This window comes from Kineococcus rhizosphaerae (assembly GCF_003002055.1).
In the GTDB taxonomy this organism is placed as follows: Bacteria; Actinomycetota; Actinomycetes; order Actinomycetales; family Kineococcaceae; genus Kineococcus; species Kineococcus rhizosphaerae.
Genome location: NZ_PVZF01000010.1, coordinates 1 through 57671 on the forward strand (window position 1 = coordinate 1; position 57671 = coordinate 57671).

Genomic DNA, 57671 nt, shown 5'->3' on the forward strand with positions numbered 1-57671 from the left:
CGTTCGTCCTGAGCCAGGATCAAACTCTCCGTCGAAAAACCTCGATCGCCGACCACCGAAGCAGCCAAGCAACCTAGATCAATTCACTTCATAGTCGACCCTTGGACTCGAAACTCCACCCCCCACTGGCGTGAAAGAGGTGAAGGTCAATCCCAAAGGAATCCCCGATCCCCACCCACATAGGAGTGAAGACCATTGGGGGTTAATGCTATGGCATCAACATTTATCTAGCGCACTGTTGAGTTCTCAAGAACCGGACGCACGACTGTCCGCCGCTTTCACGGCTTCTCGTCTGCGGACTTCATCCAGCTTACCGAACTCCTTGGCCCGGTCAGGACACTCAGTGTTCATCGGCGGGACCGGCGCGCGGTTGAGCGCTTCGCTCCGAGATGTTCCTGAGTGATCCACCCTCGTGCGGGAACCGGCCGGTCTCCCGTCCGTTCCTCCCCGCTGGGGTGTGACAACTACGTTAACTGCGGGCCAGCAGCGGGTCAAATCCGGAGATCAGGTCCCCGTGCTCGGCGGGCAGGGGCGCGTCGACCAGGGTCTCCAGGCGGGCCGCCAGGTCCCGGAGAGTCCTGCGCAGCACGCTGCGCCCCGCGTGCTCGACGAGGGTCCGCCCGGCGAGCAGGGCCGAGTCCGCCACCTCGTCGTGCGGGACGGTGACCACGTCCTCGATGCCGGCGCTGCGACGCAGCAGAGCGGTGATGCGCCGGACCGGTGACGAGCCGACCGCGCTCACCCGCACGCGGTTCACCACGGGCAGCACGACCGCGTCCGGAGCCAGTTCGGGCAGTCGTCCCCAGGCCCGCACCAGCCGTTGCAGACCGACGGGATCCGCGGACCCCACGACCACCACGAGGTCGGCGGCCTCGAGCACGGTCGCGAGCAGCGCGTCCCGTCCCGACTCCGCGGCGAGGTCGTCGCACCCGCCCGGCAGGTCGACGACCGTCCAGTCGTGCCCCGCACCGGCGAGCTCCAGCAGCCGGCGCAGCGCAGCCGGCCGCACCTCACCCCACCGCGACGGGTCCGCAGACCCCGACAGCACCGAGAGGTTCGCGTCGACACGGGTGGCGCGGCGGGTCAGAGCGGCCGCGTCGAGGCGCCCGTCCGCCGCGGCACGCACGGCGGCGAGCAGGGACGGCGCCTCGTCGAGCAGGCCCAGCAGCTGGGCCACGGACGCGCCGCGGGTGTCGGCGTCCACGAGCAGGACGCGCTGTCCCGTGTCGGCGAGCTCGGCGGCGAGGTTGGTCGCCAGCGTCGTGCGCCCCGTGGAGCCGTGCGGGCCCCACACCGCCACGACCCGTCCGGTGCCCGGCCAGGTCTGCGCCTCCGCAGTTCCCGGACGGTCCTGCGCGGGCTCCTCCACCTCGTCGCCGACCGTCAGAGCCACCTCGCGCGCGAGGTCGACGGGGGGCCGCTCCTCGGAGGCGAAACGCGTCACCCCGAGCGCCCGCCACCGCCGTTCGTGCTGCTCACCGCCCGGTCCGGCCGGCAGGAGCACCAGCACGCCGACGCGGGCCCGCCTCAGGGCATCGACCGTGTCGCTGTCGCAGCCGGGCAGGTCGGCGCCGAGCACGACGGCCCGCACGAGCCCCGCACCGCACACGGCGAGCACGTCCGCGACGTCGGCGCACCGCCGGACCACGACCAGCTCCCGGCGCAACGGCTCCCAGGCCGCCACGAGCCGGGACTCGACGGGCCCGGGGACGGAGACCGCGACCGGCAGCGTCACGAGCGGTCCCCCGCCCCCGGGACGGGCACGAGCACCAGGTCGTCGTCCTGGGAGAGCGCCCGCAGCACGGTGGGGAGGGCACCCTCGGGGATCAGCACCTGGACGTCGGCCCCGCTCCTGGACGCCAGCGCTCCCCCGCCGTCGACGACCGAGGTGACCTCCGCGGCCTCCACCAGACGTCGCGGTTCCCCGGCCTCGGAGGACGTCGACGCCGAGGACGAGATGGAGGTCGAGGTCGGCGTGGAGGTCGCCGACGGGACCACCCAGACGTCGACGAGCGCGGCCTCGACCACGCCCCGGGGGACGTTGCCGGCGAGGGGGATCGTGACCGGTCGCGAGGTCAGGTCCCCGACACGGCCCAGCGACCCGACGGGCAGCAGCTCACCGGTGCCCAGGCCGCGCAGCGCCACGGTTCCAGCGACCGGGTCCGTGCTCGCGGGCACGTAGCCCGACAGCGTCGACGGGTCGAGGTGCACCTGCACCACCCGCAGGTCGGCCTGCGTGATCGGCGCGCCGGCCCCGACGGGGTGCGCGAGCGCCCAGACACCGGTGGTGTCGCGGGCCCGGCCCACGACGCTCGCCCCCACGACGACGCTGACGAGGATCAGCAGCAGTCCGAGCAGCAGCCGCGGGTCCCGCCAGGACGGGGCGCTCACCCGGCGCGTCCCCGGGGTCGCTCCCGCGACGTCCCGCCCGTGCACCGGTCGTACCGCTGTCCGCACCCGTCCCCCGCTCGTCCGGCCGCGTCCCGCGACGCGGGCCAGCGACCATGGTGGAGGTCGTCGCGCCCCGGGGGGCGAGGTTGTCCACAGCCCACCCGATCGGCTCAGACGCCACCGGGTGGTGCCGTGACAGGATGCGGACACCGTCGGGCCCAGCCTCGACCCGTGCGGCCCGCCCCACCCCCGAAGGCCAGGAGGATCCACCGTGGCACCCCGATTCCTCCCCCTCGCGGACGTCGCCGAGACGCTGTCGATCTCGGCGGCGCAGGCCTACGCCCTGGTCCGCACGGGTGAGCTGCGCGCCATCAAGGTGGGCGGCCGGGGGCAGTGGCGCGTGGAGGACTCCGAGCTGGAGGACTACATCCAGCGCATGTACGCCCAGACCCGGGAGATCGTGCACGCCGGCGAGGACGACCCCCGCGGCTGAGACCGGGGTTCAGGCGGGTCCGCGGACCGTCAGGACCGCCCCGAAGGGCAGCACCAGCACCTCCTGATCGACCTCGACGTCGAAGTGGTCGGCCCCGACCCGGGTGATCGCACCCGTCACGACGCCCGTGGAGGTGCGCACCCGCACCCGTTCCCCGGTCAGGGCACGCACGGCCATCAGGAACGTCCGGCGCGACCCGACCACCCCCAGGGGCGCCGCGCTGCGCGCGGGCACCCCGCGCGCGCTGACGACGGCGTCCTCACGCACGAGCACCTGCCGCGTGCCCTCCTCCTCGAGCAGGAACCAGCCGGGACCGGCTGAGCGGACCCGCCCCGCGGCCGTCGACCCGTCGCGCAGGGCGAACGACACCGCACCCTGCGCCGCGCGCACCCGGTCCGCGAGGGGGACCGTCGCCTGTTCCCGACGCACCCGGTCGGCGACCTCCGCCGCGACGTCCAGGCGGTGGTCGTGGTCGACCTGGGCCTCCAGGTCATCGAACAGGTCGTCCCAGCGCACGTTCCCACGCTAGGGGTCACGCGCGCTGACCGTGCGTCAGTCGATGCCCTCCGAACGGGCGCAAGATCCCCCACAAGCTGGTCTCACGCACAGCCGCTGGATAGACATGCGCCGTCAAACAACACCAAACGACATCAGAACCACTCCAGGAGGTCCAACAGTGAGCATCCGATCGTGGATGAACGCGCTCGGGTTCACCTCCTCCGACCCGGCGGACGTGGTGGTCGCCGTGTGCGCCGTCGCAGCGGTCCTCGTCCTCGGCTGGCTCACCCTCGCGGTCGTCGTGGCGTTCGTCGACGAGCTGCGGGTCCGGCGCTCGCCGCGGCGCGACGTGCGCCTCACGCCGGGAGTCCCGGTCGTGGTCCGACGCGTCGTCGCGCTCGTCGTCGGGCTGCTGCTCGGCTCGGCGGCCCTGTCGGCCAACGCCGCCGAACGGGGCGCGGCCACCGGGCTGCCGGAGCTGGGCTGGGCCACCGCCGCACCGGCCGCGAGCGCGCCCGTCGAACCGGGGTGGAGCGCCAGCGCGCCGCCCTCGCCGCAGGGTCCGCAGGACCACGTCGTCCGACGCGGCGAGAGCCTGTGGTCCATCGCCGAGCGCCGGTGCGGGCCCGGAGCCCCACCCGCCCGCGTGCTGACCGAGCAGGAGCGGATCTACGCCGCCAACGCCGCCGTCGTCGGTGACGACCCCGACCTGCTCCGCCCCGGCGCCGTCCTGCACCTGCCCTGACGCACCTCGTCCCACCGCCACCCGATCCAGGAGAACCGCACGTGTCCAGCCCCGCCGCCCGCCTGCCCGTCTACCTCGACGACGAGGACGTCTTCGGTCCCGAAGGTCCCGTGCTCACCCACCTGAGCCCCGACCAGGGGGTCCTCGACCTGGGCCTGCGCGACCAGCGGCTGCTGCCGCCGGCCGAGCTGCCGGAGGTGAGCGGGTGGACGCGCCGCTACCTCGTCACCCTCCTGGAGGTCCTCACCGGTCACCGCCCGCCCCAGCAGCTGCTGCGCTGGTCCAGCGCCGACATCTACGCGGGCGTCCAGCGACGAGCGGCGCTGCAGGCGCGCTTGCGCAGCCGCTCCGGCCCGGGCGCGCGGGCCGCGCAGGTCGGCACGTTGCGGGTGTCGTTCCCCGGCGAGGGGATCGCGGAGATCGGCGCGGTGCTTCGGGACACCGACCGGGTGCGGGCGGCGGCGCTGCGCGTCGAGCGCTGCACCGACCGCTCCGGGGAGCGCTGGCGCGTCACCGCCCTCGAACTGGGGTGAGCCCCTGCGCAGCAGGGAGGGGGGCCGTCCGTGCTCTGCGGGTCGCCGACGAGTGGAGCAGGGATGAGGGCCGTCCGTGCCCTGCGGGTCGCCGCACGACGAACGCCCCGACAGGGCCTGGTGAGACAGGCGCCGACCGGGGCGTTCGTCGTGCGGTGGCCCGCAGGGGACGGACCCGGAGGCCCGACCCCTGCGCAGCCGAAGAGTCAGTCCTCGCGCTGGGTGCGTTCGGCGGCGCGACGCTGGGCGCGGTTGCCCGTGGCGGCCTCGGTCGCCGACGCGTCACCCGCGTGGACCTCGACGTCGCCCTCGGCGGTCGGGGCCGTGTACTGCAGCTGCTGACGGACCGGCGGGGCCCCGAAGCCCGGTGTCGCCCCGGCCACACCGGCCTGGGCCGCGGGCTGGACCTGCAGGGAGAAGAGGTACCCGACCGACTCCTCCTTGATCGCGTCGGTCATGGCGCCGAACAGCTGGTAGCCCTCGCGCTGGTACTCCACGAGCGGGTCGCGCTGGGCCATGGCCCGCAGGCCGATGCCTTCTTGCAGGTAGTCCATCTCGTAGAGGTGCTCGCGCCACTTGCGGTCCAGGACCGACAGGACGACGCGGCGTTCGAGGTCGCGCACGACGCTCTCGCCCAGCTCGGCCTCACGGGCGTCGTAGCAGGCCTGCGCGTCGCCGCGCAGTTCCTCGAGCAGGCGCTCGACGGTGAGGTTGCCGCGGCCGCCGGCGGCCTCGACGACCTCGTCCGGGGTGATCGAGACCGGGTAGAGGCTGCGCAGGGCCGTGAACAGCTCCTCGAGGTCCCAGTCCTCGCCGAAGCCGCGGGCCGTGGCCTCGGTGACGTACGCCGTCACGACGTCGTCGATGAAGTGCCGGATCTGGACGTGCAGGTCCTCGCCCTCGAGCACCTTGCGGCGCTCGTCGTAGATGACCGCGCGCTGGCGGTTGAGGACGTCGTCGTACTTCAGGACGTTCTTGCGGATCTCGAAGTTGCGGCCCTCGACCTGGCCCTGGGCGCTCTGGATGGCGCGCGAGACCATCTTGGACTCGATGGGGACGTCCTCGGGGATGCCCGTGCGGGTGAGGAAGCTCTCCACCAGGGCGGCGTTGAACAGGCGCATGAGGTCGTCGGTCAGCGACAGGTAGAACCGGGACTCCCCCGGGTCGCCCTGGCGGCCGGAGCGACCGCGCAGCTGGTTGTCGATGCGGCGCGACTCGTGCCGCTCGGTGCCCAGGACGTACAGCCCGCCGAGGTCGCGGACCTCGTCGTGCTCGGCCTTGACGGAGGCGTTGGCCTGCTCGAGGACCTCGGGCCAGGCGGCCTCGTACGCCTCGGGCGCCTCGTCGGGGTCCAGGCCCTTGTCCTTCATGGCGGCGACGGCGAGGAACTCCGCGTTGCCGCCGAGCATGATGTCGGTGCCGCGGCCGGCCATGTTCGTGGCGACGGTGACGGCGCCCTTGCGACCGGCCTGCGCGACGATGGACGCCTCGTGCTCGTGGTGCTTGGCGTTCAGGACGGTGTGCTCGACGCCGGCCTTGGTGAGCAGGTTGGAGAGGTACTCGCTCTTCTCGACGCTGGTGGTGCCGACCAGCACCGGCTGGCCGGTGGCGTGGTGCTCGGCGATGTCCTCGACCACGGCGGCGAACTTGGCCTGCTCGTTCTTGTAGACGAGGTCGGGCTGGTCGATGCGCACGGCGGGGCGGTTCGTCGGGATCGGGACGACGCCCAGCTTGTACGTCTGGTGGAACTCGGCGGCCTCGGTCATGGCCGTCCCGGTCATCCCGCCGAGCTTGTCGTACATGCGGAAGAAGTTCTGCAGCGTGATCGTCGCGAGGGTCTGGTTCTCGTTCTGGATCGGCACGCCCTCCTTGGCCTCGATGGCCTGGTGCATGCCCTCGTTGTAGCGCCGGCCGGCGAGGATGCGGCCGGTGTGCTCGTCGACGATGAGGACCTCGTCGTTGGGCGACACGACGTAGTCCTTGTCGCGCTTGAACAGCTCCTTGGCCTTCACGGCGTTGTTGAGGAACCCGATGAGCGGGGTGTTCACGCTCTCGTAGAGGTTGTCGATGCCGAGCAGGTCCTCGACCTTCTCGATGCCGGCCTCGAGGATGCCGATGGTGCGCTTCTTCTCGTCGACCTCGTAGTCGACGTCGACCTTGAGGCGGCGGACGATCTTGGCGAACTCGGTGTACCACTTGGTCGGCGCGTCGGAGGGGCCGGAGATGATCAGCGGCGTGCGGGCCTCGTCGATGAGGATCGAGTCGACCTCGTCGATGATCGCGAAGTGGTGGCCGCGCTGGACCATCTCCGAGACGCTCCACGCCATGTTGTCGCGCAGGTAGTCGAAGCCGAACTCGTTGTTGGTGCCGTAGGTGATGTCGGCCGCGTACGCCTCGCGCCGCTCCTCGGGGCGCATCCGGGACAGGATGCAGGCGCTGGACACGCCGAGGAAGCGGAAGACGCGGCCCATGAGGTCGGACTGGTACTCGGCGAGGAAGTCGTTGACGGTGATGACGTGCACGCCCTTGCCCGTGAGGGCGTTGAGGTACGCCGGCAGGGTCGCGACGAGGGTCTTGCCCTCACCGGTGCGCATCTCGGCGATGTTGCCCTGGTGCAGGGCGGCGCCACCCATGAGCTGGACGTCGAAGTGCCGCTGGCCCAGGGTGCGCCGGGCCGCTTCGCGGACGACGGCGAACGCCTCGGGCAGCAGGTCGTCGAGCGTCTCGCCGCCGGCGAGGCGCTCCTTGAAGCGGTCGGTCTCGCCCCGCAGCTCCGCGTCGCTCATCCCCTCGAAGTCGGGTTCGAGGGCGTTGACCTGCTCCGCGATGCGGTGCAGACGCTTGACGACGCGGCCCTCGCCGGCGCGGAGGACCTTTTCGACGATCGCTGGCACGACATCACTCTAGCGGCGCAATCCCGGGCCCGAGACGTGATGGTGACTGTGCGGAGGGCAGCTGTGGCTCAGCGCGACCGGTCGAGCATGCGGCGCAGGTCGTCCGGACGGACGCCGCTGATCGGGACGGGCACCGGCCCCTCGGACCTGCGCCGCGAGGGCACGACGACCGTGCCCTGGGCGGGCACCCCGACCGACCCGAACTCGCGGGCGAACAGCTCGGCCGGACCCGGCGGGACGGCTCCCCCGGCCGGCGCGGACGGCTCGTCGGCGAAGTCCCCCAGCTCGGTGAGCTCGGCGAGGTCGGCGAGCGCCGGGGCCGCGGCCAGCGGCTCGACCGGTCCGAGCTCGCCGGCGGCCAGCTCGGAGCCCAGCTCCGCGACCGAGCGCGGTGCGCCCAGCAGGACGCCCTGGGCGACGGCGCACCCGGCCTCGGTGAGCAGCACGACCTGCTCGGTGCGTTCGACGCCCTCGGCGACGACACCGAGGTCCAGGGCGGCTCCCAGCTCGCACAGGACGCGGACGGCTGCGAGCGCGTCGGCGCCCTCGGGACCGTCGATCTCGGCGATGAGCGTCCGGTCGAGCTTGACGCCGTCGACGGGCAGCTGGCGCAGCGGGGCCAGGGAGTGGTTGACGAGGACGCCGCCCTGACCGGGGTCGAGCGTCGCGAAGTCGTCGAGCAGGATCCGGGCGCCGGTCCCGCGCAGCTTCTTCAGCCGGGCCGCGAGCAGGTCCGGGTCCTCGCCGAGCAGGTCGGCGGGGACGTCCAGGACGAGGGCGGCGGGGTCCAGACCCGCCGCGGACAGGGCCGCGCGCACGTCGTCGGCGGCACCTCGCGTCATGACGTGGGCGGCGGACAGGTTGACCGTGACGGACAGGTCGGGGACCTGCTCGCGCCACGCCGCGGCCTGCGCGCAGGCGGTGCGCAGGACCCAGCGCCACAGGTCCTCCACGGCCGGGGAGCGTTCGGCGCCGGCCAGGAAGGCGCCGGGTTCGAGCAGGCCGCGGGTGCGGTGGCGCCAGCGCAGGAGGGCCTCCGCGCCGACGACCGCCCCGTCGGCGAGGCGCACGATCGGCTGGTAGGCGAGCTCGAACTCGTCCTCGCCCACCGCCCGGCGCAGGTCGTGCTCGAGCTGGCGGCGCAGCTGGTCGGCGTCGTGCATGTCGGCCTCGAAGACGACGACCCCGCCGGGGACGGCGCCGGCGGCGACACCGGGCCCGGCGGCGTGGGACTCGGCCTTGGCCATGTACATGGCGCTGTCGGCGCGGCGCAGCAGCTCGGCGGCGCCCACGCCGTCGGCGGCGATGGCGATGCCGATGCTGGCGCCCACCCGCACGGTCGTGCCGTGGGTCTCGAAGGGCTGGGCGACGTCGGCCTGGACGCGGGCGGCGATGCGCTGGGCGGCGCGCTCGGGTTCGAGGTCGCGCACGAGGAGGGCGAACTCGTCGCCGCCGAGGCGCGCGGCGACGTCGTCGCCGCGCAGGCAGCGCCGCAGGCGGCGGGCGACGCGGGCCAGGACCTCGTCGCCGGCGGCGTGGCCGTGGGTGTCGTTGACCTGCTTGAAGCCGTTCAGGTCGACGAACAGCACGGCGGTGCCCAGGCCGTCGGTCTCGGTGACGCGCAGCGCGACCTCGAGCTGGCGCAGGAGCGTGGCGCGGTTGGGCAGGTTCGTCAGCCCGTCGGTGCTGGCCGCCTCGACGGCGCGGACCGTGTCGGCGTGGCTGAGGGCCATGCTGGCGTGCTCGGCGAAGGCGCGCAGGACGGTCGCCCCGACCGGGTCGAGGGCACCGCTGCCGGAGGTGTCCAGGACGAGGGCGCCGACGCTGCGGCCGTTGATGTGCACGGCGGCCGCGGCCGGGGTGGTCCCGTCGCCGACGGCGACGCCGAAGCCGCCGAGGCTGTTGGCGGCGTCGAGCACGAGGCCGGGGTCGAGGGTGGGCTCGCCGACGGCGGCGACGACGCGCATCCGCATCTGCGAGCGCGGGTCGGCCAGGACGAGCGAGACGGCGCGGTGGTCCATGAGCTCGGAGGAGCTGGCGGCGATCTGGACGAGCAGCTCGGGCAGCGGGCGGCGGCTGGAGACGGCGCGCTGGAACCGCACGGACGTCGTGAGGACCTGCTCGCGCTGGCGCAGGGCCTGCTGGAGCCGGGTGCGCTCGGCGGCGCCGCGGGCGCCCTGCTGACGGTGCCAGCGCTCGCGCTCGCGCCCGTGCCGGCCCAGGACGACGAGCCCCAGCGCACGGGCGACGAGCCGGACGAGGTCGAGGGTGCCCTCGGGGGCCTGGCTGTCCTCAGCGCGGCCGACGACGACGTGGACGCCGGCGAGGCCGGGGACCTCGACGACGCTGGTGCGGACGCGGCCGAGGCCGGGCACGGCGAAGGAACCGCCCCCGTCGCGCACGACGCGCGCGAGGCCGCGTTCGGGCAGGAACCGCTGGCCCAGGCCGACCCCGCCGTGGACGTGGGCGCCCTCGCAGACGGCGACGACGTCGGCGTCGACGAGGTCGGCGACCAGGGCGGCCGCGCCGGCCAGCACGTCGCGCTCGGTGGTGCCCCCGCTCAGCTCGGTCAGGACGTGGTCGAGCAGGCGGCTGGCGTGCCCGACCTGGTCGGGCGAGAGTGCGGCGACGTCCACCCCGTGTGCTTCGGTCGTCGCGCGGGTGGTGTTGAGGATCAGTCGTCCGTTCGGGCGACGGCCGCCGTCAGCTGCGCGGCGAGGTCGCCCCGGGGGGCGACGACCACGTCGTCCAGGCCCAGCCAGCCGGCCGTGGTGCGCAGCTCGGCGGCCAGTTGCTCGGCCGTGCCCGCGGGGGCGCCCGGTTCGGCCCAGGCCGACTCCACGCGCAGGACGCGGGCGTCGCGGTCGGACTTGAGGTCGACCCGGGCGACGATGGCCTCCCCGAGCAGGAACGGGGTGACGTAGTAGCCGTGGACCCGCTTCTCGCGCGGCACGTAGAACTCCAGGCGCACGGTGACCCCGAACACCTCCTCGGTCCGGTCGCGGTGCCACACGAGCGGGTCGAAGGGGCTGAGCAGCGCCCGGGCCCGCACGCGCGGGGCCGGGGTGCCGGGGTACCGGTAGGCGGGCCGGTGGGGGGCCCACCCGCGGACGCGGACGGGTTCGAGCTCGCCGGCCTCGACGAGCTCGGCCAGGGCGCGCCGGGCCGGTTCGGGCTTGAGCCGGAAGTAGTCCCGCAGGCTGGCCCCGGTCGCGACGCCCGTGGCGCGGGCGGCGATGCGGACGAGCTCGCGGACGGCGTCGTCGGCGGACGGCACGGGCAGGTCCCGGACGCCGGCCGGCAGGACGCGCTCGGTGAGGTCGTAGCGGCGCTCGAACTGCGGGGTGCGGCCGGCGGCGGACAACCGCCCGGCGAAGAAGAGGTGCTCGCAGGCCGTCTTGACGTCCGACCAGTTCCAGCCCCAGTGGTCCTTGCGGCGCAGGGCGTCCGGGGCCAGCGCCGCCTCGAGCTCGCGCGCGGTGACGGGCCCGGTGGCGGCGACGAACTCCTCCACGGCCTCGAGCAGGTCGGGACGGTCGGCGGCGATGGCGCGGACGCTGCCCCACGCGTCGTGCGCGGCGCGCTCCATCCGCCAGCGCAGCAGCCGGTGGGTCGTGGGCGCGACGTAGCTGGCCTCGTGGGCCCAGTACTCGACCAGACCGCGCGGGGCGCGGTGCGCGGCGCGGTCGACCAGGGCCGTGTCGTAGGGCCCGAGCCGGGAGAAGAAGGGCAGGTAGTGGCTGCGGCACAGCACGTTGACGCTGTCGATCTGGACGACGCCGAGGCGGTCGACGACCTTCGCGACGTGCGCGCGGGTGACCGTGGCGGGCCGGCGGCGGCTGAAGCCCTGCGCGGCCAGGGCGGCCCGGCGGGCGGTGAGGGCGGAGATCTCTTCCACGGTCAGGACGACCCGGTTCGCTCGGTCGCGGCGCTGTCGACGCGTCCTTCCCTCGGGCCCGCGCAGCGACCCCGTCGGCACGTTCTCCCGGTCCAGGCCACGTCGCACCGCTCCTCGCTCACGACAGCTCGACGATCTTCTCCCGCACGGCGTAGACGACGGCCTCCATGCGCGAGTGCAGCTGCAGCTTCTCGAGGATGTTGCGGACGTGGTTCTTGACGGTGTTCTCGCTGATGGACAGGGTCCCGGCGATCTCGCGGTTGGCCATGCCGCGGGCCAGCAGCCGCAGGACCTCCAGCTCGCGGGGGGACAGCCGCGGGGTGCCGGGCAGGCCGAGGTTGCGCTCCTCGTCCCGCCGGCGCATGGCGTTGAACTCCCCGAGCAGCAGACCGGCCATCTTCGGGGTGATGAGCGACTGGCCCGTCATCACCTGGCGGATCGCGTCGGCGACCTCCTCGGCGGGCACGTCCTTGAGCAGGTAGCCGTTGGCGCCGGCGCGGACGGCCCCGAACAGGTCGTCCTCCTCCTCCGAGGAGGTCAGCATGAGGATCTTCGTCGACGGGGCGACGGACTTGATCTGGGCGCACGCGTCGATGCCGGAGCGGTGCGGCATCCAGACGTCCATGAGGACGACGTCGGGCAGCAGCTCCTCGACGCGCTGCACGGCCTCGGCGCCGTCGCCGGCCTCGCCGACGACGTCGATGTCGTCCTCGGTCGACAGGACCATCTGCAGGCCGCGTCGGAACAGCGAGTGGTCGTCGACGACGACGACCCGGATGGCCTCGCTCATGAAGTGCTCCCTGGGGCCGTGGTGCGCGTCCGACCGATCTTGGCACGGACGGCAGCGGGCGCCACCTCCTGAGCGGGAGGTGGCGCCCGTGCGGTGACCCCGGGAGGGCCTCAGAGCGGTGTCAGGTCAGCGCCGGATCAGTGGACACCCGCCCCCAGGACGGCCGTCAGGGCGGCGTCGGTGCTCACCTGGTGACCGTTGGCGGTCGCGGGGGCGTCGGTCTTGACCTCGAGGTGGATGACGCCGTAGTCCCAGCCACGCCGGCGGTAGACGACGCTCGGGGTTCCGCTCGCGGCATCGACGAACAGGTAGAAGTCGTGCCCCACGAGCTCCATCTCGTACAGCGCCTGGTCCAGGGTCATGGGCGTGGCGTCGTGGGTCTTCTCCCGGATGACGACGGGCGAGGCGTCCTCGGCCGAGGGGTCGCGGGGTTCGGCCGTGGGGGGCTTGGAGCCGGCCATGACGGCCGGGGTGGGCACGGCGTCGTGGTCGGGTTCGACCTGCTCGGCCAGCGGGCGTCCGGGGTCGAAGGAGCCGGTGAGGACTTCGTCGGACAGGCCCGCGGTCGCCTGGTGGACGGACGTGGGGCGGTGCCGGCCGTGGTGGACCTTGCGCCGGTCGCGGGCGCGCCGCAACCGTTCGAACAGCTTCGTCGTCGCGAGGTCGAGGGCGGCGTAGGGGTCGTCGGCGCAGGCTTCCGCACGCACCACCGGCCCCTTGTCCCGCACCGTGATCTCGACGCGTTCGGAACTGCTGGCCTGCCGCCGGTTGCTCTCGTGGGAAACCTCGACGTCGATGCGCTGGGCGCGCGGGGCGAGCTGGGTGACCTTCTCCAGCTTGTCCTCGACGTGGCGCCGGAACCTCTCCTTGACGTCGGTGTGCCGTCCGGTGACCACAACTTCCACGGGATGCCTCCCTCGTTCGACTGGCAGCGCCGGCACGTGGGGCCGACCTGCCTCGGACCCTCACCTCGTGCCGCTGGCCACCCCCGCGGGGAGGCCGCGGTGAGCAGGCGGGCAGGGACGGCGCGGGCGGGCGCCCCGGGCACCGGGTCCGACTTCGGACACCGCCGGGGAAGGACCCGCCGTGACACCGTTCCTGGCTGCCATGGGCCAACGCTAGACCCCTGCCGCCCGGGCTGCACAGCCACCGTGTCGTTTCCCCCCGCCGGCTCACGCGACCGTCACCGTCAGCACCCCGCTCACCCGGACGCCCGCGGCGCGCAGGGCGCGGACGGCCTCGCCCGCGGTCGCGGTCGTGGTCACGACGTCGTCGAGGACGACGACGGGGCCCACCGGCGGCGGCCCGACGAGGGCGAAGGCACCGGCCACGTTGGCCCGCCGGCCCGCGGCGTCCAGGTCGGTCTGGTCGCGCACGCGCCGCACCACGCGCAGGCACCGCTCGACCCCCGCGTCACGACCGCGGGCGCGCGAGCGGGAGGCCGTGCGGGCGGCCAGGTCGGCGACGAGGTCGCCGCCGCGGGCGCGGCGGCTGGCGGCGCGCGTGGGCACGGGCACGAGCCGGACGCGCCCGGTGGGGGTGAGGTCGTCCAGGGCGTGGGCCAGGGCCGCGGCCAGGGGTCCGCGGGCCTCGGCGCGGCCGCGTTCCTTGACGGCCAGCAGGACCTGGCGGGCGGGTCCGGCGTGCCGGGCGCAGCCGCGCACGGGCGTGCCGTCGGTCAGCGCCGTGAGCGCCCCGGCGCGCAGGGCGCGCTCGCAGGCCCGGCAGCACACGACGCCCGCCCGCCCGCAGCCGGCGCAGTGCGCGGGCCAGACCAGGTCGGCGGCCGAGGCCCACAGGGACGCCACCGAGGGGGCCGGCAGGGAACGCACGCACCCACCCTGCGGCACGGGGCCGCCAGCCGGTCGGCGCCGTCCACAGGCCGGACGCCGAAGGGCCCGCCCGGAGAACTCCGGACGGGCCCTGCGGGCAGCGGTGAGGTCAGCGGTGAGGTCAGCGGACCCCGGCGCGACGCTTGTTGAAGACGTCGAACGCGACGGCCAGCAGCAGGACCAGGCCCTTGATGACCGACTGCAGGGACTGGTCGACGCCGAGCAGCTGCATCCCGTTGGAGATGACGCCGACGAGCAGACCACCGATCATGGCGCCCTGGATCTTGCCGACACCGCCGGTGACGGCCGCGCCGCCGATGAAGGCCGCGGCGATGGCGTCCAGCTCGAAGCCGTTGCCGGCGCTGGGCTGCGCACCGTTGGAGCGCGAGGAGAAGATGACCCCGGCCACGGCGGCCAGGAAGCCCATGTTGACGAAGATCCAGAAGTTGACCCGGCGCACGTTGACACCGGACAGCTGGGCCGCGGCCAGGTTCCCGCCGATGGCGTACACCTGACGGCCGAACACCGAGGACTTCATGATCGTGGAGTAGGCCAGGATCAGGACGGCCAGGATGATCAGGACGATCGGCAGACCGCGCGAGTGCGCCAGCTGCCAGGCGAAGGCCATGACGACCGCGGCGACGGCGACGATCTTCAGGACGAACAGCGGCATCGCGTCGACGACCTGCTGGTAGCGGACCTTGGCGACGCGGGTGCGGACCTGCTGCACGGCGAAGGCGACGACGGCCAGCGCGGCGATCAGCAGGGTGAAGGCGTCGTACCCGTTGCCGCCGATGAGACCGTTGAGGAACCCGGTCGCGACCTTGCCGTACTGCTCGGGGAACGGCGAGAGGGAGACGTTGCCGAGCGTGAAGAGCGTCAGGCCGCGGAACAGCAGCATGCCGGCCAGGGTGACGATGAACGCGGGGATGCCGACGAAGGCGACCCAGAACCCCTGCCAGACCCCGATGACGATCCCGACCGCGAGGGCAGCCAGGGCGCCGACGTACCAGGGCTGGCCGTTGCCGATGACGAGCTGGGCCGACACGGCCCCCGTCAGCGCGACGACCGACCCGACCGACAGGTCGATGTGCCCGGCGACGATGACGATCAGCATGCCGATCGCCAGGACCAGCACGTAGGAGTACTGCAGGACGATGTTCGTGATGTTCGTCGGGCTCAGCGACAGCCCGTCGGTGAGGATCGCGAACAGCAGCACCACGACGACGAACGCGATGTAGATGCCGCTCTCGCGCAGGTTCTGGGTCATGGCGACGAAGGGGTTCGCGCTGCCGGTGCGGGGCGCCGGCGTCGGCTTGTCCTTGGTCAGCGTGCTGCCGCTCATGCGGTGCGCTCCTGAGGGGTGAGTTCTTCGGCGGGGGTGGTGGTGGGGTGCGGGTTCGGTTCGGTCGTCAGGCTGCGGTCCTTGGTCATGAGGACCATGAGGGACTCCTGCGACGCCTGCTCGATCGGGACCTCACCGGTGATGCGTCCGGCCGACAGCGTGTAGATGCGGTCGCAGATGCCCAGGAGTTCGGGCAGTTCGGAGGAGATGACGATGACGGCCTTGCCGGCGGCGACGAGCCGGTTGATGATCGTGTAGATCTCGTACTTCGCGCCGACGTCGATGCCGCGGGTCGGCTCGTCGAGGATGAGGACCTCGGGATCGGAGTAGATCCACTTCGACAGGACGACCTTCTGCTGGTTGCCGCCGGACAGCTTGCCCGTCAACGCGTTGACGGTGGGAGCCTTGATGTTCATGCTCCGCTTGCTGTCCTCGGCGACCTTGATCTCCTCGTTCGCGTCGACGAAACCGCCGGTCGCGAGCTTGTCGAGGGCGGCGGCCGAGACGTTGCGCTTGATGTCGTCGATGAGGTTCAGGCCGAACCTCTTGCGGTCCTCGGTCGCGTAGGCGAGACCGACCTTGATGGCCTCGCGGACCGAGCGGGCCTGGACGGGCTTGCCGTGCACGTACAACTGCCCGCCGAGGTAGCGGCCGTAGCTGCGGCCGAACACGCTCATGGCGAGTTCGGTGCGGCCGGCGCCCATCAGCCCGGCGATCCCGACGACCTCACCGGCGCGCACGTTCAGCGACGCGTGGTCGACGACGAGGCGGTCCTGAGAGGCGTGCCCGACGGTCCAGTCCTCGATCCGCAGGATCTCCTCGCCCGGGTTCGAGGTGCGCTCGGGGTAGCGGGAGTCCAGGTCGCGGCCGACCATGCCGCGGATGATGCGGTCCTCGGTGACGGCGTCGGCCCGCATGTCGAGGGTCTCGATCGTCCGGCCGTCGCGGATGATCGTCACCGAGTCCGCGATGGCCTCGATCTCGTTGAGCTTGTGGGAGATGATGATGCTCGTCATCCCCTCCTCGCGCAGCTGCCGCAGCAGGTCCAGCAGGTGCGCGGAGTCGTTGTCGTTCAGCGCCGCGGTCGGTTCGTCGAGGATCAGCAGGCGCACGTCCTTGCTGAGCGCCTTGGCGATCTCGACGAGCTGCTGCTTGCCGACGCCGAGCTGGCCGATCGGGGTCGTCGGGTTCTCCGACAGACCCACGCGCGCCAGCAGCTTGGAGGCCTCGCCGTTGGTGCGGTTCCAGTCGATCAGACCGCCGCGGCCCTTGATCTCGTTGCCCAGGAACAGGTTCTCGGCGACGGACAGGTACGGGACGAGGGCGAGCTCCTGGTGGATGATCGCGATGCCGACCTTCTCGGAGTCGGTGATCCCCGAGAACGTCGACAGCTTGCCGTCGAAGTGGATCTCCCCCTCGTAGGTCCCGTGGGGGTACACCCCGGACAGGACCTTCATGAGGGTCGACTTGCCGGCGCCGTTCTCACCGCAGATCGCGTGGACCTCACCGCGGCGCACCGACAGCGACACCTCGGAGAGCGCCTTGACCCCGGGGAAGGTCTTGGTGATGGAACGCATCTCCAGGATGTTCCCGGCCGCGCCGGTCCCGGGATGCGTGGGGTGGGTGTTCTCGGTCATCGGTGAACCGTCGTCCCTCGTTCTGGGTGGGGAGTCTTGACGCCACGGCGCCCCGCCCCGGAGTTCTCCGGGGCGGGGTCCGCGGGCTGGGTCACTTGCCGGCGTCGACCTTGGCCTGGGTGTAGTACCCGGTGTCGACGAGGGCGCTCTTGACGTTGTCCTTCGTCACGACCTGGGACTCCAGGAGGTACGAGGGGACGACCTTGACGCCGTTGTTGTACGACTTGGTGTCGTTCGCCTCGGGCTCCTTGCCCTCGACGATCGCCGAGGCCGCGGTGACGACCTCGTCGGCGAGCTTGCGGGTGTCCTTGAAGATCGTCGAGTACTGCACACCGTCGTTGATGAGCTTGACGGAGGCGATCTCGGCGTCCTGACCGGTGATGACGGGCATCTTGGTGCCCGAGCCGCCGTAGCCGGCGTTCTGCAGGGCGGTGATGATGCCGCGGGAGATGCCGTCGTAGGGGGACAGCACGCCGTCGACCTTCGCACCGCTGTTGTAGGTCGAGGTGAGCAGGTTCTCCATGCGCTTCTGGGCGGTCTCCTGGTCCCAGCGCAGGGTGGCGGCCTTGTCGATCGTGGTCTGGCCGGACTTCACGACGATCTTGCCGGAGTCGATGTACGGCTTGATGGTGTCGTAGGCGCCGTCCCAGAAGAACTTCGCGTTGTTGTCGTCCAGCGAACCGGCGAACAGCTCGACGTTGAAGGGGCCGGCCGCGGTGCCCTCGGAACCGTCGGCGTTCTTCAGCCCGAGCCCGGTCAGCAGCGAGGTGCCCTGCTGCACACCGACCTTGTAGTTGTCGAACGAGACGTAGAAGTCGACGTCCTTGGAACCGCGGATGAGGCGGTCGTAGGAGATGACCTTCACGCCGGCGGACGCGGCGGCGGACAGCTGGCTGGTCAGGGCCGTGCCGTCGATGGCGGCGATGATCAGGAGCTTGTCGCCCTTGGTGATCATCTGGTCGATCTGCTGCGACTGGGTGGGGATGTCGTCGTTCGCGTACTGCAGGTCGACCTTGTAGCCGGCCTTCTCCAGCCCGGCCTTGACGTTGTTCCCGTCGGCGATCCAGCGCTCGGACGTCTTGGTCGGCATCGCGACGCCGACCGTGATGTCCGCGGGCTTGGCCGATTCGCTGCTGCCGGCGCTGGCACCGGTTCCGGAACCGGCACCGCCCCCGCCGCACGCGGCGAGGGTCAGGGCCAGGCCGGCACCGAAGACGGCAAGGGCACTGCGGCGTTTCATCACGGCGGGACTCCTCTGTACCTCGTGAACCCCACGGCGTTCGGGCGCAGTGGGAGCTGGTGGACGCGCCGTGGTGGCGCTGACGTGCCGTGTGGACCGAGCTTCCTCGTCCCGACAGCCACCGGCAGGTCGGTTGGTTGGTCAGGCCATTGTTAACGTTGCCATTCTGAGGCGTCAAGCCAGTCACCCGGATGCACGCAGGTGTCCCGCAGGTGGGTGTGCTCCAGGCCCCGGCGGCCGCGCGCTGGGCTACTCTGCTCCCGCGAGGTCGACGTGCCCCTTCCCTCGCCCAACCCCGTTCCCCGGTCCCTCAGCGGTGAGGACCGGTCCTGCAGAAGGTGGGATGACGCATGTCCGCGGACGAGCACCCCCCGGCCACCGAACGACCCGGTGACGTGCGCGTCCCCGTCCTGGCCGACGTCGCCCTGCTCGCCGGCGTCTCGCAGCAGACCGTCTCGCGCGTCGTGCGCGGCAGCCCGTCGGTGGCGCGGCGCACCCGCGAGCGGGTCGAGGCCGCCATCGCCGAGCTGGGCTACCGCCCCAACGTCGCCGCCCGCACCCTCGTCACCCGCCGTTCGCACCGCATCGGGGTCATCGCCGCCGACGCCTCCCTGTACGGCGCGGCGGTGACCCTGTCCGGGATCCAGCAGGCCTGCCGCGACGCCGGCTACGCCGTCTCCCTCGTCGTGCTCTCCGACCTCGAGGCCGCCAGCATCCAGCGGGCGCTGGAGGAGCTGCGCGCCCAGTACGTCGACGGCGCCATCGCCGTCGTCCCCCAGGACGCCTCGCAGGACGCGCTGCGCGAGGCCGACATCGCCTTCCCCTACGTCCTGGCCCCCGGCCTGGACGGGGCCGGGGCCGCCGACGCCTACTGGGCCGAGGTCGCCGCCGCCCGCGCGGCGACCGACCACCTCCTCGACCTCGGCCACGCCACCGTCCACCACGTCGCCGGCCCCGGGGACTGGGCCGAGTCCCGGGCCCGCTCCACGGGGTGGCGGACCGCGCTGGTCGAACGCCTGCGGTTCGTCCCGCGCCCCGTGCGCGGGGACTGGTCGGCGGCCTCGGGGTACGCGGCCGTCGGCGAGCTGCCGCTGGACTCCGTGACGGCGCTGTTCGTGGCCAACGACCACATGGCCCTCGGCGTGCTGAGCGCCCTGGCGGCCCGCGGGCTGCGCGTGCCCGGCGACGTCTCGGTCGTCGGCTACGACGACGTGCCCGACGCCTCCTTCTACGCCCCCCCGCTCACGACGGTGCACCAGGACTTCGCCGAGATCGGCCGCCGCTGCGTGCAGGTCCTGCTGGGCCGGTTGCACGACCGCGTCGTCGAACCGGGGCCGGTGAGCCCGCGCCTCGTCGTGCGCGACAGCACCGCCGCCCCCGGCACCCTCCTGGCCGTTCAGCCCGGGTAGGCCGGGTCCCGCCCGTCCGCCACGGCGATCCAGTCGGCCCCGCTGCGGACCAGCAGCTTGCCGTCGGCGGTGCCGACGACGACGTCGCGGTCGGTCCAGCCGCCCGCCACCGAGACGCCCCCGGCGACCGGCGGCAACCGCGAACTGCCCCCGGACACCTCGGCCAGGACCGGGAAGGTCTGCCCCGCGCCGTCGCGCGCGAGCAGGACGAACTGGTCGTCCACCAGCCACGCGGCGTCCAGGACGTCCCCGGCGCCCGGCGCCAGGTCGGCGGTGGCCGGCCCCAGCCGCAGGGGCTTGCCGTTGACGTCGCGGACGATGCCGTGGACCCGCACGTGCACCGCGCCCGCGGCGTCGCGGACCACCACGAGCAGCCGGGCACCGTCGCGGGAGACCCGCGCGTCCACCAGCTGCCCCCCGAGCCCGTCGGCGGGGGCGCTCACGGTCGAGGCCGGGGTCTCGGGGGCGGCGACGGGCACCACGACGGGTGACTGCCCGGCGGCGGTCGGCGCGGTCCACACCCAGCCGAAGCGGTCGATCGACGGGCCCACGAGCGGTCCCCGGCCGCTGACCGCCGTCTGCAGCGGCCCTCCCGGCGCCTGCACCCGCACGACCCGCCCCTCGTCGGTGAGCACCGCGTACGCGTCGGCGTCGGGGGCGGCGGCCGGCCGGCTCGCCGGGCCGGTGCTCTCCAGCCCCGGGCCCGTCCCCGCCACGGGCTGCACCTGGCGGCGGTCCCAGCGCGAGAGCCCCTGCGGGCCCAGGACGACGAGGCGGCTGTCGCCGGGCAGCGTCGCGCGGGGCAGGTCGGCGTCCCCCGCACCGGACGCGGCACCCTGGGCGTCGGCCCGGGAGAACTCCGCCCCGTCGACGGTGACGGTCACGTCCGCGACCCCCGGCAGGCTCGTCAGGCTGGCCCGCAGCTGGGCCAGCAGCAGCCGACGCTGCTCCGGGTCGGCCTCCTTGGCGGCGTCGGACAGGTCCACCGTCGCGGTGCCCGAGGCCACCGGCACCGTGCCGACCCGCAGCTGCGTGCCGCGCGGGGCCCCGGAGACGACCCCCGGCGCCAGCCACGGCGAGGCGCCCTCGAGCAGGGCGCGGACGATGCGCGTCGCCGTCGACCGGTCGTCGTAGCCGAACCAGCGCACGTCCCCGACCAGCTGGGGGTCGGGACCCCCCGTCACGAAGTAGACGGGGAAGGGGCGCAGGGTCCGCGAGGCGTCCAGGCTCGTGATCGTGGTGCCGTCCCCGGGGTCGACCACCCGCCACTGCCCGTCCTGCAGGGCCAGCCGCAACTGCCGCGACGTCGTCGTGCCCGGGGGCTGCTCGACGTAGTGGCCCGCGGCGTCGATGACCGCCGTCGTCGTGGCGCTCACGGCGACGACGGCCTCGGTGGCGTTCTGCCTGACCAGGGCCAGGTCGGGGGCGGCGGCCACGACGGTCGTCGAGGCGTCCGCCCGCCACGTCTGCGCGGCCGCCGAGGTCAGGAACTCGCGGGCCACGGCGTGGTCGTCCTGCGAGGACGCGGCCGCCAGCAGGAAACCCCGCACGACGTCGATGGGCACGGCCCCCCGGGTGGGGCCGTCGGGGATGACCTGCAGCAGGCCGATCCGCGGGTCGTCGACCACGCGGGACCCGCTGACGACGTCGCCCGAGCGCGGGACGCCCCCGCACCCGGCGAGCAGGACGACCAGCCCCAGCGCGGCCCACCGCCTCCTCCGCGACCCTCCCCCGGCCGAGGCCCCGCCGCGCCGCTCGTCGCTCACGGCTGCTCCCGGAACGGCGCGGCCGACAGGGCGGCCACCGGTTCGCGCCACCCCAGCGGGACGACGGGCAGGGGCGAGGCGCGCAGGGTCCGCCCCGCCGTGCGGGGCACCGTCAGCACGAAGTGGCAGCCCTGCCCCGGGCGGCCCCACACCTCCAGCCACCCGCCGTGCAACCGGGTGTCCTCCAGCGCGATCGCCAGCCCCAGCCCGCTGCCGCCGGTCGTGCGGGCGCGGGCCGGGTCGGCCCGCCAGAACCGGTCGAAGACGCGCGGCAGCTGGTGCGGGGCCAGCCCCACCCCGTGGTCGCGCACCCCCACCGCGACGGCGTGCTCGTCGCACGCGACGGTGATCTCGATGGGGCGGGCCTCACCGTGCTCGATCGCGTTGCCGACGAGGTTGCGCAGCACCCGCTCGATGCGCCGCGCGTCCACCTCGGCCGTGCACGGGCCGGAGGGTTCGGCGACGTGGACCTGCGACCCCCGGCGCTCGGCGAGGGTGGCGGTGAACTCCACCACGCGGTGCACCAGGGCCCGCACGTCCTGCGGGTCCGGTTCCAGCGCAGCGGCCCCGGCGTCGAACCGGGAGATCTCCAGCAGGTCCGAGAGCAGCGTGTCGAACCGTTCGAGCTGGGTCAGCAGGAGCTCGGCCGACCGCGCCGAGGCCGGGTCGAAACCCTCCCTGGCGTCGTGCAGGACCTCCCCGGCCATCCGGATCGTCGTCAGCGGCGTCCGCAGCTCGTGGGAGACGTCGGAGACGAACCGGCGCTGCAACCGGGACAGCTCCTCCAGCTGCTCGATGTGCTGCTGCATGCCGGCGGCCATCTCGTTGAACGCGCGGGCCAGCCGGGCGAGGTCGTCGGTGCCGCGCACCCGCATGCGTTCGTCGAGGTGCCCGCCCGTCAGCCGCTCCGCGGTCCCGGCGGCCTCGCGGACCGGTTCGACGACCATCCGCGCGACCACCCACGCCACGGCGCCGACGAGGAGCACCAGCGCGATCCCGCCGCCGACGAACGTGGTGCGCACCAGCGAGACCGTCGCCTCCTCGCTGGCCAGGGAGTACACGAAGTACAGCTCGTACTCCCCCGCCCGCGGCAGCGTCACGGTCGAGCCCACCACGAGCGAGGGGGCGCCGGAACCGTCGGACAGGTCGACGATCTGCAGCTGCTGGACGTCGGAACCCACCACCGCCCGGCGCAGCGCCATCGGGATGTCGGCGGCCTCCAGCCCCTCCGAGGCGACGTCCCGCACGACGACCTGCCCGGTGCCGGCGGTGTCGGCCGACCCTGCGGCGCGCAGCAGGACGACCCCGCGCACCCGGTCCGGGCCGGCCCCCTCCAGCGACGACACGACGTCGCCGGCCAGCTGCTCGACCTCCGCCGAGCTCGTCGTCGTCGCCGCGTCGAACTGCTGCTGGGCGGTCTGGGCGCTGCGGGCGGCGTCGGCGAGCGCCACCTTCTGCCGCTCGGCGACCAGGCCGTCGGCGATGCCGTCGAGCAGGAAGGACCCGACGCCGACGACGACGGCCAGGCCCAGCATCGTCGTCAGGACCACGACACGCAGTTGCAGGGAGGCCCGCCAGCGGGCCAGCAGCCGCCTCACGGCGTCCCCCGCTCGCTGCGCGGGGTCGCGGGTGCGGGCGCCTGCACTAGAGGGGCCCGGCGCGGTACCCCACCCCGCGGACCGTGACGACGATCTCGGGGTGCTCGGGGTCGCGTTCGATCTTCGAGCGCAGCCGCTGCACGTGGACGTTCACCAGGCGCGTGTCGGCGGCGTGCCGGTAACCCCACACCTGCTCCAGCAGCAGTTCGCGCGTGAACGCCTGCCACGGCTTGCGGGCCAGGGTGACCAGGAGCTCGAACTCCAGCGGGGTCAGGGGCAGGGACCGGCCGTCGCGGCGCACCGAGTGGCCGGCGACGTCGATCGTCAGGTCGCCGATGCGCAGCGTCTCGGGCGGGCGGTCCCCGGCGGTGCGCAACCGGGCCCGCACGCGCGCGACCAGTTCCTTGGGCTTGAAGGGTTTGACGACGTAGTCGTCGGCGCCGGCCTCCAGGCCCAGGACGACGTCGACGGTGTCGCTCTTGGCCGTCAGCATGACGATCGGGACGCCGGACTCGGCCCGGATCTGGCGGCAGACCTCCATGCCGTCGGTGCCGGGCAGCATCAGGTCGAGCAGCACGACGTCGGGCCGGGTCGCCCGGAAGGCCCCCAGCGCCTCGTCGCCGTTGGCGCAGAAGCGGGTCTCCAACCCCTCCCCCTGCAGCACGATCCCCAGCATCTCGGCGAGCGCGGTGTCGTCGTCCACCACGAGGACGCGTCCCCTCATGGGCTCATCCTGCCCCCCGGGGCCGCGTTCGGGGGTGACCACCACGCCGGGACCTTGATCACCGCGGGTCCTCTGGCACGATGGCCGCCATGGGGACGGACCAGTGGCAGCGCCCGGACGACTCGCCCGGGGACCAGCCGCCGGCGCCCCTGACCCCCGCTCCCGTCCCGTCGTCGGGGTGGGGCGCCCCGCAGGGCGACCCTGGCCAGCAGTCGTGGGGCGTGCCCGCCGCACCCCGGCCGGGGATCGTCCCGCTGCGCCCGCTGGGCCTGGGCGAGATCTGGGACGGCGCGTTCCGCGGGTTCCGGCAGAACCCCAAGGTCATGGTCGGGCTGTCGGCCGTCGTGGTCACCGCCACCTCGCTGGTGTCCCTCGTCGCCTCGGTGTTCTTCACGCGCGACGTCGTGGGCCTGGCGAACAGCCTCGAAGCCGGGACCGGTTCGGTCGACGACGTGTTCTCGACGCTGCAGTCCTCGGCCCCGCTGCTGGTGCTGAGCGCTCTGCTGCAGGCGATCGCGGTGCTCGTGCTGAACGGGATGCTGATCGTCAGCGTCAGCGAGGCCGTGCTGGGCCGCAGGATCGGCTTCGGCGACCTGTGGGCCCGCTGCCGCGCGCGGGTCCTGCCGCTGGTGGGGTTGTCGGTGCTCATCACGCTCGTCAGCGCCCTGGTGTGGGTGGTCCTGCTGGCCCCCGGGGTGCTCGTCCTGGTGTTCGCCGGCTCCGACGTCGGGACGGGCGTCGGCGTGCTCGTGACCCTGCTCGGGGCGCTGGCCGCGCTGGCCGGCTGGGCGTGGTTCTGGGTCAAGTCGTCGATGGCCTCGCCGGCGATGCTGCTGGAGGGCCTGGGGATCCGGGCCAGCCTCGCGCGCTCGTTCCGCCTGACGCGCCGCTCGTTCTGGCGGCTGTTCGGCATCCAGCTGCTGACGCTGGTCGTCGTGCAGTTCGCCGTCGGTGCCGTCTCCGTGCCGTTCGGGGTCGTCGGCGGGGTGCTCGGGGCGACCCTCGGCGCGGGCGGGACGGGCGCCATCGTCGCGCAGAACGCCGTGCAGACCGTGGGGCAGATGGCCGGCAGCATCGTGGCGTACCCGTTCCTGGCCTCGGTGACGGCGCTGCTGTACGTGGACCTGCGGATGCGCCGCGAGGGGCTGGACGTCGAGCTGCACCGGGCCTCCGCGCGGTGACGGTCCCCGTGCAGCCGGACCGGCCCCAGGCCCGGCAGTGGCTGGCCGAGGAGCTGTCGCGCCCGGAGTACCGCCAGTCCCAGGGCTCGTGGCTGGTGCGCGCCTGGACCTGGCTGTGGGACCGGCTGGAGCGGGTCTCGGTGCCCGGGATCGGGACGGGCTGGACGTCCGTCGTCGTGGTCGTGGTGCTGCTGGTCCTGCTGGTCGTGGCCGTCCACCTCGTGGGGGGCCCGCTGCGCCGCAGCGCCCGGCAGGGCCCGGCCGAGCCGGTCTTCGAGGCCGCGCCCGAGCCCGCGAGCGCCCACTTCGCCCGCGCCGACGCGGCCGCGGCGGCCGGGGACCACGCGCTCGCCGTCGCCGAGCGGTTCCGCGGGCTCGTGCGGTCCCTGGAGGAACGCGCCCTCGTCGAGACCCGGCCCGGTGGCACGGCGACGGAGATCGCGTCCACCGCGGCGCTCGCGCTGCCCGACTGCGCCGACGCGCTGGCCCGCGCGGCCCGTTCCTTCGACGACGTCCGCTACGGCGGGCGGCCGGCGAGCGCGCGCGCCGACGAGGACCTGCGGGCCGTCGTGGCCCAGGTCGCCCGCGCGCGCCCGGTGGTCCCCGCGTGATCGGCGGCCAGGTCCGCGACGGGGTCCGCGAGGGGGTCCGTGACGGGGTCCGTGGCGCGGTCCGCCGCCACCGCGCGGCGGTGCTGGTGGTGCTGCTCGTCGTGGCCACCGCGGTGCTGGTGGCGCTGCTGACGCCGCGCACCGACGAGTCCGCCTTCACCCCCGAGTCCGTCGACCCCGGCGGCGGGCGGGCGCTGGCGCGCGTCCTGGCCGACCGGGGCGTGACGGTCACCGAGGCCCGCACGTTCGCCGACGCGTCGGGGGCCCTGGCCGGGGGCGCGGGCGGTGACGCGACCGTGCTGGTGACCGCCCCGGACCTGCTCTCGGACGCGCGGCTGCGGACCCTGGCCGGTTCCGGCGCCGACGTCGTGCTGCTGCGTCCCTCCGAGGCGTCGCTGGCGGCGTTCACCGACGACGTCACCCCCACGGGCCGTGCGTCGACGGCCACCCGCGACCCCGGCTGCGAGGACCCCGACGCGGTCGCGGCCGGGCCCGCGCGGGCCGGCGGTCAGACGTACGCCGCGAGCGGTGGCGCGACGGCCTGCTACGGCGGGTCGTTCGCGCGGACCGCGCTGGGGCGCGCGACGTTGACGGTCGTGGGGCAGCCGACGTCCATGACGAACCGCTGGGTCGCGCAGGAGGGGAACGCGGCGCTGGCGCTGCGCACGCTCGGCGCGCGCCGCGACCTGGTGTGGTACCTGCCCGACCCCGTCGACACCGAGTCCGCGCAGGTCCCGCTGACGGCGCTGCTGCCCGGCTGGACGTGGCCGGCGGTCGGGGTCCTGGCCCTGGCCACGGGGTTCGTCCTGCTGTGGCGGGGCCGCCGGCTCGGCCGGCTCGTCGACGAGCCGCTGCCCGTCGTGGTGCGGGCGGCCGAGACCGTGGAGGGGCACGGCCGGCTGTACGCCAGCGCCCGCGCCTGCGCCCGGGCGGCGCAGGCGTTGCGGGAGGCCACGCTGCGCCGGTTGCGGGGGTGGACGGGGCTGGACGTGCGCGCCGACGTCGCCGACGTCGCCGACCAGGTGGCGTGGATCACCGGCCGCCCCGCGCCCGCCGTCCGTGAGCTGCTCGCGGGCGCCGCACCGCACGACGACCCCGCGCTCGTCCGGCTCGCCGTCGACCTCGACGCCCTCGAACGCGATGTCCGCAGCACCTCACCCAGGAAGGTCCCCACCCAGTGACAGAGACTTCGACCGAGGCCGTCGAGGACGCGCGGCAGGCCCTGCGCGCGGTCCGCCAGGAGGTCGCCAAGGCCGTCGTCGGCCAGGACGCGGCCGTCACCGGACTGGTCATCGCGGTCCTGTGCCGCGGTCACGTCCTGCTCGAAGGGGTTCCGGGGGTGGCCAAGACGCTGCTCGTGCGCAGCCTGTCGGCGGCGCTGCACCTGGACACCAAGCGCGTGCAGTTCACGCCCGACCTGATGCCGGGCGACGTGACGGGCTCGCTGGTCTACGACGCGCAGAGCTCGCGGTTCTCGTTCCGCGAGGGGCCCGTGTTCACGAACATCCTGCTGGCGGACGAGATCAACCGCACGCCGCCGAAGACGCAGGCGTCGCTGCTGGAGGCGATGGAGGAGAAGCAGGTCTCGATCGACGGTGAACCGCGGCGGTTGCCGGACCCGTTCATCGTGGCCGCCACCCAGAACCCCGTCGAGTACGAGGGGACGTACCCGCTGCCGGAGGCGCAGCTGGACCGGTTCCTGCTGAAGCTGACGCTGCCGCTGCCGCCGCGCGAGGACGAGGTGGAGGTCCTGGCCCGGCACGCGACGGGCTTCGACCCGCGCGACCTGGCGGCGGCGGGCGTGCGGGCCGTCGCGACGCCCGAGCAGCTGTCCATCGCCGCCGACGCGGTGCGGCGCGTGCAGTGCTCGCGCGAGGTCATCGGCTACGTGGTGGACGTGTGCCGGGCCACGCGCGACTCCCCCTCCCTGGCGCTGGGCGTCTCCCCGCGCGGGGCGACGTCGCTGCTGGCGACGGCGCGGGCGTGGGCGTGGCTGTCGGGACGGGACTACGTCTCCCCCGACGACGTGAAGTCGCTGGCGCGCCCGACGCTGCGCCACCGCGTGCAGCTGCGGCCCGAGGCCGAGCTCGACGGGGTGAGCGTGGACGCGGTCCTGGACTCGGTGCTGGGTTCCGTCCCGGTGCCGCGCTAGATGTTCGTCACCGGCCGGACGGCGTGGCTGGCCCTGGCGGGGCTGGTCCTGGTCGTGGCGTGGCCGGGCTGGGGGGCGTTCTGGGTGTGGCTGGGCGTGTGCGTCCTGCTCACCGGTCTGGACGTGCTGCTCGCCCCGTCGCCGCGGCGGCTCACGATCACCCGGCCGCCGCTGCCCGCGGTGCGGCTCGGGGAGCGGCGCAGCACCGAGCTGCTGGTGCAGAACACGGGCGCGCAGCGGGTCCGGGGCGTGCTGCGGGACGCGTGGGTGCCGTCGGCGGGGGCGACGCGGACCCGGCACCGCCTGGACCTGCCCCCGGCCGAGCGGCGCCGGTTCGAGGTCGTCCTCGTCCCGACCCGGCGCGGGGACCGGCTCGCCGACCGCGTCACGGTCCGCACCGCGGGGCCGCTGGGGCTGGCGGGCCGGCAGCGGTCGGCGCCCGTGCCGGGACGGCTGCGGGTCCTGCCGCCCTTCACGTCGCGCAAGCACCTGCCGTCGCGGCTGGCGCGGCTGCGCGAGCTCGACGGGCGCAGCGCGGTCCAGCACCGGGGGCAGGGCACGGAGTTCGACTCGTTGCGCGACTACGTCGACGGGGACGACGTGCGCTCGATCGACTGGCGGGCCAGCGCCCGCCGGCAGGCCGTCGTCGTGCGCACCTGGCGTCCCGAGCGCGACCGGCGCGTCCTGCTCGTCGTCGACACCTCCCGCACGTCGGCGGCGCGGCTGGAGGGTGAGCACCCGACCGTCCGGCTCGACGCGCAGATCGAGGCCGCGCTGCTGACGGCGGCCCTGGCCGCGCGGGCCGGGGACCGCGTCGACCTCGTCGCCCACGACCGCCGGGTCCGGGCCCGGGTGCGGGGCAGTTCCCGCGGCGACCTGCTGCCCGCGCTGGTGGAGGCCCTGGCCCCGCTCGAACCGTCCCTCGTGGAGGCCGACTGGGACGCCGTCGCGACCGAGGTCCGCACGACGGCCCGCCAGCGGGCGCTGGTCGTGCTGCTCACCGCGCTGGACTCCTCCGTCCTGGACTCGGGGTTGCTGCCCGTGCTGGAGCAGCTCGCCACCCGGCACACCGTCGTGCTGGCCGCGGTGGACGACCCGGCCCTGGCGGCGCTGGCCCGCGACCACTCCGACGCCGAGGCCGTCTACACCGCGGCCGCCGCCGAGACCGCCACGGCCGTGCGGGACCGGACGGCGCGGCTGCTGACCCGGCTGGGCGTGGAGGTCGTGCACGCCGACCCCGAGGGGCTGGCCCCGGCGCTGGCCGACCGGTACCTGGCGCTGAAGGCCGCCGGGAGGTTGTGAGCCGGGCCCGGCCCGGCACCCGGTTCGCCGGGGACACGAAAGGTTGATGCCCGGCCCGCCGGGGGCTGCTAGACCTGACTCCCGTGTTGTTCACCCTCCTGCGAGAGCACCTCCGTCCTCACCGCGGGTTGCTGGTGGCGGTCCTCGTCCTGCAGGTCCTGCAGACCGTGGCCTCGCTGTACCTGCCCCGACTGAACGCCGACATCATCGACCGGGGCGTCGTGACCGGCGACACCGGCTACATCTGGCGCACCGGCGCCCTGATGCTCGCCATCACCCTCGTCCAGGTCGTCGCCACGATCTCCGCGGTCCGCTGCGGCGCGTACGCGGCGATGGCCGTGGGCCGCGACGTGCGCGCGGCCGTCTTCGGGCACGTCCTGGACTTCTCCAAGGCCGAGGTCGGGCGCTTCGGCGCCCCCTCGCTCATCACCCGCGGGACCAACGACGTCCAGCAGGTGCAGATGCTCGTGCTGATGACGTGCACGATGATCGTCTCCGCGCCCATCCTGTGCGTCGGCGGGATCGTCATGGCGTTGCGCGAGGACGTGGGGCTGAGCTGGCTCGTCGTCGTCGCGGTCCCCGTGCTGGTCGCCGTGATGGCGGCGATCATGGTGCGCCTCGGGCCCATGTTCGGTCAGCTGCAGAAGAAGATCGACACCGTGAACCGCGTGCTGCGCGAACAGCTCACGGGGTTGCGCGTCGTGCGCGGTTTCGTCCGCGAGGACGCCGAGCGGGCCCGGTTCGAACGGGCCAACGCCGAACTCACCGACGTCGCGGTCCGGACGGGCCGGCTGTTCTCGATCGTCTTCCCGTTCGTGACGCTCGTGATGAACCTGACCAGCGCGGCCGTCGTGTGGTTCGGCGCGGGCCGGGTGGAGAGCGGGGACCTGCAGATCGGCTCGCTCATCGCGTTCCTGTCCTACCTCGTGCAGATCCTCATGGGCGTCATGATGACGACGTTCCTGGCGGTCGTGGGGCCCCGGGCGGCGGTCTCGGCCGGCCGCATCGAGGAGGTCCTGCAGACGCCGACGAGCGTGCGCCCGGCGCAGGCCGCGGCGACCGCGCCGAGCTCGGGGCGCCTGGAGTTCCGCGAGGTCTCGTTCTCCTACCCCGGCGCCGACCGGGCCGTCCTGGACCGCGTCACCTTCGACGTCGCACCGGGCCGCACCACGGCCGTCATCGGGTCGACGGGGTCGGGCAAGACGACCGTCGTGAACCTCGCGACCCGGCTCGCGGACGTCTCGGCGGGCGCCGTCGTGCTCGACGGCGTCGACGTGCGGTCCCTGGCCGACGCGGACCTGCGCCGGCGCGTGGGACTCGTCCCGCAGCGGCCCTACCTGTTCGCGGGGACGGTGGCCTCGAACCTGCGGTTCGGCCGCCCCGACGCCTCCGACGAGGAGCTGTGGGCGGCGCTGCGGACGGCGCAGGCCGAGGACTTCGTGCGGGCCAAGCCCGAGGGGCTGGACACGCCGATCTCCCAGGGCGGCACCAACGTCTCGGGCGGGCAGCGGCAGCGGCTGTCGATCGCGCGCCTGCTCGTGCAGCGGCCCGCGGTGTTCGTGTTCGACGACGCGTTCTCGGCCCTGGACACCGCGACCGACGCCAGGCTGCGGGCGGCCCTGGCCGCCGACCTGCCCGACGCGGCGATCCTCGTGGTGGCGCAACGGGTCTCCACGATCGTGGGCGCCGACGAGATCGTCGTGCTGGAGAACGGCCGGGTCGTCGGCCGCGGGAGGCACGGGGAACTGCTGCAGACGTGCCCGACGTACGAGGAGATCGTCTCGAGCCAGCTGGAGGTTGCAGCGTGAGCGACGAGCGGCGCGACGGCGCCTGGACTGAGGGAACGCGTCCGGCGCTGGGCGCCGGCTCCAGACGGAGTCGCTGCGCGGTCCCGAGGGAAGGCGCCGTCACGAGCGCCGCGACGGAGCGAACGAGGGGTGCAGCGTGAGCGGGCGCGGGGGTCCGATGCGGATGGCCGGTGCCCCGGGCCAGAAGGCGCAGTCGTTCGTCCCGTCCGGCAAGCGCCTGCTGTCCCGGATGGGCCCGGACGCGGCGCGGCTGGCGGTGGTGCTGGTCCTGGCCGTGGCCAGCGTCGCGCTGACGGTCTACGTCCCCAAGCTCCTGGGGCACGCGACGGACTACGTGGTGCAGGCCGCGTTCGGCGGCCGGCCGCTGGACCGGTCGGGGCTGGGCCGCACGATCGTCGAGGTCGCGCTGATCTGCGTGCTGTCGGCGTTCCTGTCGTTCCTGCAGGGGCTGATGCTGAACCGGGTCGTGCAGCGCACGGTGTTCCGGCTGCGCGGTGACGTCGAGGCGAAGCTGCACCGGCTGCCGCTCTCGCACGTCGACTCCACGCCGCGCGGGGAACTCCTCTCGCGGGTGACGAACGACATCGACAACATCTCCCAGAGCCTGCAGCAGACCGTGTCGCAGGCCCTGGTCTCGGCGCTGACGGTGATCGGCGTCGTGGTGATGATGTTCACGATCAGCTGGCGGCTGGCGCTGCTGGCGCTGGTGGCGATCCCGCTGACGCTGGTGGTCGTCGCGACGATCGCGAAGCGCTCGCAGCCGCTGTTCGTCAGCCAGTGGCGCGAGACGGGGGCGCTGAACGCGCAGATCGAGGAGGTGTTCACGGGGCACGACGTCGTGACGGCGTTCGGGCGCCGCGAGGAGGTCCGCGCGCGGTTCACGGCGAGGAACTCCGAGCTGTACGGCGCGAGCGCCGGGGCGCAGTTCCTGTCGGGCACGATCATGCCGTCGACGATGCTCATCGGGAACCTCGTCTACGTCGCGATCGCGGTGGTGGGCGCGACGATGGTGACGACGGGGTCGATCACGATCGGCGGGGTGCAGGCGTTCGTGCAGTACTCGCGGCAGTTCACGCAGCCGCTGGCGCAGCTGGGGTCGATGGCGAACCTGCTGCAGTCGGGGGTCGCCTCGGCGGAGCGGGTGTTCGAGGTGCTGGACGCGCCGGAGATGTCGCCGGACCCGGTGGACGGCCCGAAGCCGTCGGGGCCCGGGCGCATCGAGTTCGAGGGCGTGTCGTTCCGGTACGCCCCCGACGTCCCCCTCATCGAGGACCTGTCGTTCACGGCCGAACCGGGCCAGACGGTCGCGATCGTGGGCCCGACGGGGGCGGGCAAGACGACGCTGGTGAACCTGCTGCTGCGCTACTACGAGGTGGACTCGGGGCGCATCCTGCTCGACGGCGTGGACACGGCGACGATGTCCCGGCAGGACCTGCGCTCGCGCGCCGCGATCGTGCTGCAGGACACGTGGTTGTTCGAGGGCACGATCGAGGAGAACATCGCCTACTCGCGGCCGTCGGCCTCGCACGAGGAGGTCCTGGAGGCGGCGCGCGCAGCGTCGGTGGACACGGTCGTGGACACGTTGCCGGACGGGTTCGCGACGGTCGTGGACGACGACGCGGGGCGCATCAGCGCGGGCGAGAAGCAGCTCGTGACGATCGCCCGGGCGTACCTGGCGCGCCCGCAGGTGCTGGTGCTGGACGAGGCGACGAGTTCGGTGGACACCCGCACCGAGCGGGTCGTGCAGCGGGCGATGGCGCAGTTGCGCCAGGACCGCACGAGCCTGGTCATCGCGCACCGGCTCTCGACGATCCGGGACGCGGACCTGATCCTGGTGATGGAGTCGGGGCGGGTCGTGGAGCAGGGCCGGCACGCCGACCTGGTGGCCGCGGGCGGGGCGTACGCGCGGCTGCACGAGGCGCAGTTCGCGGGCGCGGCGGCGGAGGTGGAGTAGCGGTGGACTCCCTGGGTGACCGCGCGGTGCCGAACCTGCCGGCGCGCGACCTGGGCGCGACGTCGAGGTTCTACGGCGCGCTGGGGTTCGTCGAGGCGTACCGGTCGGACGAGTGCGCGGTGCTGCGCCGCGGGCCGGTGCAGCTGGAGTTCTTCGGCTTCGCCGCGCTGGACCCGTGGTCGAGCTCGTTCCGTTGCACCCTGCGGCTGGCCGACCTCGACGGGTTCTGCGCCCTCGCGCGGGCGGCGGGGGTCCCGGTGGGGCGCACCGGGTTCCCCCGCCTGCACCTGCCGCGCGTGGAGGACTGGGGCGGCCGGGTCGCCCACCTGCTGGACCCGGACGGCACCCAGCTGTCCCTGGTGGAGAGGGCCTGACCTCAGATCTCGACGTTGCGCTCGAGGACCGTGAGCTGGCGGCGGGCCATGGCCAGGTTGGCGCGGCTGCGGTCCAGGACGAGGTAGAGGAACAGGCCCTGGCCGTTCTGGCTCTGCAGCAGGCGCAGGAGGTGCAGCTGGGTGCCGAGGGTGATCAGGACGTCCTCGGGGGTGTCGTCCAGGCCGAGGCGCTGCAGGGTCTTCAGCTCGGCGCGCACGACGTCGGTGTTGCCGGCGGCGGCGACGTCGAGGTCGAGGGTCCCGCCGCCGACCGAGCCCAGCGACATCCCGGTCTCGTAGTCGACGAGGGCGGCCGCGATGGCGCCGTCGATGTCGAGCGCGCTCTTGAGGGTGTCGTTCACGGTGGTCACGGGGTTCCTCCGGGGTGTGGGGCGGGGGCGTTCCCCCGACACCTCGACCATCAGGCCAGTGACTCAGAGTGCACAAGCGGGCGCCCTCCGATTACCGCGCGTGGCCGATCGGGGCGCTGCCGCGGGGGTGAGCGCCGGGTGGGCCGAACGGGTGAGAAGGTCGTCCTCACACCCCCCGACACCCCCTCAGGATCGCCTCCATGTCCTCTCGCCCCGTGCTCGACGTGCTGCGCCGACACCGCCGCGCCGTCGCCGTCGGCTGCGGGTCCTCGATGGTCCACCAGACCTGCGAGGCGCTCGTCCCCGTCGCCATCGGCCTCGCCGTCGACCGGGCCGTCGGCACCGGCGACGTCCGGGCCGTCGTGCTGTGCGTCCTCGGGGTCCTGGCGCTGTTCGCGGTGCTGTCCAGCGCCGGGACCTTCGCCTTCTGGACCGTCGACGTCGCCGAGTTCGACGAGGCCCACTCCCTGCGCACGTCCGCCACCAGCGCCGTGCTGCGCGACCCCGCCGTCCTGCGCGACCGGCAGGTCGGCGACGTGCTGTCCGTCGTGACCTCCGACACCCGGCACACCGCCGAGTCGCTCGGCCTGGTCAGCTTCCTCGCCTCCGGGTGCTTCGGGATGGTCGTGGCCGCGGTCGTGCTGCTGCGCATCGACGTGGCCCTCGGCCTCGGCCTGCTCGTGAGCGTGCCCGTCGTCGTCCTCGGCCTGCAGGCCCTGGCCCCGCGGCTGGAACGGCGCGTCCACGACCGCCAGCGCAGCGCCGGGCTGGCCGCCGCGGTCGCCGCCGACCTGCTCGCCGGCCTGCGCCCCCTGCGCGGGTTCGGCGGGGTCCCCGAGGCCGTCCGCCGCTACCACCTGGCCAGCGCGGTCTCGCGGCGCGCGGCCGTCGGGGCGGCCGGGGCCACCTCCGTCCTCGTCGGCGCCGGCACCCTGGCCACCGGCGCCATCCTCGTCGCCACCGCCGCCGCCGCCGGCGCCCTCGTCGCCCGCGGCCGCCTCGACCTCGGCGAGTTCGTCACCGTCGTGGGGATGGCCAGCTTCCTGGCCGACCCCGTCCGCAACGTCAGCGCCTGCGTCCAGCAGCTCGCCGTCTCGCGCGCCAGCGCCCGCCGGGTCGCCGCCCTGCTGACCCCGCCCGCCCCCCGCACCGAGGCCGGCCGCCCCCGCGCCGGGCACCTGAGCCCGGCCCCCGGGGAGGTCCTGGGGATCGTCGCGACCGACACGGCGACGGCGGACGCGGTCACCGCGGGCTTCGCCGGGGCGGGCACGCTCGTCGAGCCCGCCGAGACGCACCTGCTCGGCGAGACCCTCGCCGACGCGCTGACGACCGGTCCCGTCCCGGCCGGCCGCGGCGTCGAGCTGGGCGCCGCGCTCGCCGCGGCCGCCGCCCCCACCGACCTCGACGCGCCCCTGGCCGACGGCGGCACGAACTTCTCCGGCGGCCAGCGCCAGCGCATCGGCCTGGCCCGCGCGCTGGCCGCCGACCGGGAGGTGCTGGTCCTGCGCGACCCGACGACGGCCCTGGACGCCGTCACCGAGGACCGCGTCGCCGCGGGCGTGCGCCGGCTGCGCGCCGGGGTCGGGACGACCGTGCTGGTCACCTCCTCCCCGCTGCTGCTGACGCGCTGCGACCGCGTCGTGCTGCTGACCGCCGACGGCCGGCACGCCACCGGCACGCACACCGAGCTGCTCGACGACCCCCGGTTCGGCGCCGAGTACGCCGCGGCGGTGAGCCGGTGAACGCGCTGCCCACCGCCCTGCCCGTCGCCCCGGGCCGGCGCAGCGCCGCGGTCCTGGCCCGGACCGCCACGGCCCACCGCGGCGAGCTCGCCGCCGCGCTGACCACCACCGTCCTGTCCAGCGGCGGGACGGTCGTGCTGCCGCTGCTGCTGGGCCGGGCCGTCGACGTCGTGCGCGCCGGGGACCCCCTGACGCCCCTGCTCGTGCAGCTGTCCGTCGTCGCCGTCCTCACCGCGGTCACCACGGCCCTGGCCCGCCGCGACGCCGAACGCCTCGGCGCGAGCATCGCCGCGGACCTGCGCGAACGCGTCGTCGACCGCTCGCTGCGGATGAACCCGCGCCTGCTGGAGCGCGCCGGGTCCGGGGACGTCGCCTCGCGCGTCACCGAGGACGTCGAGCTGTTCACCAGCTCGGTGCAGCTCGGCGCGAACGTGCTGACCGCCGCCATCACCGTCGTCCTGTCGGCGGTCGGGTTCTGGGCCCTGGACTGGCGCCTGGCCCTGGCCTTCTGCGTCGTCTTCCCCGTGTACGCCCTCAGCCTGCGCTGGTACCTGCCGAAGGCCGGGCCGCTGTACGCGAACGAACGGGCCGTCGCCGCGCAGCGCTCGCAGGTGTTCCTGCAGTCCCTGCACGGCGCCTCCACCGTCCAGGCCTACGGCATGGCCGACCTGCAGGGCGAGCGCGTGCGGGCGGCCTCGGCCCGCACCGTCGGGGCCTCGCGGGCCGCGCTGGGCACCTTCGCCCGCTTCTCGATGTCCATGAACGGCGCCGAGGCCGTGGGCCTGTCTGCGCTGCTGCTCACCGGCTTCCAGCTCGTGCGCACCGGCACCGTCACCGTCGGCGCCGTCACCGCGGCCGCGCTGCTGTTCCACCGCCTGTTCGGGCCGCTGGGCACGCTGCTGCTGTCCTTCGACGAGGTCTCGCGGGCCGCCGCCGCCCTGAACCGCCTCGTGGGGGTCGTCGACCTGCCCGAGGACCCCGCGCCGCAGGCCGACGTCGTCGCCCGCGCGCCCCGCGAGCACGTCGGGATCCGCGTGCGGGGGCTGACGCACAGCTACGCCGACGGCCCCGACGCCCCGCTCGTGCTGCGCGGCATCGACGTGGAGGTCCCCGCCGGCACGTCGCTGGCCGTCGTCGGCGAGAGCGGCGCCGGCAAGACGACCCTGGCCGCCGTCGTCGGCGGCGTCTTCCCCGCCACCGGCGGCACGGTCGAGCTCACCGGGGCGCGGGGCGCGGTGGACCTGACCGACCTCGACGCCGGGTCGGTGCGCGAGCGCGTCGGCGTCATCGCCCAGGAGTCGCACGTCTTCACCGGCACCCTGCGCGAGGACCTCACGCTGGCCCGCCCCGGGGCCACCGACGACGAGGTGCACGCCGCGTTGCGGGTCGTCGACGGTGACGACTGGGTCAGCGCCCTGCCCGCCGGGCTCGACACCCGCGTCGGTCCCGGTGAGCTGCCCCTGTCCCAGGCCCGCGCGCAGCAGCTGGCGCTGGCCCGCCTCGTGCTGCGCGACCCGCCCGTCGTCGTCCTCGACGAGGCCACCGCCGAAGCCGGCAGCGCCGGGGCACGGGACCTGGAGCAGTCCGCCGAGGCCGTCGTCCGCGGCCGCACCGCCCTCGTCGTCGCCCACCGGCTCAGCCAGGCCGCGGTCTGCGACCGCATCGCCGTGATGGCCGACGGCGAGATCGCCGAGATCGGCACCCACGCCGAGCTGCTCACCCTCGGTGGCCGGTACGCCCGACTGTGGGACACCTGGTCCCGCACGGCTCAAGCCCCGCAGGCCGCCGCCGACACCTAGACGGTGGTGACGACAGCGGCGAGAGGGCGGGGTGGGTCCCCGACGCGCAGAGCGCTGTCCGTGCTCGTCCCCGCCCTCCTGTACGCCGCGGCGGTCCTGCTGGGGCGCGTCTCGCGCCTGGAGGGCTCCCCCGTCGCCGCCGTCTGGCCCGCCACCGCGGTCGCCGTCGTCTGGCTGCTCACCGTCTGGGCGCACCGCACCCGGCGCGCCGTCGCGCTGAGCGCGATCGCCGCGCTGAACGTCGCCGTCGACGTCGCCACCGGCCTGCCGCCCCTGCCCGCCGCGGCCTTCACCGCCGGCTCCCTGCTGCAGGCGTGGACCACGTGCGTCGTGTTCCGCCGGTGGGGACCGACCGGGACGCGGCTGACGCAACGCAGCGACGCGTGGGCGCTGGGGGTCGCCGCGGTCGCCGGTTCCCTCGTCGGGGCCGCCGTCATCTCCGTGCCGTACGCGCTGCTGCGCGGCACCTCCCCGGCGACCGCCGCCGTCACGACCGTCACCGGGAACACCAGCATGGTCGCCGTCGCCGGCCTGTGGCTGCTGCTCGCCGACCGCACCACCCGCCGGTCGGGGGCGGCCGGCTGGCCCGAGGTGGTCGCGGTCAACGTCGCCGCCAGCGCAGCCTTCGCGTGGGTCTTCGACGTCCTGCACCTGTACTCGCTGTCCTTCGTCGTCGTGGCGGTCTCGGTGTGGGCGGGCAGCCGCTTCGCCGCGCGGGTGGCGGCCGCCAACGCCCTGTGCGTCGCGCTGCTGAACGTCCTGCTGGCCCTGCACGGCGTGGGGATGTTCAGCCCCGCGCCCCCGCTGCAGCGCGTCGTCGGCGTGCAGCTGTTCGTGGCCCTGACCGCGATGCTCACGCTGGTGCTCGTGCTGCACCGCGACGAGCGCGCCCAGCTCGTGGCCTCCCTGCGCCGCACCCAGCAGGAGGCCGAGCGGCAGGCGGACCTGCTGCGCACCGTGTTCGAGGCCAGCAGCGACGGCATGTCCGTCTACACCGCCGACGGTTCACTGCTCACGGCCAACTCCGCCGCGCTGGGGATCTACCCCGCACTGCCCGAGGGCGTCCCCGTCTCCCGCTTCGCCGAGTTCGTCGAGGTCCTCGACGACGCCGGCGACCCCGTCCCCGGTGCGCGCCTGCCCCTGGCCCGCGTCCTGGCCGGCGAGGTCGTCGACCCCCACGACCTGACCTTCCGCAGCACCCTCGACGGCGCCACCCGCACCGTCCACGTCACCGGCCGCCGCCTGCCGCGGGCCGAGGGCGCGGACTGGTCCGAGGGTGCCCTCATCGCCTTCCACGACGTCACCGAGAACCGCGCCGCGGCCGCCGAGATCACGCGCTCGCGCGACCTGTACGCCGGGATCCTGTCCGGCGCCACCCAGCAGCTCATCATCGCCACCGAGCTCGACGGCACGGTGACGGTCTTCAACGAGGGTGCGCAGCGCATGCTCGGGTACCGGGCGGCGGACATGCTCGGCCAGAACGTCAAGCGCCTGCACCACCTCCCCGAGGTGGCGGCGCGCGCCGCCGCCCTGGGGGTCACCCCGGCGCAGGTGTTCAACCGCACCCTGGAGACCACCGGCGTCGCCGCCACCGAGCAGTGGACCCTCGTGCGAGCCGACGGCGAGCACCGCCAGGTAGCGCTCACCATCAGCTGGCTCCTGGACGCCGAGGGCCGGCGGACCGGTCTGCTCGGCATCGGCACCGACGTCACCGACCAGGTCGCCACCCAGGCCCGCCTCGCCGACTCCGAGACCCGGTTCCGCGCGGCCTTCGACACCGCCCCCGTCGGCATGCTCATCGTCGGCCTCGGCGCGAGCGCCGGGCGCATCCTGCAGGTCAACACCACCATGACCGAGTTCACCGGACTCGTCCCCGAGGAGCTCGGCGTCCTCGACGTCCACGCCGTCGCCCCGCCCGAGGACCGCGACCACGTCGCCCGCCACCTCGGGCCGCTGCTCGCCGGCCTCGACGTCGACGCCCAGTTCGAGCACCGCTACGTGCGGGCCGACGGCACCACCGGCTGGGGGCGCACCACCGCCAGCCGCGTCAGCCCCGCCGGCGTCGAGCCCTACCTGCTGTGCCTCGTCGAGGACGTCAGCGCGCGCAAGGAGGCCGAGGACGCCCTCGTCCGGCAGGCCCTGCACGACGCCCTCACCGGCCTGCCCAACCGCGCCCTGCTGCGCGACCGCCTGGCCGACGCCCTCGACGCCGGGCGCCGCGAGGACCGGTGCGTCGGGGTCCTGCTCATCGACCTCGACGGGTTCAAGGCCGTCAACGACACCGCCGGCCACGCCACCGGCGACGCCCTCCTGCGCGAGATCGGCCACCGCCTCTCGGCGTTCTCCCGCGGCGGCGACACCGTGGCCCGCCTCGGCGGCGACGAGTTCGCCGTCGTCTGCCCCGACACCGACGCCGACGGCCTCGAACGCCTCGCCCGCCGGCTGCTGGCCGCCGTCCGCGAACCCGTCGAACTGCCCGGCGGGGCGTTCGCCGTCGGCGCCAGCATCGGCAGCGCCGTGCACCCGGCCGGGCCCGCCGACGCGGGGGCCCTCGACCGGCTCCTGCAGAACGCCGACCTGGCCATGTACGCCGCCAAGCGCGCCGGCAAGAACCGCGCCTACGCCTACGACGCGCGCGACCGCGAACGCCTCGAACGCGCCGAGCGCCTCCTGCCCGAACTCACCGAGGCCCTCGCCCGGGGCGAGTTCGAGATGTTCGGCCAGCCCATCGTCGACCTCGCCACCGGCCGCGTCGACGCCGTCGAGACCCTCCTGCGCTGGCGGCGCGCCGACGGCACCGTCTGGGCCCCCGGTGCGTTCCTCGACGTCCTGGAAGCCTCCCCGCTGATGCCCGCCGTGGGCGAGCACGTCCTGCGCGCCTCGGCGACCCTGGCCGCCCGCTGGGAACGCGAACTCGGCGCCGACGCCCCCGCCGTCCACGTCAACGTCTCCGCCGAGCAGCTCGGCGGGTCCCTCGTCGACCAGGTCGACCGCGTCCTGGCCGAGACCGGGCTGTCGGCCGGCCTGCTCGTCCTCGAACTCACCGAGACCCACACCACCCGCATCACCGACGCCCTGCGCGACGAGCTGGAGACCCTGCGCCGGCGCGGTGTCCGCATCGCCATCGACGACCTCGGCACCGGCTACTCCGGCCTGGCCCGCCTCACCGAACTGCCCGTCGACCTGCTCAAGATCGACCTGCAGTTCGTCGCCGGCCTCGGCCGCGACCCCAGCTGCGACGCCGTCGTGCGCGCCGTCCTCGGCATCGGCCAGGCCCTGGGGATCCAGGTCGTCGCCGAGGGGGTCGAGGACGACGCCCAGGCGCGGATCCTGACGTCCTACGGCGCCACCCTCGCCCAGGGGTACCGGTTCGCCCGGCCCGCCCCCGCCGCCGAGCTCCTCGCGGCCCTGCGGCGGCCGGCGCTCGCGGGCTGAGCAGCGCCGCGACGCGGTGGCACGGGGGTGTGGTGCATCAGGACACCGGTGACACTCGATGTGTCGAGACATCGGTGACAGTCGTGGACCTCAACCGGTGTCAGCTGTCACCACCAGAAGGCGCGTCGGCATCAGGTCGGCTGCTCAGCCCTCGGGAGCACCCCACCCGTGTGGACGGTGGCTCCCTGGCCGTCGATGGCCTCGTCGTGGGCGGCTGCTTGCCAGGCGTCGCCGGCGTCAGGACCGTTCTCGAGCGTCGTCGCACACGACGCCCCTGACTGCTCGCCGTGCAACGGTGGACCGGTGCGACGAGCGCGCCAGCGAGGACGGTGACCCGACCGCGACGTCATGCTCACCGCAGGATGAGCGGGCGGTAGCAACAAAATTGCTACCGGGGTAGCATCGTCGCGTGAAGCTCAGCATCAGCCTTTCCGAAGCCGACGTCGCTGCCCTCGACGAGCACGTCCGCGCGGCGGGCCTGCCGTCCCGGTCCGCCGCGGTGCAACGAGCCATCCAAACCCTGACCCACCAGCAGCTGGAGCAGGACTACGCCGCCGCTTGGAAGGAGTGGGACGACTCCGGGGAGCGCGAGGTGTGGGAAGGCGCCACGGCCGACGGACTCCGCTGATGCGACGCGGAGAGGTCCGCCTCGTCGACTTCGACCCGGTGCGGGGCAGTGAGGCCAACAAGCGCCGTCCTGCGGTCGTGGTCAGCAACGACCAGGCCAACGCGGTCGCCGAACGCCTCGGACGGGGTGTAGTCACCGTGGTTCCGGTGACCAGCAACACGGCCAGGGTGTTCCCCTTCCAAGTCCTGCTCGCAGCCCAGGACACCGGACTGCACGTCGACTCCAAGGCCCAGGCCGAGCAGGTCCGCGCCGTCTCGGTGGATCGACTGGGGCCGGCGCTGGGGCGGTTGCCGTTCGAGGCGCTGGACGCCCTCGACGACGCGTTGCGGCTGCACCTGGCTCTTTGACACCGATGGCGAGAGCGGCCCTCATCGCGGGATGACCGTGAAGTCGCGCGGTGCGCGGGATGACCGCGAAGTTGTCACGGCTCCGAGCTCCCGTCTCCCACGTCCTGCGCCGCTGGCGTCCGCACAGAGGACATCGCCTGCCCGCCGAGCGGTACGTGAGCGGTCCAGCGGTGTGCAGGGGCTGGTCGCTGCTTGCCCTCGATCGCGGCAAGGAGGTTGAGCAGAGCAGAACGGTCGCGCGCCAGGTCCGCCCGGTCCCCGCCGGCCTCGATGTGCGTGCGCAGGACGTCCCCGGCCACCGCGTGAGTCTGCGGGCCGAGGAGGCGGCTGGTGTGGTCCTGGATGAAGTGCAGGACCTCATCGGGTACGCCGCCTCGGGCGTAGGAGTCCTCCAGGAGCAGCCACGCGCTGGGAGCGTCGAGGGCCTCAGCCAGGTGCCTGCCTTCGGCGGCGGCGTTCTCCAGCTCGTCATCACCGTCCATCGCACGATCCTGACAGCGGCGCCGCGCACCGGGACTCATCCGCACTTCGCCATGTGTGGATGGTCGACGACGTTCTGGTCAGCGGGATGACGGTGACGTCGCCGCGTGCCTTTGTCCTGTTCAGGGGACGCGCCGTGGCTGAGCGAGCCGATGCGGCGTCGGTGATGCGCTGGCTGGCGCTGCGCCGAGCCACCCCGAACCCGACGTCCACCGCCGGTGGTGGCACGCAGCCCCCCACCCTGACCGCTCAGGAACTGTCCGGCCCGCCACCCAGCGCTTGCCTGATTGCCTCGTACGCAGGCGTCGGGCGCCCCTCGTCGAAGAGCAAGTCGTGGCCCTGCTGCAGTTTGCCGTCTTCGTCGACCGACCAGTCGTAGCGGTCGTCCACACCCCAGGTGGTGTAGGAGACGCATGTGGGAGTGCTCAGGCAGGTGATCAGCACATCGGCGTACTGCTCCGCCTGGAGCTGCGTCCCTCGGCTGTCCGGGACGTCGTTCTCGGAGATGCGGACGTCCAGCCCGGCTGCTGCGAAGGTGTCGAGCGTCTCGGTCAGATCCTCGGGCGAGATGGCGTCGGTGTCGAGGTCGTAGATGTGGGCCTGCAGGCCCACCCCGTCGAGGTGACCTCCCCGTGCGTTGGTGTCACGCACGAGCTCGAGCAGGGCGGCCTGACGGTCACCGGGCACGTCGGCCCCGTTCTCGTTGACGAACTGCTTCACGTCGGGGTCGGCGTCGTGGACGGCTCGGGAGACGACCAGCGGGTACCCGAGCCCGAAGGTGCGGTACCAGATGTTCTCCTGGAGTTCGGTTCCTTGGTCGACGTCGAACGGCTCGTTGACGACGTCGAGCGAGGCGAGGCGTCCCTTGAAGTGCCCCACGACGGTGGTGACGTAGTCCAAGAGCGCTGCGGCGCTAGCGCGGCGATCCTGCTCGGAACCGGTGGGTAGGTCCTGCATCCAGCGGGGCATCGCCTCGGTGAAAGCGATCGTGTGCCCGTGCACGGTCATGCCTTTGCTCTGGGCCGCGGCGATGAGGGCGTCGGCCTCCTCGAAGGTGTAGACGCCCTGCTGCGGGGAGAGGTTCTGCGGCTTCATCGCGTTCTCGGGCGTGATGGCGCCGAAGTCGCCGACGAGCTCTTGTGCGTAGTCGGGGTCTGCCGCAAGTGGGCCGAGAGCCACGGCCGCCCCGATCCGGAAGCCCGGACGGGTGCGGTCAGCCAGCGCCTGCAGCCCTTCCGCTGATCGCACCACCTTGTCGAACGCGGGGCCCACGGTCCTCAGCGATCCGCCCTCCGCAGCGGTGGCGGTGAGGGAGTCGACCGAGAAGGTGCCGCTGTCGCTCGACAGTCCCAGCCAGAGTTCCCCTGACGAGAACACCCCGCCCAGAGGCATCGAAGACACTACGTGCTCGTGGCTCTCGACCTCCAGCGAGTGGCCGGAGCGACGAACCGACAGGGGGGCCTGCGGGTCGGAGAGGGTCACGTGCTCGTCGTGGACCGGGACGGGGTCGCTCACGTCCTCCTGGGGCGAGCCGTCGAAGACGATGATCTCGAGATCGTCCCCCCTGAGGGTGAGTCGTATCCCGGCCGGTTCGATCCTGAACTCGTCGGCGATCGATGGCGGGCTGTCGTAGACCGCCCAGGACGCGTCGGCGGTGGCGTCGGCGAAGACGGCGGTGAGGAGGAAGTCGCCCTGGGCCACCAGGTGGGTTCCCACCAGGTTGACTGGCGGGTTCGGCTGGCCTCCCGTGCCGTCCTGCTCGACGATCTTCCGCCCGGTGGCCGTGACCTGCAGCTGATCGCCGTCAACCGCCACCCCCGGCACGTGCTGCCAGCCCTGCAGGAGGTTGAGGATCACTCCGGGCTCCACTACCGGAGCGGGCGTAGGGGTCGTGCATCCCGAGAGGGCGAGCACGAGGCTCGAGGCTAGCCCGGTGAGCGCGGCCAGTGGGGGCCGGCACCGGACCCCGGGGTTTTGCGGAGCAGTCTCCAAGGTCAGAGCGGGGCGAGGCACTCCCGCAGTTTGCTATGCCCTGCGTCGAGCAGGTGCAAGGGCAGGACGCCGTGGTATGTGCGGCCTACTGCACCGCGGGATGACCGTGCGCTGCGCACACCGCGGGATGACCGTGCGCTGCGCGCACCGCGGGATGACCGTGCGCTGCGCGCACCGCGGGATGACCGGAAGGTCGCCGGCCTGCACCTTGCGGCAACTTCGAGGTGAGTGACCGTCCCTTGCCACGCCGTGGTCCTGCGTCGTGACCGAGTGCGTGGATGGCCGCTGCCCGTCACGCTGAACCAGTGGATGATCAACCGGACAGCGACCGCAGCAGGGCGCAGTCCGCCCGCTTCACCACCGTCATCGGTGCCGTCGTGTTCGTGCTCGCCCTCGTGCTTCTGCTGTTCGCGGACGACCGACGATCTCTCGTCATGAGCCTGATGCTCGTCTTCGTCAGCCTCGGTCTCGGGCTGGTCGGCTTCGCAGGGGATCGTCGTTGGGTGAAGACCATCAGCGTCGCCTCGTCCGCCCTGGCGGTCCTGCTCGCGGTCTACGGGTTCATCGCTACATGACGCCCGGAGGGCGGGATGACCGGAACGTCGCTGTCGGCGATGCTCACTCGCCGAGGTCGTCGGCCTCGTCCACCGGGGCGCGCCAGTTCCAGGCCAGGGCGGCGGCAGGCAGCATGGTCGTGGTCAGGAACGAGGCGAAGGTCAGCACCATCCAGCCCACGCTCTCGAAGAGCTGTAGGCCTGCTTCTTGTGCCAGGAAGCTGTTGAGGGCCGCGAGGACGGCCACGAGGCCCAGCAGCACCAGGGTGAGGTGGAAACCGCGTCGGTAGGCGTGGTCGCGGTCGCTGATCTCGCGTTCATCGAGCAGGTTCTCCGGTGCCCTGTCCAGCATCCGGGTCGCGCGTCGCAGGGCGCCGATCCCGGAACTGCCCACGACCGACGTAGCTGCTCCGAGCAGCGCAGTGTTGGTCCCGCCGCCGGCGGTGGCGGCGAGCACACCGAGGCCGAAGGTCGCCACGGGGAGCAGGGCCAGGGTGCGGCGGGCGGTGCGGGTGGCCAGCCACGGTGGCAGCGGCTGCTGACGTTGTTCCTGGACGCGCGCTTCGGTCTGGGCGCGCAGCTGCGCGCGGCGTTGGGCGCTGCCTCGGGGGGGTCGGGTGTTGGTGGGGTTCACGTGTGCGCTCCTGCCTGGGAGGGCACCGCCGCCGCCGTGGGGGGCGTCGTGGGTGCCGTTGAGGTCGTGGGGGCGGGGTAGAGCTGCGCCGACATGGGCGGGAAAGGCGTGAGGGAGAAGATCGCTTCGACGGGCAGGCTGAAGTGGGCGGCCAGGCGCAGGGCGAGTTCGACGGAGGGGCCGTAGTCGCCGCGTTCCAGGAAGCCGATGGTCTGGACGTTGACGCCGACCGCTTCGGCCAGCTGACGGCGGGTGGTGCCGCGCTCTGTGCGCAGCACGGCGAGGCGGTTGTGCAGCTGTCTGGCGCCTGCTGGCCCTTTCGCCTTGGTACTCACTCTTCCAACGTTGCGTCAACGCAACGCGGAACGCAAGAGGAGCAACGCAGGGCGGGATGAAGTAATCCTGCATGATCTTGCGGACATCGACATGAGCGCGACGTCCGTGACCGTGACGTCGAGGCGAGTGCTGGCGAGCCGATGACGGCTCCGCCGATGCTGCTCGCCCGGCCGTACCTGTCCACCGGTGACGCCGGGCCCTGCATCACCGCGTGCGCGTCGACCCGTGAGGGGGTCTGCGCTGCGCGTTGGTCGGCCGAGGGCAGCGGGGCGGGATGCTCCGAGGGCCGAGAAGTGTCACCACCACGACCGTCGGAAGTGTCACCGATGTCCTGATGCAGAACTGCCACCGACGTCGTGGGACACGGCACCCGGTTGCGCGACGACGTCCGCACCGACTTGGGTGGTCCGATGAGACGCCTCGTGTACTACGTCGGCACCACCCTCGACGGCTACGTCGCGGGACCGGGCGGGGAGTTCGACTTCTTCGGCCAGGGCGAGGGCGCGGACCTGGCCGAGTACCAGGCGTGGACGGCCTCGCACTACCCCGAGACCGTCCCGACGGCCTTCCGGGGGCTCCTCGGGATCGACGCGCCGAACCAGCGGTTCGACACCGTCGTCATGGGCCTGGCGACGTACCGGGTGGGCCTGCCCGCGACGCCCAGCCCCTACTCCCACCTGGCCCAGCACGTCGTCTCCCGCACCCTGCCCGAGGCTCCGCACCCCGAGGTGCGGCTGTCGCGCGACCCCGTCGCGCTCGTGCGCGCCCTGAAGGCCGAACCCGGTCTGGACGTCTGGTTGTGCGGCGGCGGGACCCTCGCCGGTGCGCTGACCGGTGAGATCGACGAACTCGTCCTGAAGACCTACCCGGTGCTGGCCGGGGCCGGGATCCCCGTCGTGGCGGGCGGGTTCTCACCCACGGCGTTCCGCGTCCTGGAACGCGAGCAGTTCGCCAACGGGGTCGTCGTCAGCCGTCTCGAACGCGCCTGAACCCTACGATCGGGACGTGACCCGCGACCGCGCCTGGCCCTGGTTCCTCCTGGCCGTGGGCGGTGCCGTCGGCACGAGCTGGCTGGCGGACGCGGCGGGGTGGCCGACGTGGGTGCGCGCGCTGCTGTTCGCGGCGTTCGTCGGGGTCGGGGGCGCGGTGGGCGGACGCCGGGTCCGGGCCCGGCTGCGGCGCGGTGAGCACGGCGACACCACCTTCGAGGCGGGGGTCCGGGCCCTGTCCCCCGGGACGGCGGGCCTGCGGACGTCGTGGCGCACGGCCGGGGCCGTCGTCACCGGCGACGGGACGCTGCACTGGCGCGGGCGGGAACTGCACCACGGCCGGCTGGAGGGGTCCGCGCCCCGGAGGGTCACGGGCCGCGAACTCCTGCACCTCGTCCCCGGCTGGCGGGTGCGGACGGTGACGTTCGACGGCGGCGTCCGCGTCGAGGTGGCGCTGGACCCGGTCTTCGCGAAGCGGTTGCAGTCGTGGCGGTGAACCCCGCGGACCCGGGCGACGATCTCACCCGCGGGGTCCACGAGGGTTTGTTCCGCGGGGCGGCCGTGGTGTTCTCAGGCCCGGACGGCCGCGTCCACCGGGCGTCGGCGGGAACCCCGGCGGACCACCTCGGCCCCCTCACCCGGGCCGTGGTCGCCACGCTGGCCCACGAGCTCGCGGCCGTCGGCGCCCTCGACCTCGACCGCCCCACCGACCGGGGTTTCACCGCGCGCCAGCTCCTGGACCACGCGTCGGGGCTGCCGGCGACCAGCGACGTGTGGCGCCGCGACGACCTGCGGCCCGCCCAGAAGCTGCGGCGCCTCCTGGACACGCCGCTGGTCGCCACGCCCGGCCGGGAGGTGCGCCCCTCCCCCCTGGGGTTCGTGGTGCTCGGGGACCTGCTGGAGGAGGCGACGGGACAAGGCCTGGACTCCCTGCTGGCCGACCTCGTGACCGGGCCGCTGCGGCTGACCGGTCCCGTCTTCGGCCCCGGGGACGACGAGGTCTCCCGCGCCCTGCGGCGCCCCGTCGGGCACACCGGGCTGCTCGGCCGCGCCGACGACGTGCACGCGATCGGCCGGGCGCTGCTCGACGGGACGCTGGCGGGCGGTCCGACGCCGCTGCTGCACCCGGCCCCCGGCGCGTGTCTGGCCCTCGTGACGGACGGGGCGACCGACGGCGAAGGGCTGACGCGGTTCTGGAACACCCTGGCGCGGCGGCTGACCGGAACGCCATGATCGCGGCGTGGACCCCGAGACCCGTGACCTCGCCCTGTCGATCCGGCGCTTCCTCGACGACGTCGTGCACTCCGCGCAGGCCCAGGCCGACGAGGCCGGCCCGAAGATCGCCGACGTCGTCGGTGCCCACCTGGGCACCGGCGCGAACCAGCTGCCGGTGGTCCGCGAGGAGGTCCCCGACCACCAGTTCGTCGACCTCGACATCGCGCTGACGCTGCTGGGTGAGCGCGGCGGCGGCGAGGAGGTCGTCGGGGTCGGCGGCGGTGACCAGCGCGGCCACCACGGGTTCTCCGACTTCCTCGCCGGCCACTACGGGCACTTCGGCCTCGGCGCCGTGGACCGGGTGAACCTGCCGACGGGCCCGGACACGACGCGCCGCGCGGTGGGTTTCGGCGTCCGGCTGCTGCGCTGGGACGACCAGCCCGTCGCCGTCCTGCAGCGCACCGCGCAGCGGCACAGCGGCTACCCGACGGGCTTCGAGGTCGTCGCCGCGCAGGAGTCCCTCGTCCCCGCCTTCATCGCCGAGGTCCGCCGGCTCATGGTGGAGCGCAGCGTCCTGCGCGGGCAGGTGCTGTCGTTCTCCGGTTCCCCCTACGAGCCGCACAACGCCGGCATCACGTTCGTCCACCGCCCCGCGGTGACGGCCGACGACGTCGTGCTGCCGCCGGGGTCGCTGGAGCGCATCGCCCGGCACGTCGTCGGGGTGGGCACCCACTCGGCGCGCCTGCAGGGCTCGGGGCAGCACCTCAAGCGCGGGGTCCTGCTCTACGGCCCGCCCGGGACGGGCAAGACCCTCACGGTGCGGCACCTGGTGGCCCGCGCCGAGAACAGCACGGTGGTGCTGCTGGCCGGTCAGGCCCTGGCCCACGTCACGACGGCCGCGCACCTGGCCCGCGCCATGCAGCCGGCGATCGTCGTCCTGGAGGACTGCGACCTCGTCGCCGAGGACCGGGGGTTCAACCCGGGCGAACGTCCCCTGCTGTTCCAGCTCCTGGACGCCATGGACGGTCTCGACGGGGACGCCGACGTCGCCTTCCTGCTGACCACGAACCGGGCGGACCTGCTCGAACGCGCCCTGGCCCAGCGCCCCGGTCGCGTCGACCTGGCCGTGGAGATCCCGTTGCCGGACCGCGACGCGCGGTTCGCGCTGTTCCAGCTCTACGCCCGCGGGCTGCCCGTCTCCCCGGAGGTGATCGCCGAGGCCGCCGACCGCACGGCGGGGGTGACGGCCAGCTTCGCCCGGGAACTGCTGCGCCGGGCCGTCCTCGTGGGCGCCGAGGCGGGCCACGACGTCACCGACGCCGACGTCCGCACGGCCCTGGACGAACTGCTCTCCGACGCCGAGCACCTGACCCGCAGCCTGCTGGGCTCTCAGCCCGCGACGGGTACCTCGTCACCCGCGTAGCGTTCCTCCAGGTCGCCGGTCTCCCCCTGCCGCGCAGCGGGTCGGCCCAGGAACAGGCAGTAGGACCAGAACGCGACCTCGGCGAGCACCCCGATCCCGACGCGCGCCCACGTCGGCAACCCCGACGGCGTCACGAAACCCTCGATGAGCCCGGAGACGAACAGCACCCCGACCAGGCCGAGGGCGACGCCGACCATGGCGCGCCCCTCGGTCGCCAGCGCCTGCGAGCGCGTCCGCGCCCCCGGCGCGACCCACGCCCAGAACAGCTTCAGCCCCGCCCCGGCGGCCACGAACACGGCGGTCAGCTCGAGGATGCCGTGCGGCAGGATCAGCCCGAAGAACAGCTCCCCGCGGCCGTGGTCGATGAGCAGCCCGCCCTGCAGGCCGACGTTCACGGCGTTGACCGCCAGGGAGACCAGCACCGGCACGCCCGTGATGCCGAGGGCCACGCAGGTCGCCGCGACCCAGGCGTTGTTCGTCCACACCCGCCCCGCGAACTGCGCGTGGCTGTACTCGGAGTAGTACCCCTCGAAGTCGGAGTTCACGAGCTGGCGCACGTTCTCGTTCGACCCGAACAGGCTCGCCTGCACGGCGGGGTCCTGCACGACCCACAGGCCCGAGGCGACGGCCAGCACGAGCGTGAACGCGAAGGCGCCCGTCGTCCACCAGCGCAACCGCCACAGGGCGGCGGGCAGGCCCCGGGTCGTGTAGTGCACGACCTGGCGCCACGCGGTGTACCGCGACCCCGTCAGCCGGGCGCGGGCCCGCACGAGCAGCGTCGAGAGCTGGTCCAGCAGCACCGGCTCGGACTGCGCCGAACGCAGCGCCGACAGGTGGGTCGCGGTGCGCTGGTAGAGGGCCACGAGCTCGTCGGCCTCGGCGCCGTCGAGGTCGCGGCGGGCCACGAGGGCGCGCAACCTCGCCCACTCGTGCTCGTGCACGGCCCGGAAGGCGTCGACGTCCACGCCCGCCAGGCTATCTTCCACAGGGTGCACAGGGTCGCGGTGCTGGTCCTCGACGGGGCGAAACCGCTCGACGTCGGGATCCCGGCGCAGGTGTTCTCCCACCGGCCCTCGATGCCGTACGAGCTGCGCGTGTGCGGGGCGGCGCCGGGCCGGGTCCGCGGCGGGGAGGGGTTGTCCTACCACGTGGACTCCGGGCTGGAGACGTTCACCTGGGCGCAGACCATCTTCATCCCCGGCTACCGCGAACCGGCCACCACCGCGCCGCCGGCGGCCGTCGTCGAGGCCCTGCTGGCCGCCCACGCGCGCGGGGCGCGGATCGCCGCGATCTCCACGGGGGCGTTCGCGCTGGCCGCGACGGGGCTGCTCGACGGCCTGCGCGCCACGACGCACTGGCACTACACGCGCGTCCTGGCCGAGCGCCACCCCCGCGTCCGCGTCGACGAGAACGTCCTGTTCGTCGACTCCGGCGACGTCCTGACCTCGGCGGGGGCGGCCTCGGGCATCGACCTGTGCCTGCACCTGCTGCGCCGCGACCACGGCGTCGCCGCGGCCAACCACGTCGCCCGCCGCCTCGTCGCGGCCCCCTACCGCAGCGGGGGCCAGGCCCAGTACGTCCCGCGCAGCGTCCCCGAGGGCGTCGGCGAGGTGTTCGCGGCCACGCGCGAGTGGGCCCTGCACCACCTGGCCGGGCCGCTGACCCTGGACGCCCTCGCCCAGCACGCCAACGTCTCGGCGCGGACGTTCTCGCGGCGGTTCGTGGAGAACACCGGCTACACGCCCATGCAGTGGGTGCTGCGGGTGCGCGTCGACGCGGCGCGCGAACTGCTCGAACGCACCGACCTGCCCGTCGAGCAGGTCGCCGCCCGGGTGGGGCTGGGCACGGGGGCGAACCTGCGGCTGCACTTCGGCCGGATCCTCGGGACGTCGCCGACGGAGTACCGGCACACCTTCTCGGCGTGAACGGGGTGGGTCGCGGCGGGTCGGAGCGGTGGGGGGTGTCGGGCCGGCCCGACACCGGGCTGTCGGGCTGGCAGGCTCGTGGCGTGGACGCCGCGGCCGACAGGATCGGGGACGTGACCGAGAACCCGCCCCGTCCCCGCGTCCCGCTGCTGCGCAGGCTGGCCGACGACAGCGTCTTCGTCCTGTCGGGGTGGTCCCTGGGCCTCGCCGGGTTCGTGGTCGTCGTGACCGGGGTGTCCCTGGCCGCGGGCCTGCTCGTGGTGTGGGTGGGGGTCCCCGCCCTGGCCGGCGCGCTGCTGACCGCCCGCGGGCTCGCGCACGTGCAGCGCGCCCAGCTGCGCCACCGGCTGCACCGCGAGGCCCCGACCCCCCGCTACCTGCGGCCCGCGCCGGCCGCGGGCCGGGTGCGGCGCGCGCTGACCCCGCTGCGCGACCCGCAGTCCTGGTTCGACCTCGCCTGGGCGCTGCTGGCCTTCGTCACCGGGACGGTCGCCGTCGTGGTGGCGGTGTCGTGGGCGGCGCTGGCCCTGGGCGGGCTGACGTACTGGTTCTGGCAGCGGTGGCTGCCCGAGAGCGACGGGTCGCTGGTCGAGCTCCTGGGCTGGGGTTCGGGACGGCAGGCCGAGTCGCTGCTGAACCTCGGGATCGGCGTCGTGGCCGTGCTGCTGCTGCCGGGGGTGCTGCGGCTGTGCGCCGGGCTGCACGGCGGGGTCGCCGACGTGCTGCTGTGCAGCCGGGCCCGTCTGCAGGGCGACGTGCAGCGCGTCGTGGACAGCCGGGAGGCCGCGCGCGACGCCGAGGCGGCCTCGCTGCGCCGCCTCGAGCGGGACCTGCACGACGGCCCGCAGCAGGGGATGGTCCGTCTGGCGGTGGACATCAGCCGGGCCCGACGGCAGCTGGACGTGGACCCCGCACGGGCCGGGGAGATCCTCGACGAGGCCCTCGTGCGGGCCCGCAGCACCACCCAGGAGCTGCGCGCCCTCAGCCGCGGGATCGCCCCGCCGCTGCTCGTCGACCGCGGGCTCGCCGCCGCCGTCGGCGAACTGCTGCAGCGCAGCCCGATCCCGACGACGTCGACGCTGGGGATCCCCGAGGACCTGCCCCCGCACGTGGAGACCGCCGTGTACTTCGCGGTCGCGGAGGCGCTGACGAACGTGGCCAAGCACTCGGCCGCGAGCCGCACCGCGCTGGAGATCACCACCCGGGACGGCCACCTCGTCGCGACGGTCACCGACGACGGGATCGGCGGCGCGCACATCGCCAAGGGCAGTGGCCTGGCCGGGTTGCAGCAGCGCCTGGCCGGTCTGGAGGGGGCGCTCACGGTGTCCTCCCCCGCCGGCGGCCCGACGGTCCTGGCCGCCTCGGTCCCCCTGCCCGGCGGGACCGGCGCGTGAGGGTCGTGCTGGCCGACGACTCGGTCCTGCTGCGCGAGGGCATCGCCCTGGTGCTCGCCGACGCCGGCCACGAGGTCGTCGCGGCCGTCGGCGACGGGCCGTCGCTCGTGGAGGCCGTGCTGCGCGAACGGCCCGACGTCGCCCTCGTCGACGTGCGGATGCCGCCCTCGCACACCGACGAGGGACTGCGCGCGGCCGTGGAGGTCCGGCGCACCTGGCCCGCCGCGCCGGTCCTCGTGCTGTCGCAGTACGTCGAGCTGTCCTACGCCGACGAGCTCCTGGACTCCCAGCCGAACTCCCAGCAGACGGGGACGGGGTACCTGCTCAAGGACCGCGTCAGCGACCTCGCGGAGTTCCTCACCGCGGTCGAGTCGGTCGCCGGCGGCGGCACCGTCCTGGACCCCCTGGTGGTGCGGCAGCTGATGGGCCGGCGGCGCGACCCGCTGGCCGGGCTGACCCCGCGCGAGCTGGAGGTGCTGGGGCTGATGGCGCAGGGCCGGTCCAACGCGGCCGTGGCCGCGGCGCTGGACGTCACCCTCGGGGGCGTCGAGAAGCACACGCAGCGGATCTTCGCCAAGCTCGGGCTGACCGACGACGAGACGACCCACCGGCGCGTGCAGGCGGTGGTCCGGTACCTGCGGGCGGTGTGAGGGGGCCGGCCCTCAGTTGAGGATCTCGGCCCGCTCGTCGGCGAGCAGCGTGGACAGCCGGTCCCGCCAGGCCTGCAGCGCCTCGGGGCTCAGCCGCGTCCAGTCGTGGACCTCGCCCACGACCCGCAAGGGGGCGGCGCTGCGGTAGGACCGGGTGGGGTTGCCGGGGAACTTCTTGTCCGTGACGTTCGGGTCGTCCTCCCAGGCCCCCGTCGGTTCCACGGCGTAGACGCGGGGTGCGGCACCGGCTCCCCGGAGCTCGGCGGCCAGCTCGGCGGCCAGCCCGGCGCCGTCGCGCTGGGCCGTGAAGTACACGTGGTTCATCACGACCTCGGGGCGGTAGTTGGAGCGGCGACCCGGTGTGAGCAGGTCCCCGACCTCCAGGTCGGCGGTCGTCCCGTGGAAGAACGGTCCCTCGTCCAGCGCTGCATCCACGTGACCCAGGGTGACCGCTCGACGGCGCGAAGGCCAGCCCCCGGCCCGTCCGGGTGGTTGGATGGCCAGGCGTGCCGCCACGACGCCGGGACCCCGGACGGGGTCGTGACGCGGGCGGCGCAGGCCCCGGCGACCGGGGCGGAGGGAGGACGATGGACAGCGCGGTGAGCGGCGACCACCGGGCCCCGGACGGGGCTGAGACCGTGGCCGCGGCCCTGACCGGCCCCGCGGCCGTGCCCTTCGAGCAGCTCGTGCACGAGGTGCCGATGGGCGTGTGGGTTCACGTGGACGGCCGCGTCGTCTACGCCAACCGGTGCGCCGAGGAGATGCTCGGGGCCGCCCCCGGCGGTGCCGCGGGCCTCGTGGTGCAGGACCTGGTCCACCCGGCCTCGGCCGAGCTGGTGGCCCACCGCACCGGCCGGCTGCTGTCCGGGCAGGCGCTGGCCGGTTCGGCGGAGTACACCGTCGTGGCCCTCGACGGCCGGCACGTGCGGGTCGAGTCGGTCGAGACCACCCTGGAGCTGCCCCAGGGGACGGCGGTCGTGGTCACCGCCTGCGACGTCACCGAACGGGCCCGCCGCGAGGCGCACCTGGCCCACCTGGCGACCCACGACGGGCTGACCGGGCTGCCGAACCGGCTCCTGCTCACCGACCGCCTCGCCCAGGCCCTGACCGGGGCGGCGCGCCGCGGCGGGTGCGTGCTGGTGACCTTCGTGGACCTGGACCGCTTCAAGGCGGTCAACGACCGGCTGGGGCACGCCACCGGCGACGCGCTGCTGCAGCACGTGGCGCGGTGCCTGCTGGAGACCGCGCGCGAGGGGGACACCGTCGCCCGCCTCGCCGGGGACGAGTTCGTCATCTGCGCCGACCTGGACGGCGACGTCGCGGGGACCGTCGCGGACGCCGAGGTCCTGCTGGCTCGCTACCGACAGGCGCTGCGCCGCCCCTTCGCCCCGGCGGGTGCCGTGCCGTGGGGCGCGAGCACCGGCGCCGTGGTGTGCGACGGCTCGTGGACCGCCGAGCACGCCCTGGCCGAGGCGGACCGGCGCATGTACGCCGGCAAGCACGGCGGCTGACCGCTTCGGAGCGTCACCGGCCCCCTCCCCGCCCTGGCACGATCCTTGCGGACCATGTCCTTCTCGCCACTGTCGGCCCCGGGGCCCCGCGGGCGAGAGTCGGGGCATGACTCGGATCGCCATCAACGGGTTCGGCCGCATCGGCCGCAACACCCTGCGCGCCCTCCTCGCGCGCGAGACCGACCTGCAGGTCGTCGCCGTCAACGACCTCACCGCCCCCGAGGCCCTCGCGCACCTGCTGCGCTACGACTCCTCCCTCGGCCGGTTCCCCGGGACCGTCGAGGTCGACGGCTCGAACCTCGTCGTGGACGGCCGGACCATCCGCGTCCTGGCCGAGCGCGACCCCGCGGACCTGCCCTGGGCCGAGCTCGAGGTCGACCTCGTCCTGGAGTCCACCGGCCGCTTCACCTCCGCCGAGGCCGCCAAGGCCCACCTGGCCGCCGGTGCCCGCAAGGTCCTCGTCTCCGCCCCGGCCGACGGCGCCGACGTCACCCTCGCCTACGGCGTGAACACCGACGCCTACGACGCCGAGCACCACGTCGTCGTCTCCAACGCCTCGTGCACCACCAACGCGCTCGCCCCGCTGGCGAAGGTCCTCGACGACCTCGCCGGCATCGAGCACGGGTTCATGACGACCGTCCACGCCTACACGCAGGAGCAGAACCTGCAGGACGGCCCGCACCGCGACCCGCGCCGGGCCCGCGCCGCCGGCGTGAACATCGTGCCGACCAGCACCGGGGCGGCCAAGGCCATCGGCCTGGTCCTGCCGCAGCTCGACGGGAAGCTGTCGGGCGACTCGATCCGCGTCCCCGTCCCCGTCGGCTCGATCGTGGAGCTCAACACCACGGTCTCGCGCGAGGTCACCCGCGAGGAGGTCGTCGAGGCCTACCGCACGGCCGCCTCCGGTGCGCTGGCCGGGATCCTGGAGTTCTCCTCCGAGCCCCTGGTCTCCAGCGACATCACCGGCAACCCGCACTCGTCGATCTTCGACTCCGCCCTGACGCGCGTCGACGGCAAGCACGTCAAGGTCGTCGCCTGGTACGACAACGAGTGGGGTTTCTCCAACCGCGTCATCGACACCCTGCAGCTGCTCAGCGCACGCTGAGCCGCGGGGTCCCCGGCGGGTCGAAACCCCAGACCTGCCCGTAGAACGACAGTTCCGCCTCCAGGGAGGCGATGACGTTCTCGGCCCGCCGGAAACCGTGCTGCTCGCCCGGGAACACCACCAGGGCGTGCGGCAGACCCTTGCGCCGCAGGGCGTCGGCGAACTCCTCGGCCTGGTTCAGCGGGACCACCGGGTCGTCGGCGCCCTGCAGCAGCAGGACCGGGCAGGTCAGCCCGTCGACGTGGTTCAACGGCGCCCGCTCGGCGTACAGCGCCGCCGCCTGCGGCAACGGCCCCACCAGGGAGTCGAGGTAGCGGGACTCGAAGTCGTGGGTGTCCTCGGCCAGCGCCCGCAGGTCCGCGACGCCGTAGTAGCTCGTGCCCGCCGAGAACGCGTCGGTCCCGGTCAGCGAGGCCAGCACCGTGAAACCCCCGGCGCTGCCGCCCCGGATCCCGACCCGCCCCTGCGGCGCGAACCCCTCGTCGACGAGCCAGCCGGCGACGGCGGCGCAGTCCTCGACGTCGACGACGCCCCAGTTCCCGTCCAGGGCCTCGCGGTAGGCGCGCCCGTACCCCGTCGAGCCGCCGTACTGGACGTCCACGACGCCGATGCCGCGGGAGGTGAAGAACGCGACCTCCGGTGAGTACGCGGCCTGCGACTGCGCCGTCGGCCCGCCGTGCACGAACAGGACGTGCGGCACGGGGCCGGGGGCGGGGTGCTCCGGGTGCGTCGGCGGGTAGCGGTGCACGTGCACCGTCCGGTCACCGCTGGGGATCCGCAGCGCCTGCGGGACCGGCAGGTACGCCGGGTCCGGGGCCGACGCGGACGCGCGCACGACGTCGACCCGGGCACCCTCGACAGGGTCCGGGTCGACCACGACCACGGCCGGCGGGGTCGTCGGGGAGGCCGCGATCGCCGCGACCCGGCCCCCGGCCGCCGCGAGCGAGGGCCCGTACGCCGTGAACGGCAGGTCCAGCGGTGCGAGCCGCCCCGTCCCGCGGTGCACGACGTCGAGCCGGTACCCGACCTCGCCGCCGGTACCGGCGTGGAGCAGGGCGACACGGTCGTCGTCGAGCGCCACCCACGACGTCGTCCCGAACGTCCACGGCGGGAACCCCTGCTCGGCGTCCTCCGGGTGCACCGCCCGCCAGGGGTCGGCCTCGTACAGGTTCCAGAAACCACTGCGGTCGCTGACGACGAGCAGCGTCCCGTCGGGCGCGAACCCGGGGTGGACGAGGGACTCGCGCCGGTCCTCCCCCACCAGGACGCGGGGGTCGACCAGCCCCCCGGCCCCCAGCCCCGCCGTCCACAGCAGCGTCCGCTGCCAGGGCATGTCGGGGTGCTCCCAGCTGATCCACACCAACCGCGAGCCGTCCGGCGAGACCCGCGGGGCGGCCAGGAAGCGCGGCCCGCTGAACAGCTCCCGCGGCCCGGACCCGTCGAGCGGCACGTGCACGAGGCTGCGGCGCGGGACGGGACCGGAGACGTCCTCCGCGACGAGGACGACCCCCTCGCCCCAGGGCGCGGGGTCGGCGTAGCGGACGCCGTCGGCCGGCACCAGGGCCCGCGGCGCGGCCCCGGGCGCGGCGACGTGGAACCACCGCTGGTCGGCCGCCGAGGCCAGCACCGCCCCGGCACCCGGGACCAGGCCCCAGGACCCGCCGCCGTACTCGTGCACGCGGGTGCGGGCGTCCAGGGAGGGGGCCCACTCGGCGCGGCGCCCGTCGGGCGAGCGGCGCACCACCGCGACCCGGCCCCCCTCGGCGGGACGGCCCTCGGCCCAGCCCACCGTCCCGTCGTCCTCCAGCGCGACACCGGACAACCGCAGACCCGCCGCGGCGACGTCGGCGGCCCGCAGCGGAGAGGTCCAGGCACCGGGTGCGTCCACGTCGTCCCGCACGTCGTCCACGTCGTCACGGTAGCCCCGGCCCCGGTCCCCGGCGCGGGCCGGGACGGGCCGGTGGGG

Annotated in this window: 50 protein-coding genes; 27 read left to right on the top strand and 23 right to left on the bottom strand. The window is 74.1% G+C overall.

The window, feature by feature from the left end:
• Positions 1–469: 469 nt before the first annotated feature.
• Complete coding sequence (locus tag CLV37_RS18460; RefSeq protein ID WP_106213165.1) at positions 470–1735, bottom strand: CpaE/TadZ family protein; 1266 nt, start codon at positions 1733–1735, stop codon at positions 470–472.
• Positions 1732–2391 (bottom strand): hypothetical protein, encoded by a 660-nt coding sequence (locus CLV37_RS18465; RefSeq protein ID WP_146149481.1) that lies wholly within the window; start codon positions 2389–2391, stop codon positions 1732–1734. Before CLV37_RS18465 ends, CLV37_RS18460 begins: the two co-directional genes overlap by 4 nt.
• Positions 2392–2662: 271 nt before the next feature.
• On the opposite strand from CLV37_RS18465, the gene CLV37_RS18470 reads away from it, so the two are divergent.
• The gene (locus CLV37_RS18470; RefSeq protein ID WP_106213169.1) at positions 2663–2884 is read left to right on the top strand and encodes a helix-turn-helix transcriptional regulator; all 222 of its coding nucleotides are present in this window, start codon (positions 2663–2665) and stop codon (positions 2882–2884) included.
• Between the two features lie 9 nt (positions 2885–2893).
• Here the strand turns inward: CLV37_RS18470 and CLV37_RS18475 are convergent, their stop codons facing one another.
• The gene (locus tag CLV37_RS18475) at positions 2894–3400 is read right to left on the bottom strand and encodes a hypothetical protein (RefSeq protein WP_106213171.1); all 507 of its coding nucleotides are present in this window, start codon (positions 3398–3400) and stop codon (positions 2894–2896) included.
• A 160-nt stretch (positions 3401–3560) separates the two neighbouring features.
• Between CLV37_RS18475 and CLV37_RS18480 the strand changes: the two genes are divergently transcribed.
• Together CLV37_RS18480 and CLV37_RS18485 are read left to right on the top strand one after the other, a co-directional pair.
• On the top strand, positions 3561–4127 hold the full coding sequence (locus tag CLV37_RS18480; protein ID WP_146149482.1) for a LysM peptidoglycan-binding domain-containing protein: 567 nt from the start codon (positions 3561–3563) through the stop codon (positions 4125–4127).
• A gap of 41 nt (positions 4128–4168) precedes the next feature.
• Entirely contained in the window at positions 4169–4660 is a 492-nt protein-coding gene (locus CLV37_RS18485) for an Rv3235 family protein (RefSeq protein ID WP_106213175.1), read from the top strand.
• Positions 4661–4866: 206 nt separating this feature from the next.
• On the opposite strand, the gene secA is transcribed toward CLV37_RS18485, so the two are convergent.
• The 9 genes from secA to chvE form a co-directional block, all read right to left on the bottom strand.
• Positions 4867–7554, bottom strand: coding sequence for a preprotein translocase subunit SecA (secA, locus tag CLV37_RS18490; protein WP_106213177.1), 2688 nt, complete (start codon positions 7552–7554; stop codon positions 4867–4869).
• A gap of 68 nt (positions 7555–7622) precedes the next feature.
• Positions 7623–10190, bottom strand: coding sequence for a putative bifunctional diguanylate cyclase/phosphodiesterase (locus tag CLV37_RS18495; protein ID WP_106213179.1), 2568 nt, complete (start codon positions 10188–10190; stop codon positions 7623–7625).
• 38 nt (positions 10191–10228) lie between these two features.
• Positions 10229–11452, bottom strand: a complete 1224-nt coding sequence (locus CLV37_RS18500; protein WP_170127358.1) for a winged helix-turn-helix domain-containing protein — start codon at positions 11450–11452, stop codon at positions 10229–10231.
• A 118-nt stretch (positions 11453–11570) separates the two neighbouring features.
• Complete coding sequence (locus CLV37_RS18505) at positions 11571–12242, bottom strand: response regulator (protein ID WP_106213181.1); 672 nt, start codon at positions 12240–12242, stop codon at positions 11571–11573.
• Between the two features lie 137 nt (positions 12243–12379).
• Positions 12380–13147 carry a ribosome hibernation-promoting factor, HPF/YfiA family gene (gene hpf / locus CLV37_RS18510; protein ID WP_106213183.1) on the bottom strand — a complete coding sequence of 256 codons (768 nt, stop codon included), beginning with the start codon at positions 13145–13147 and terminating at the stop codon, positions 12380–12382.
• 267 nt (positions 13148–13414) lie between these two features.
• Positions 13415–14074 carry a ComF family protein gene (locus tag CLV37_RS18515; protein ID WP_106213185.1) on the bottom strand — a complete coding sequence of 220 codons (660 nt, stop codon included), beginning with the start codon at positions 14072–14074 and terminating at the stop codon, positions 13415–13417.
• A 121-nt stretch (positions 14075–14195) separates the two neighbouring features.
• Positions 14196–15419 (bottom strand): multiple monosaccharide ABC transporter permease, encoded by a 1224-nt coding sequence (gene mmsB / locus CLV37_RS18520; RefSeq protein WP_106213187.1) that lies wholly within the window; start codon positions 15417–15419, stop codon positions 14196–14198.
• On the bottom strand, positions 15416–17056 hold the full coding sequence (mmsA, locus tag CLV37_RS18525; RefSeq protein WP_106213189.1) for a multiple monosaccharide ABC transporter ATP-binding protein: 1641 nt from the start codon (positions 17054–17056) through the stop codon (positions 15416–15418). The genes mmsB and mmsA overlap by 4 nt, the downstream gene beginning before the upstream one ends.
• Positions 17057–17147: 91 nt before the next feature.
• Positions 17148–18296, bottom strand: coding sequence for a multiple monosaccharide ABC transporter substrate-binding protein (gene chvE / locus CLV37_RS18530; RefSeq protein WP_106213482.1), 1149 nt, complete (start codon positions 18294–18296; stop codon positions 17148–17150).
• A gap of 350 nt (positions 18297–18646) precedes the next feature.
• Between chvE and CLV37_RS18535 the strand changes: the two genes are divergently transcribed.
• The gene (locus CLV37_RS18535) at positions 18647–19705 is read left to right on the top strand and encodes a LacI family DNA-binding transcriptional regulator (protein WP_106213191.1); all 1059 of its coding nucleotides are present in this window, start codon (positions 18647–18649) and stop codon (positions 19703–19705) included.
• Here the strand turns inward: CLV37_RS18535 and CLV37_RS18540 are convergent.
• From CLV37_RS18540 to mtrA, 3 genes are read right to left on the bottom strand one after another with little or no spacing between them, the layout of a single operon-like run.
• Positions 19693–21471 carry an LpqB family beta-propeller domain-containing protein gene (locus tag CLV37_RS18540; protein ID WP_106213193.1) on the bottom strand — a complete coding sequence of 593 codons (1779 nt, stop codon included), beginning with the start codon at positions 21469–21471 and terminating at the stop codon, positions 19693–19695. The genes CLV37_RS18535 and CLV37_RS18540 overlap by 13 nt on opposite strands.
• Positions 21468–23069: an MtrAB system histidine kinase MtrB gene (gene mtrB, locus CLV37_RS18545; RefSeq protein ID WP_106213195.1), complete on the bottom strand. Its 1602-nt coding sequence runs from the start codon at positions 23067–23069 to the stop codon at positions 21468–21470. Before mtrB ends, CLV37_RS18540 begins: the two co-directional genes overlap by 4 nt.
• Before the next feature lie 46 nt (positions 23070–23115).
• Entirely contained in the window at positions 23116–23793 is a 678-nt protein-coding gene (gene mtrA, locus CLV37_RS18550; RefSeq protein ID WP_106213484.1) for an MtrAB system response regulator MtrA, read from the bottom strand.
• A gap of 89 nt (positions 23794–23882) precedes the next feature.
• On the opposite strand from mtrA, the gene CLV37_RS18555 reads away from it, so the two are divergent.
• From CLV37_RS18555 to CLV37_RS18590, 8 genes are all read left to right on the top strand, one after another.
• Positions 23883–24974 carry a hypothetical protein gene (locus tag CLV37_RS18555; protein ID WP_106213197.1) on the top strand — a complete coding sequence of 364 codons (1092 nt, stop codon included), beginning with the start codon at positions 23883–23885 and terminating at the stop codon, positions 24972–24974.
• Positions 24971–25585: a DUF4129 domain-containing protein gene (locus CLV37_RS18560; protein WP_106213199.1), complete on the top strand. Its 615-nt coding sequence runs from the start codon at positions 24971–24973 to the stop codon at positions 25583–25585. Before CLV37_RS18555 ends, CLV37_RS18560 begins: the two co-directional genes overlap by 4 nt.
• A complete protein-coding gene (locus tag CLV37_RS18565; RefSeq protein ID WP_106213201.1) occupies positions 25582–26766 on the top strand; it encodes a DUF4350 domain-containing protein in 1185 nt (394 codons plus the stop codon). The genes CLV37_RS18560 and CLV37_RS18565 overlap by 4 nt, the downstream gene beginning before the upstream one ends.
• Positions 26763–27737, top strand: coding sequence for an AAA family ATPase (locus CLV37_RS18570; RefSeq protein ID WP_106213203.1), 975 nt, complete (start codon positions 26763–26765; stop codon positions 27735–27737). The genes CLV37_RS18565 and CLV37_RS18570 overlap by 4 nt, the downstream gene beginning before the upstream one ends.
• Positions 27738–29039: a DUF58 domain-containing protein gene (locus CLV37_RS18575; protein WP_106213205.1), complete on the top strand. Its 1302-nt coding sequence runs from the start codon at positions 27738–27740 to the stop codon at positions 29037–29039.
• 83 nt (positions 29040–29122) lie between these two features.
• Positions 29123–30847, top strand: a complete 1725-nt coding sequence (locus CLV37_RS18580; protein ID WP_106213207.1) for an ABC transporter ATP-binding protein — start codon at positions 29123–29125, stop codon at positions 30845–30847.
• 163 nt (positions 30848–31010) lie between these two features.
• Positions 31011–32801 carry an ABC transporter ATP-binding protein gene (locus CLV37_RS18585; protein WP_245885480.1) on the top strand — a complete coding sequence of 597 codons (1791 nt, stop codon included), beginning with the start codon at positions 31011–31013 and terminating at the stop codon, positions 32799–32801.
• A gap of 2 nt (positions 32802–32803) precedes the next feature.
• The gene (locus tag CLV37_RS18590) at positions 32804–33175 is read left to right on the top strand and encodes a VOC family protein (RefSeq protein WP_211298763.1); all 372 of its coding nucleotides are present in this window, start codon (positions 32804–32806) and stop codon (positions 33173–33175) included.
• A 2-nt stretch (positions 33176–33177) separates the two neighbouring features.
• Here the strand turns inward: CLV37_RS18590 and CLV37_RS18595 are convergent, their stop codons facing one another.
• Entirely contained in the window at positions 33178–33546 is a 369-nt protein-coding gene (locus tag CLV37_RS18595) for a hypothetical protein (protein ID WP_106213211.1), read from the bottom strand.
• Positions 33547–33746: 200 nt separating this feature from the next.
• Between CLV37_RS18595 and CLV37_RS18600 the strand changes: the two genes are divergently transcribed.
• The 5 genes from CLV37_RS18600 to CLV37_RS18620 all read left to right on the top strand — a co-directional run bounded on the left by CLV37_RS18600 (position 33747) and on the right by CLV37_RS18620 (position 41497).
• Positions 33747–35288: an ABC transporter transmembrane domain-containing protein gene (locus tag CLV37_RS18600; protein WP_106213213.1), complete on the top strand. Its 1542-nt coding sequence runs from the start codon at positions 33747–33749 to the stop codon at positions 35286–35288.
• Positions 35285–37087 (top strand): ABC transporter ATP-binding protein, encoded by a 1803-nt coding sequence (locus CLV37_RS18605; protein ID WP_106213215.1) that lies wholly within the window; start codon positions 35285–35287, stop codon positions 37085–37087. Before CLV37_RS18600 ends, CLV37_RS18605 begins: the two co-directional genes overlap by 4 nt.
• Positions 37088–37147: 60 nt before the next feature.
• Positions 37148–40522, top strand: coding sequence for a bifunctional diguanylate cyclase/phosphodiesterase (locus CLV37_RS18610; RefSeq protein ID WP_170127359.1), 3375 nt, complete (start codon positions 37148–37150; stop codon positions 40520–40522).
• Positions 40523–40931: 409 nt separating this feature from the next.
• Positions 40932–41150: a ribbon-helix-helix domain-containing protein gene (locus CLV37_RS18615; RefSeq protein ID WP_106213219.1), complete on the top strand. Its 219-nt coding sequence runs from the start codon at positions 40932–40934 to the stop codon at positions 41148–41150.
• Positions 41150–41497, top strand: coding sequence for a type II toxin-antitoxin system PemK/MazF family toxin (locus CLV37_RS18620; protein WP_106213221.1), 348 nt, complete (start codon positions 41150–41152; stop codon positions 41495–41497). Before CLV37_RS18615 ends, CLV37_RS18620 begins: the two co-directional genes overlap by 1 nt.
• A 74-nt stretch (positions 41498–41571) precedes the next feature.
• Here the strand turns inward: CLV37_RS18620 and CLV37_RS18625 are convergent, their stop codons facing one another.
• Both CLV37_RS18625 and CLV37_RS18630 read right to left on the bottom strand, forming a co-directional pair.
• A complete protein-coding gene (locus CLV37_RS18625; protein WP_106213223.1) occupies positions 41572–41979 on the bottom strand; it encodes a hypothetical protein in 408 nt (135 codons plus the stop codon).
• A gap of 247 nt (positions 41980–42226) precedes the next feature.
• Positions 42227–43834 carry an endo-1,4-beta-xylanase gene (locus tag CLV37_RS18630; protein ID WP_211298764.1) on the bottom strand — a complete coding sequence of 536 codons (1608 nt, stop codon included), beginning with the start codon at positions 43832–43834 and terminating at the stop codon, positions 42227–42229.
• Between the two features lie 440 nt (positions 43835–44274).
• Here CLV37_RS18630 and CLV37_RS18640 point away from each other — a divergent pair, with 440 nt between their 5' ends.
• Entirely contained in the window at positions 44275–44544 is a 270-nt protein-coding gene (locus CLV37_RS18640) for a hypothetical protein (RefSeq protein WP_106213227.1), read from the top strand.
• A gap of 43 nt (positions 44545–44587) precedes the next feature.
• Here CLV37_RS18640 and CLV37_RS18645 read toward each other — a convergent pair whose 3' ends face one another.
• Positions 44588–45157, bottom strand: coding sequence for a hypothetical protein (locus CLV37_RS18645; protein ID WP_106213229.1), 570 nt, complete (start codon positions 45155–45157; stop codon positions 44588–44590).
• Positions 45154–45435, bottom strand: coding sequence for a helix-turn-helix transcriptional regulator (locus CLV37_RS18650; RefSeq protein ID WP_245885481.1), 282 nt, complete (start codon positions 45433–45435; stop codon positions 45154–45156). Before CLV37_RS18650 ends, CLV37_RS18645 begins: the two co-directional genes overlap by 4 nt.
• Before the next feature lie 468 nt (positions 45436–45903).
• Between CLV37_RS18650 and CLV37_RS18655 the strand changes: the two genes are divergently transcribed.
• Genes CLV37_RS18655 through CLV37_RS18665 form a run of 4 tightly spaced genes read left to right on the top strand, consistent with a single transcriptional unit; the run spans position 45904 to position 49120 of the window.
• A complete protein-coding gene (locus CLV37_RS18655; protein ID WP_106213490.1) occupies positions 45904–46482 on the top strand; it encodes a dihydrofolate reductase family protein in 579 nt (192 codons plus the stop codon).
• Between the two features lie 16 nt (positions 46483–46498).
• Positions 46499–46978, top strand: coding sequence for a hypothetical protein (locus CLV37_RS27745; protein ID WP_170127360.1), 480 nt, complete (start codon positions 46499–46501; stop codon positions 46976–46978).
• Positions 46975–47715: a serine hydrolase domain-containing protein gene (locus tag CLV37_RS18660; RefSeq protein ID WP_170127361.1), complete on the top strand. Its 741-nt coding sequence runs from the start codon at positions 46975–46977 to the stop codon at positions 47713–47715. Before CLV37_RS27745 ends, CLV37_RS18660 begins: the two co-directional genes overlap by 4 nt.
• A 7-nt stretch (positions 47716–47722) precedes the next feature.
• A complete protein-coding gene (locus CLV37_RS18665) occupies positions 47723–49120 on the top strand; it encodes an AAA family ATPase (RefSeq protein WP_106213235.1) in 1398 nt (465 codons plus the stop codon).
• Here the strand turns inward: CLV37_RS18665 and CLV37_RS18670 are convergent.
• Entirely contained in the window at positions 49087–50085 is a 999-nt protein-coding gene (locus CLV37_RS18670; RefSeq protein WP_106213237.1) for a stage II sporulation protein M, read from the bottom strand. The genes CLV37_RS18665 and CLV37_RS18670 overlap by 34 nt on opposite strands.
• 24 nt (positions 50086–50109) lie before the next feature.
• Between CLV37_RS18670 and CLV37_RS18675 the strand changes: the two genes are divergently transcribed.
• Genes CLV37_RS18675 through CLV37_RS18685 form a run of 3 tightly spaced genes read left to right on the top strand, consistent with a single transcriptional unit; the run spans position 50110 to position 53089 of the window.
• Complete coding sequence (locus CLV37_RS18675; RefSeq protein ID WP_211298765.1) at positions 50110–51045, top strand: GlxA family transcriptional regulator; 936 nt, start codon at positions 50110–50112, stop codon at positions 51043–51045.
• Positions 51042–52439: a sensor histidine kinase gene (locus CLV37_RS18680; protein ID WP_106213239.1), complete on the top strand. Its 1398-nt coding sequence runs from the start codon at positions 51042–51044 to the stop codon at positions 52437–52439. The genes CLV37_RS18675 and CLV37_RS18680 overlap by 4 nt, the downstream gene beginning before the upstream one ends.
• Entirely contained in the window at positions 52436–53089 is a 654-nt protein-coding gene (locus CLV37_RS18685; RefSeq protein WP_106213241.1) for a response regulator transcription factor, read from the top strand. The genes CLV37_RS18680 and CLV37_RS18685 overlap by 4 nt, the downstream gene beginning before the upstream one ends.
• A 12-nt stretch (positions 53090–53101) precedes the next feature.
• On the opposite strand, the gene arr is transcribed toward CLV37_RS18685, so the two are convergent.
• Positions 53102–53524: an NAD(+)--rifampin ADP-ribosyltransferase gene (gene arr, locus CLV37_RS18690; RefSeq protein ID WP_106213243.1), complete on the bottom strand. Its 423-nt coding sequence runs from the start codon at positions 53522–53524 to the stop codon at positions 53102–53104.
• Between the two features lie 152 nt (positions 53525–53676).
• Between arr and CLV37_RS18695 the strand changes: the two genes are divergently transcribed.
• Together CLV37_RS18695 and gap are read left to right on the top strand one after the other, a co-directional pair.
• Entirely contained in the window at positions 53677–54600 is a 924-nt protein-coding gene (locus CLV37_RS18695; RefSeq protein ID WP_106213245.1) for a sensor domain-containing diguanylate cyclase, read from the top strand.
• 106 nt (positions 54601–54706) lie between these two features.
• The gene (gap, locus tag CLV37_RS18700; RefSeq protein WP_106213247.1) at positions 54707–55705 is read left to right on the top strand and encodes a type I glyceraldehyde-3-phosphate dehydrogenase; all 999 of its coding nucleotides are present in this window, start codon (positions 54707–54709) and stop codon (positions 55703–55705) included.
• On the opposite strand, the gene CLV37_RS18705 is transcribed toward gap, so the two are convergent.
• Positions 55692–57614, bottom strand: a complete 1923-nt coding sequence (locus CLV37_RS18705; RefSeq protein ID WP_211298766.1) for a S9 family peptidase — start codon at positions 57612–57614, stop codon at positions 55692–55694. The two genes, gap and CLV37_RS18705, sit on opposite strands and share 14 nt — an antisense overlap.
• Positions 57615–57671 lie beyond the last annotated feature (57 nt).

Bases quoted from the DNA above. Each gene is read 5' to 3' on its own strand.
- CLV37_RS18505 (WP_106213181.1), bottom strand. From the start codon at position 12,242: ATGAGCGAGGCCATCCGGGTCGTCGTCGTCGACGACCACTCGCTGTTC.
- mmsB (WP_106213187.1), bottom strand. From the start codon at position 15,419: ATGAGCGGCAGCACGCTGACCAAGGACAAGCCGACGCCGGCGCCCCGC.
- mmsA (WP_106213189.1), bottom strand. From the start codon at position 17,056: ATGACCGAGAACACCCACCCCACGCATCCCGGGACCGGCGCGGCCGGG.
- chvE (WP_106213482.1), bottom strand. From the start codon at position 18,296: ATGAAACGCCGCAGTGCCCTTGCCGTCTTCGGTGCCGGCCTGGCCCTG.
- CLV37_RS18535 (WP_106213191.1), top strand. From the start codon at position 18,647: ATGTCCGCGGACGAGCACCCCCCGGCCACCGAACGACCCGGTGACGTG.
- mtrA (WP_106213484.1), bottom strand. From the start codon at position 23,793: ATGAGGGGACGCGTCCTCGTGGTGGACGACGACACCGCGCTCGCCGAG.
- CLV37_RS18555 (WP_106213197.1), top strand. From the start codon at position 23,883: ATGGGGACGGACCAGTGGCAGCGCCCGGACGACTCGCCCGGGGACCAG.
- CLV37_RS18575 (WP_106213205.1), top strand. From the start codon at position 27,738: ATGTTCGTCACCGGCCGGACGGCGTGGCTGGCCCTGGCGGGGCTGGTC.
- CLV37_RS18585 (WP_245885480.1), top strand. From the start codon at position 31,011: ATGGCCGGTGCCCCGGGCCAGAAGGCGCAGTCGTTCGTCCCGTCCGGC.
- CLV37_RS18600 (WP_106213213.1), top strand. From the start codon at position 33,747: ATGTCCTCTCGCCCCGTGCTCGACGTGCTGCGCCGACACCGCCGCGCC.
- CLV37_RS18620 (WP_106213221.1), top strand. From the start codon at position 41,150: ATGCGACGCGGAGAGGTCCGCCTCGTCGACTTCGACCCGGTGCGGGGC.
- CLV37_RS18625 (WP_106213223.1), bottom strand. From the start codon at position 41,979: ATGGACGGTGATGACGAGCTGGAGAACGCCGCCGCCGAAGGCAGGCAC.
- CLV37_RS18655 (WP_106213490.1), top strand. From the start codon at position 45,904: ATGAGACGCCTCGTGTACTACGTCGGCACCACCCTCGACGGCTACGTC.
- CLV37_RS18695 (WP_106213245.1), top strand. From the start codon at position 53,677: ATGGACAGCGCGGTGAGCGGCGACCACCGGGCCCCGGACGGGGCTGAG.
- gap (WP_106213247.1), top strand. From the start codon at position 54,707: ATGACTCGGATCGCCATCAACGGGTTCGGCCGCATCGGCCGCAACACC.